The 57,671-nt window shown below is 42.0% G+C and carries 43 protein-coding genes (1 of these 43 running past the window's edge); 28 read left to right on the top strand and 15 right to left on the bottom strand.

From position 1 onward, the window contains the following. The 3 genes from ACKI39_RS06500 to gyrB all read right to left on the bottom strand — a co-directional run. A protein-coding gene (locus tag ACKI39_RS06500) for an EamA family transporter (RefSeq protein ID WP_407398822.1) crosses the window boundary here: on the bottom strand, positions 1-403 show its beginning. It extends 491 nt beyond the left edge of the window; 403 of the gene's 894 nt are visible here — the first part of the coding sequence; it begins with the start codon at positions 401-403; its stop codon lies beyond the left edge, outside the window. Positions 404-478: 75 nt separating this feature from the next. Continuing rightward, positions 479-2,959 (bottom strand): DNA topoisomerase (ATP-hydrolyzing) subunit A, encoded by a 2,481-nt coding sequence (gene gyrA, locus ACKI39_RS06495; RefSeq protein WP_407398820.1) that lies wholly within the window; start codon positions 2,957-2,959, stop codon positions 479-481. Positions 2,960-3,043: 84 nt separating this feature from the next. Next, the gene (gene gyrB / locus ACKI39_RS06490; protein ID WP_407398818.1) at positions 3,044-5,047 is read right to left on the bottom strand and encodes a DNA topoisomerase (ATP-hydrolyzing) subunit B; all 2,004 of its coding nucleotides are present in this window, start codon (positions 5,045-5,047) and stop codon (positions 3,044-3,046) included. A gap of 301 nt (positions 5,048-5,348) precedes the next feature. Here gyrB and dnaA point away from each other — a divergent pair, with 301 nt between their 5' ends. From dnaA to ACKI39_RS06435, 11 genes are all read left to right on the top strand, one after another. Continuing rightward, the gene (gene dnaA, locus ACKI39_RS06485) at positions 5,349-6,827 is read left to right on the top strand and encodes a chromosomal replication initiator protein DnaA (protein ID WP_407398816.1); all 1,479 of its coding nucleotides are present in this window, start codon (positions 5,349-5,351) and stop codon (positions 6,825-6,827) included. A 306-nt stretch (positions 6,828-7,133) separates the two neighbouring features. Further along, the gene (dnaN, locus tag ACKI39_RS06480) at positions 7,134-8,249 is read left to right on the top strand and encodes a DNA polymerase III subunit beta (RefSeq protein ID WP_407398814.1); all 1,116 of its coding nucleotides are present in this window, start codon (positions 7,134-7,136) and stop codon (positions 8,247-8,249) included. A gap of 19 nt (positions 8,250-8,268) precedes the next feature. After that, positions 8,269-9,363 carry a DNA replication/repair protein RecF gene (gene recF, locus ACKI39_RS06475; protein ID WP_407398812.1) on the top strand — a complete coding sequence of 365 codons (1,095 nt, stop codon included), beginning with the start codon at positions 8,269-8,271 and terminating at the stop codon, positions 9,361-9,363. Further along, positions 9,360-9,902: a DciA family protein gene (locus ACKI39_RS06470; RefSeq protein WP_407398810.1), complete on the top strand. Its 543-nt coding sequence runs from the start codon at positions 9,360-9,362 to the stop codon at positions 9,900-9,902. The genes recF and ACKI39_RS06470 overlap by 4 nt, the downstream gene beginning before the upstream one ends. 137 nt (positions 9,903-10,039) lie before the next feature. Continuing rightward, entirely contained in the window at positions 10,040-10,195 is a 156-nt protein-coding gene (rpmH, locus tag ACKI39_RS06465) for a 50S ribosomal protein L34 (protein WP_318689530.1), read from the top strand. Positions 10,196-10,211: 16 nt separating this feature from the next. Then, positions 10,212-10,574 (top strand): ribonuclease P protein component, encoded by a 363-nt coding sequence (gene rnpA / locus ACKI39_RS06460; RefSeq protein WP_407398807.1) that lies wholly within the window; start codon positions 10,212-10,214, stop codon positions 10,572-10,574. Continuing rightward, positions 10,571-10,792, top strand: a complete 222-nt coding sequence (yidD, locus tag ACKI39_RS06455; RefSeq protein ID WP_407398805.1) for a membrane protein insertion efficiency factor YidD — start codon at positions 10,571-10,573, stop codon at positions 10,790-10,792. Before rnpA ends, yidD begins: the two co-directional genes overlap by 4 nt. A gap of 20 nt (positions 10,793-10,812) precedes the next feature. Beyond that, a complete protein-coding gene (gene yidC / locus ACKI39_RS06450) occupies positions 10,813-12,624 on the top strand; it encodes a membrane protein insertase YidC (protein ID WP_407398803.1) in 1,812 nt (603 codons plus the stop codon). Between the two features lie 29 nt (positions 12,625-12,653). Next, positions 12,654-13,358, top strand: a complete 705-nt coding sequence (gene jag, locus ACKI39_RS06445) for an RNA-binding cell elongation regulator Jag/EloR (protein WP_407398801.1) — start codon at positions 12,654-12,656, stop codon at positions 13,356-13,358. Positions 13,359-13,382: 24 nt separating this feature from the next. Next, positions 13,383-14,150 (top strand): DUF6675 family protein, encoded by a 768-nt coding sequence (locus ACKI39_RS06440; protein WP_407398799.1) that lies wholly within the window; start codon positions 13,383-13,385, stop codon positions 14,148-14,150. Beyond that, positions 14,147-15,244, top strand: a complete 1,098-nt coding sequence (locus ACKI39_RS06435; RefSeq protein WP_407398797.1) for a peptidylprolyl isomerase — start codon at positions 14,147-14,149, stop codon at positions 15,242-15,244. The genes ACKI39_RS06440 and ACKI39_RS06435 overlap by 4 nt, the downstream gene beginning before the upstream one ends. A 464-nt stretch (positions 15,245-15,708) precedes the next feature. On the opposite strand, the gene ACKI39_RS06430 is transcribed toward ACKI39_RS06435, so the two are convergent. From ACKI39_RS06430 to ACKI39_RS06415, 4 genes are all read right to left on the bottom strand, one after another. Continuing rightward, positions 15,709-17,112 (bottom strand): GntR family transcriptional regulator, encoded by a 1,404-nt coding sequence (locus ACKI39_RS06430; protein WP_407398795.1) that lies wholly within the window; start codon positions 17,110-17,112, stop codon positions 15,709-15,711. 134 nt (positions 17,113-17,246) lie between these two features. After that, a complete protein-coding gene (locus ACKI39_RS06425) occupies positions 17,247-17,657 on the bottom strand; it encodes a cytidine deaminase (RefSeq protein WP_407398794.1) in 411 nt (136 codons plus the stop codon). Between the two features lie 10 nt (positions 17,658-17,667). After that, positions 17,668-17,967, bottom strand: coding sequence for a ribosome assembly RNA-binding protein YhbY (gene yhbY / locus ACKI39_RS06420; RefSeq protein ID WP_407398792.1), 300 nt, complete (start codon positions 17,965-17,967; stop codon positions 17,668-17,670). Between the two features lie 12 nt (positions 17,968-17,979). Beyond that, positions 17,980-18,756 (bottom strand): TIGR02757 family protein, encoded by a 777-nt coding sequence (locus ACKI39_RS06415; protein ID WP_407398790.1) that lies wholly within the window; start codon positions 18,754-18,756, stop codon positions 17,980-17,982. Between the two features lie 95 nt (positions 18,757-18,851). Here ACKI39_RS06415 and ACKI39_RS06410 point away from each other — a divergent pair, with 95 nt between their 5' ends. Genes ACKI39_RS06410 through ACKI39_RS06395 form a run of 4 tightly spaced genes read left to right on the top strand, consistent with a single transcriptional unit; the run spans position 18,852 to position 24,856 of the window. Then, complete coding sequence (locus ACKI39_RS06410) at positions 18,852-20,321, top strand: monomeric [FeFe] hydrogenase (protein ID WP_407398788.1); 1,470 nt, start codon at positions 18,852-18,854, stop codon at positions 20,319-20,321. Positions 20,322-20,350: 29 nt separating this feature from the next. Further along, positions 20,351-22,105: a response regulator gene (locus ACKI39_RS06405; RefSeq protein WP_407398786.1), complete on the top strand. Its 1,755-nt coding sequence runs from the start codon at positions 20,351-20,353 to the stop codon at positions 22,103-22,105. 13 nt (positions 22,106-22,118) lie between these two features. After that, a complete protein-coding gene (locus tag ACKI39_RS06400) occupies positions 22,119-23,810 on the top strand; it encodes a hypothetical protein (RefSeq protein WP_407398784.1) in 1,692 nt (563 codons plus the stop codon). 20 nt (positions 23,811-23,830) lie between these two features. Then, positions 23,831-24,856, top strand: coding sequence for a glycosyltransferase family 2 protein (locus ACKI39_RS06395; RefSeq protein ID WP_407398782.1), 1,026 nt, complete (start codon positions 23,831-23,833; stop codon positions 24,854-24,856). A 7-nt stretch (positions 24,857-24,863) separates the two neighbouring features. Here ACKI39_RS06395 and ACKI39_RS06390 read toward each other — a convergent pair whose 3' ends face one another. After that, positions 24,864-25,331 (bottom strand): hypothetical protein, encoded by a 468-nt coding sequence (locus ACKI39_RS06390; protein ID WP_407398780.1) that lies wholly within the window; start codon positions 25,329-25,331, stop codon positions 24,864-24,866. Between the two features lie 162 nt (positions 25,332-25,493). Between ACKI39_RS06390 and ACKI39_RS06385 the strand changes: the two genes are divergently transcribed. From ACKI39_RS06385 to ACKI39_RS06375, 3 genes are all read left to right on the top strand, one after another. Further along, positions 25,494-26,333: a sulfide/dihydroorotate dehydrogenase-like FAD/NAD-binding protein gene (locus ACKI39_RS06385; protein WP_407398778.1), complete on the top strand. Its 840-nt coding sequence runs from the start codon at positions 25,494-25,496 to the stop codon at positions 26,331-26,333. 147 nt (positions 26,334-26,480) lie between these two features. Then, positions 26,481-27,986 (top strand): NADPH-dependent glutamate synthase, encoded by a 1,506-nt coding sequence (gene gltA / locus ACKI39_RS06380; protein WP_407398776.1) that lies wholly within the window; start codon positions 26,481-26,483, stop codon positions 27,984-27,986. Positions 27,987-28,154: 168 nt separating this feature from the next. Further along, complete coding sequence (locus ACKI39_RS06375) at positions 28,155-29,366, top strand: SH3 domain-containing protein (RefSeq protein ID WP_407398774.1); 1,212 nt, start codon at positions 28,155-28,157, stop codon at positions 29,364-29,366. A 17-nt stretch (positions 29,367-29,383) separates the two neighbouring features. On the opposite strand, the gene sfsA is transcribed toward ACKI39_RS06375, so the two are convergent. The 3 genes from sfsA to udp are packed head-to-tail and all read right to left on the bottom strand — an operon-like array spanning position 29,384 to position 32,542. After that, positions 29,384-30,073, bottom strand: coding sequence for a DNA/RNA nuclease SfsA (gene sfsA / locus ACKI39_RS06370; RefSeq protein ID WP_407398772.1), 690 nt, complete (start codon positions 30,071-30,073; stop codon positions 29,384-29,386). Positions 30,074-30,076: 3 nt separating this feature from the next. Continuing rightward, a complete protein-coding gene (locus tag ACKI39_RS06365) occupies positions 30,077-31,771 on the bottom strand; it encodes an HD domain-containing phosphohydrolase (protein ID WP_407398770.1) in 1,695 nt (564 codons plus the stop codon). Positions 31,772-31,774: 3 nt separating this feature from the next. After that, on the bottom strand, positions 31,775-32,542 hold the full coding sequence (gene udp, locus ACKI39_RS06360; protein ID WP_407398768.1) for a uridine phosphorylase: 768 nt from the start codon (positions 32,540-32,542) through the stop codon (positions 31,775-31,777). A 129-nt stretch (positions 32,543-32,671) separates the two neighbouring features. On the opposite strand from udp, the gene ACKI39_RS06355 reads away from it, so the two are divergent. Further along, positions 32,672-33,136, top strand: a complete 465-nt coding sequence (locus ACKI39_RS06355; protein ID WP_407398766.1) for a DUF3310 domain-containing protein — start codon at positions 32,672-32,674, stop codon at positions 33,134-33,136. A 154-nt stretch (positions 33,137-33,290) separates the two neighbouring features. Then, positions 33,291-34,019, top strand: coding sequence for an SDR family NAD(P)-dependent oxidoreductase (locus tag ACKI39_RS06350; protein WP_407398764.1), 729 nt, complete (start codon positions 33,291-33,293; stop codon positions 34,017-34,019). 153 nt (positions 34,020-34,172) lie between these two features. Here ACKI39_RS06350 and ACKI39_RS06345 read toward each other — a convergent pair whose 3' ends face one another. Further along, a complete protein-coding gene (locus tag ACKI39_RS06345; RefSeq protein WP_407398762.1) occupies positions 34,173-34,688 on the bottom strand; it encodes a CIA30 family protein in 516 nt (171 codons plus the stop codon). 162 nt (positions 34,689-34,850) lie between these two features. Between ACKI39_RS06345 and ACKI39_RS06340 the strand changes: the two genes are divergently transcribed. The 6 genes from ACKI39_RS06340 to ACKI39_RS06315 all read left to right on the top strand — a co-directional run bounded on the left by ACKI39_RS06340 (position 34,851) and on the right by ACKI39_RS06315 (position 44,622). After that, positions 34,851-35,858, top strand: a complete 1,008-nt coding sequence (locus ACKI39_RS06340) for a pectinesterase family protein (RefSeq protein ID WP_407398760.1) — start codon at positions 34,851-34,853, stop codon at positions 35,856-35,858. Further along, a complete protein-coding gene (locus tag ACKI39_RS06335; RefSeq protein ID WP_407398758.1) occupies positions 35,859-36,878 on the top strand; it encodes a PfkB family carbohydrate kinase in 1,020 nt (339 codons plus the stop codon). Between the two features lie 107 nt (positions 36,879-36,985). After that, the gene (locus ACKI39_RS06330; protein ID WP_407398756.1) at positions 36,986-40,951 is read left to right on the top strand and encodes a phosphoribosylformylglycinamidine synthase; all 3,966 of its coding nucleotides are present in this window, start codon (positions 36,986-36,988) and stop codon (positions 40,949-40,951) included. A gap of 148 nt (positions 40,952-41,099) precedes the next feature. Next, positions 41,100-42,089 carry a thioredoxin family protein gene (locus ACKI39_RS06325; protein WP_407398754.1) on the top strand — a complete coding sequence of 330 codons (990 nt, stop codon included), beginning with the start codon at positions 41,100-41,102 and terminating at the stop codon, positions 42,087-42,089. Then, on the top strand, positions 42,086-43,363 hold the full coding sequence (locus tag ACKI39_RS06320; RefSeq protein WP_407398752.1) for an HlyC/CorC family transporter: 1,278 nt from the start codon (positions 42,086-42,088) through the stop codon (positions 43,361-43,363). The genes ACKI39_RS06325 and ACKI39_RS06320 overlap by 4 nt, the downstream gene beginning before the upstream one ends. Then, a complete protein-coding gene (locus tag ACKI39_RS06315) occupies positions 43,360-44,622 on the top strand; it encodes a hemolysin family protein (protein WP_407398750.1) in 1,263 nt (420 codons plus the stop codon). Before ACKI39_RS06320 ends, ACKI39_RS06315 begins: the two co-directional genes overlap by 4 nt. Before the next feature lie 6 nt (positions 44,623-44,628). Here ACKI39_RS06315 and ACKI39_RS06310 read toward each other — a convergent pair whose 3' ends face one another. Together ACKI39_RS06310 and ACKI39_RS06305 are read right to left on the bottom strand one after the other, a co-directional pair. Further along, positions 44,629-45,279 (bottom strand): cytidylate kinase-like family protein, encoded by a 651-nt coding sequence (locus ACKI39_RS06310; RefSeq protein ID WP_407398748.1) that lies wholly within the window; start codon positions 45,277-45,279, stop codon positions 44,629-44,631. 1 nt (position 45,280) lies between these two features. Further along, complete coding sequence (locus ACKI39_RS06305) at positions 45,281-46,048, bottom strand: RluA family pseudouridine synthase (RefSeq protein WP_407398746.1); 768 nt, start codon at positions 46,046-46,048, stop codon at positions 45,281-45,283. A gap of 283 nt (positions 46,049-46,331) precedes the next feature. Between ACKI39_RS06305 and ACKI39_RS06300 the strand changes: the two genes are divergently transcribed. Continuing rightward, a complete protein-coding gene (locus ACKI39_RS06300) occupies positions 46,332-51,488 on the top strand; it encodes a hypothetical protein (RefSeq protein ID WP_407398744.1) in 5,157 nt (1,718 codons plus the stop codon). 19 nt (positions 51,489-51,507) lie between these two features. Further along, positions 51,508-56,499: a hypothetical protein gene (locus ACKI39_RS06295; protein ID WP_407398742.1), complete on the top strand. Its 4,992-nt coding sequence runs from the start codon at positions 51,508-51,510 to the stop codon at positions 56,497-56,499. 287 nt (positions 56,500-56,786) lie between these two features. On the opposite strand, the gene ACKI39_RS06290 is transcribed toward ACKI39_RS06295, so the two are convergent. After that, positions 56,787-57,671, bottom strand: an 885-nt coding sequence (locus ACKI39_RS06290) for an Rpn family recombination-promoting nuclease/putative transposase (RefSeq protein ID WP_407398740.1), incomplete at its 5' end; no start/stop codon positions are given.

Genomic DNA, 57,671 nt, shown 5'->3' with positions numbered 1-57,671 from the left:
CAAAAGGATTGAACTTTAAAAAAAGAAGGCCACCGCTGACAAACACAAGGCCTATTCCCTTGTATAAAGTAATTTTTTCGCCAAGAACAATTACACCAAGGACCGTGGCAAACAAAACCCTTGAAAGATCAAGGACACCGCAAAGGCTTATCGGAAGTTTTTTTATCGCCTTGAATCCTGCAATCCACGCAACGAAAATTACGAAGGCTTTAAGTGCAACCCAAATATACTGGTTGAAAGAAAGTCCCCTTGCATTTGGAAACTGGGGAGAGCAAATGATCAGGGAAAGAAAAGTATATACAAGAAGAACTTCGATAACGGAATTCTTTTCAAGGGCCTTCTTCTTACATATTTCCCTTAAACCCTTTATGATTCCGTAGACCAAAACTAAAAGCATCCACATGACACTTAGGATATAAAAAAACCGCCTGCATTTCTACAGACGGTTTGAAAATCAATTTAATGTTGATTTAAGTTTTTATTTTTCATCCTCGTTGGTGATGCGGTCAACACCTACAACATAATCAGGATCCGTGATTGTTACAACCTTGATTCCGCTTGCACTTCTTCCCTGAACTGTGATGTCCTTAGCTTCAATGCGGACTGAAGTTCCCTGGCTTGTGATGCACATTACGCTGTCGCTTTCACGAACGCAAAGGGCTCCGATGATCTCACCCTTGTCATCAACATTTCCAAAAATTTTCTGTCCTCCGGTTCCACGACCGTGGGCACTGAATTCAGCAGGATCAACTCGTTTTCCAATTCCTTTTTCAGTGATTACAAGAATGCGGGCATCATCTTCCTTTTCGATTCTGATTGCGGCAGTAAGTTCATCACCACTTGCAAGCTTAAGACCTGCAACACCACGGCTTGTCTTACCCATAGGGCGAACATCATCTTCTTCAATTCTCAATGCCTGACCACGGCGGCTTACAAGCAGAAGTTCATCCTTTCCAGAAGAAAGAATAGAACTTACAAGGGTATCACCTTCATCAAGACGAACGGCTGTTGTTCCGCGTGATTTTGCATTTTTGAATTCACTTGTAGGAGTCTTTTTTACGACACCGTTTGCAGTTGCCATAAAGAGGAATTCATCATCCTTAAAATCCTTGAGGGCAACAGTTGTTGTGATGTCTTCATTTCCAAGAATAAGCAAAGACTTTACATGGCTTCCACGGCTTGTCTTGCTTGCCTCAGGGATTTCGTGAACCTTGACCCAATAAGCTTTTCCCGCAGTTGTAATGAACATAAGGTAGTCGTGTGTCGAAGCTACGAACATCTGGTTGATGTAATCTTCTTCAACAAGCTTAGCGGAAATAACTCCCTTGCCTCCCCTACCCTGACTCTTATACTGTGAAACAGGAACGCGCTTAATATAACCAAGTTTTGAAATGAGAACGCACATGTCCTCTTCCTTGATCATATCCTCAACGTTTATGGATTCAACTTCACCTGCAACAATGTCAGTTTTTCTGTCATCACCGAATTTTTCAACGATGGCAGTTGTCTCTTCCTTGATGAGGTTGAGGATTTTTTCATGGTGGGCAAGAAGATCTTCAAGACGTGCAATTTCTGCCTTGAGCTGTTCCATTTCAATCTTAAGTTCATCGATGCGCAAAGATGTAAGAACACCAAGACGAAGGTCTACGATTGCCTGTGACTGTTCCTCATCAAAACCGAATCTTGCCTCGAGTCTCTTCTTAGCTTCCGGTTCATCCTTGCTGGAACGGATGATCTGTATTACTTCATCAACACAGTCAACTGCAGTAATCTTTGCTTCAAGGATGTGTTCCTTTTTCTTTGCAACTGCAAGCTCAAACTTCGTGCGGCGTGTGATTACTTCATCGCGATGGTCGACAAAATGCTTTATTATCTGCTTGAGGTTTAAAACCTGAGGAGCAAGACCATTTCCAGAAGGAACGAGGGCAAGGTTTATGATTCCGTATGAAGACTGAAGAGGAGTCTTTGCAAAAATCTGATTGATTACAATCTTTGCAATTGCCGTCTTTTTAATATCAACTTCAATGCGTACATCATCACCATGGCTACCGTCATTTACACGGTCAATGCCTTCAATTACTCCATCCTTTGCAAGGTCGGCGATTTTTTTAACCAGGTCATCCGTTCTTGTCTGGTAAGGAATTTCAGTGAATACGATTTTTTCCTTACCCTTTGTATCTACTTCAATGGTAAAACGGGCACGGATTAAAATTTTTCCACGGCCAGTCTTATAGGCATCGGCAATGCCCTTCTTTCCAAAGATGATTCCACCTGTAGGAAAATCAGGACCCTTCATGTGCTGCATCAGGTCTTCAACTTTACATTCAGGATTATCGATGTAAGCACAGATAGCGGCTCCGACTTCCTTGAGATTGTGAGGAGGCATGTTAGTAGCCATACCGACAGCAATACCTGTAGAACCGTTACACAAAAGGAATGGGAATGCTGCAGGAAGAACCTTTGGTTCCTGTCTTGTATCATCAAAGTTTGGAGCAAAGTCAACTGTATCCTTCTTGATGTCCTCTACCATTACTTCGGCAACCTTTGACATCTTTGCCTCAGTGTAACGATAAGCGGCTGCAGGAGATCCGTCTATACCTCCGAAGTTACCCTGCTTTGTAACAGGCATGTACCTTAAAGAGAAAGCCTGACCAAGACGAACCATTGCATCGTAAACGGAAGCATCACCATGTGGATGGTAACGACCGAGTACATCACCGACTACGGTAGCACATTTTTTTGTCTTTCCACCGGAAGTCAAATTCTCTTCTGCCATGGCATAGAGAATACGGCGATGAACTGGTTTTAAACCGTCGCGTACATCAGGCAAAGCACGTTCTACAATTACCGACATGGAATAGTCGATGAAGGAACGCTGCATTTCATGTTCAATCGGTGCAGTTAAAACATATCCACCTTCAGGTGTCTGCTTTTCTTCGTATTTAATCTTCTCAATCATTTAATTATTTCCCGTCATTCTGAACTTGTTTCAGAATCAAATTATTAAAAGAGATCCCGAATCAAGCTCGGGATGACATTATCATTAAACATCCAAAGTTGCGTATTCTGCGTTTTCTTCGATGAACTTGCGGCGAGGATCTACATCATCACCCATGAGGATGGAGAATATCTGATCCGCCGTCTGGGCATCAGTAATCTTTACCTGCTTCATCTTACGGTTTTTTGGATCCATGGTAGTTTCCTTAAGCTCCTGCCATTCCATTTCACCAAGACCTTTGTAACGCTGAACTTCTGCCTTGTCTCGGTTTTCTCCAAGCTCTTCCAAAGCCATATCACGTTCTTCATCGCTGAAAACAAATTTCTTGTATTTCTGCTTTTTGTATTCAACGCGGTAAAGAGGAGGCATGGCAATATACACATATCCATTTTCAATCAGTTGAGGCATAAAGCGGAAGAAGAAGGTCATGAGCAAGGTTGAAATATGAGCACCGTCCACATCGGCATCAGCCATGATGATGATCTTGTGATAGCGAAGTTTTTCAATGTTAAAGTCCTTTCCAATTCCAGTGCCAAGGGAAGCAATTACAGGCCAAAGCTTTTCATTGCCCATAACTTTGGAAGGATCAACTTTTTCTACGTTGAGCATCTTACCCCAGAGCGGAAGAATTGCCTGGGTCTTTGGATTTCTACCCTGCTTTGCTGAACCGCCGGCAGAATCTCCTTCGACGATGTATACTTCACATTCCTCAGGTCTATTAGATGAACAGTCTGCAAGTTTTCCTGGAAGTCCAAAGGAATCCATTCCACTCTTGCGGTTTGTTTCAATCGCCTTACGTGCCTTGATGCGTCCCAAAGCTTCGTTTACTGCCTTTTCAAGAATTGAACTGCAGATCTGCGGATTCTGTTCAAACCACTGGGTAAGTTTTTCTGAAACAAGTGAATATACGATTGAGCGTACTTCTGTATTTCCAAGTTTCTGTTTTGTCTGTCCTTCAAACTGAGGTTCAGGAACCTTTACGGAAATGACTGCGGCAATACCAGTGCGTACATCTTCACCAGTAAGACGCTCCACCTTTACTTCCTTCTTTTTGTCGGCTTCACTAGGTTTCTTGTTTCTATCAACCTTTGGATTGAGTTTCTTGAAAAGCTTTTCATTGCTGTCCAAAGCCTTGTTCATTACAAAGGTAAGGGCGTTCTTGAAACCGTCCAGATGGGTTCCGCCTTCGCGTGTATTGATGTCGTTTACATAGGAATAGATGCTTTCTTCGTAACCATCGTTGTACTGAAGGGAAACTTCAGCAATCACGTCATTCTGTTCTCCAGTGATGTAAACAGGTTCTTCAGGAACAACCTTGTCGGCTTTTTTCTTATTCCTAAGTTCAGCATTAAGGAATTTTGTATATTCGTTTATACCGCCTTCAAATTTCAGGACCATTTCCTTGGCAGTCTCAAGGCGTTCATCACGGAATGTAATCTGTATTCCAGGATTGAGGAATGCAAGTTCACGAAGACGAGCAAGAAGAACATCAAAGTCATACTGGATAGTCTCAGTGAAGATAGTGGCATCACTTTTCCAACGGATGATAGTTCCAGTATGGTCGGTGGTACCTATTTCCTGTACCCCTTCCTTGTTTGGAATTCCTCTCTTGAATTTTTCACAATATACCTTACCGTCACGGTGGACTGTTGCCTCAAGCCAGTCAGAAAGAGCGTTTACACAGGAAACTCCAACACCATGAAGACCGCCAGAAACCTTGTAATTTGATTTATCAAACTTACCTCCAGCATGAAGCTTAGTCAAAACAAGCTCAAGGGCGGATATACCAGTTTTCTTATTTATATCGACAGGTATACCACGACCATCGTCTTCTACGCGGCAAATATCATCCCTTTCAAGGGCAACTATGATGTTATGGCAGAATCCTGCCATCGCTTCGTCTATACAGTTGTCTACGACTTCGTATACAAGATGGTGCAAACCGTTTGGACCAGTAGATCCAATGTACATACCAGGTCTTTTACGAACAGGTTCAAGACCTTCAAGAACCTGTATGTTGTCAGCACCGTATTCTTTGCTATCTGCCATTTATTTTCCTCGTTTTAAACTGAATTTTAAGGTATAAGAGATAAAAATATAACAAAAATCCCTTAAAATTTCAATAAAACAAGATACAAATTATATAGAAAAAAACATTAAAATATTTGATATAAAAACCTGCTTTATAATCGCGGAGTTTTAATGACCATACCTTCTGCTGCAAGTTTGTAGATTAGGTTATAAATACATTCCATGCTCAATTTTATTTTATTCATCTCCAGGTCACATCATGTTCCAAAACGCCAAATCAAATTTGAATTCATAAAAAAATTCAGATATAATCGCCCCTATGAGCAGTCAGAATTTCAAGATTTTCTGGGACGAAGTCCTAAACATGATACAGCAGGAATACATTGCAAACAAAAACTCTATCGAATTTGAAATCTGGTACAGAGGAATAAAGTACATTGAAGATTCAAATTCTGAGCTTACAGTTTCATTTCCTTCAAAATTCATGTTCAACACTTTAACTGACATGGGACACATACAGAACATAAAGAACAAGATAAAGGTTCTCTGCGGAAATGATATAACCATAAAACCTATATATGAGGATGAAAATTCAAAAAAATCTGCACTACTCACAGCAAATTCTGACACCCCATCATCTGTACCCATAAATAAAACAGATACAGATGATGAAATAAAATCAACGGGTACAGATGAAAACAAAAGTGTACCCATAAATTTGAATTATTCCCCTGTAAAAGAAGTAAAAAAGCATCCTCAACTAAGAGAAGACTATACATTTGATCGCTTTGTGGTAGGTGAGAATAATGAATTTGCCTACAGTGCATCTCTTGCTGCGGCAAAGGATCCAGGTAAAAAATTCAATCCTCTCCTTATATATGGAGGAACAGGTCTTGGAAAGACTCACCTGATGCAGTCGGTTGGAAACTACATATACAACAATCCTCCTGAGGGTAAAGAAAACATAAACATCTGCTATATAACCGCAGAAAACTTCACAAATGAATTCACAAAATCCCTGAGGGAAAAAACTACGGAAGCCTTCAAATCAAAATACAGGAAAATAGATGTACTGCTACTCGATGACATCCACTTTTTTGAAAAGAAGGATTCCACCCAGGATGAACTTTTCTATACCTTTGAAGCCCTTTTCCAGAGAAAATCCCAGATGATTTTCACCTGCGACAGCCATCCTTCAAAACTCAATGACATAGATGAAAGACTTAAGTCAAGATTCAACCTTGGAACTCCAATAGATCTTCAGCCTCCAAGCTATGAAATGAGGATTGCCATTCTTCAGAAAAAGCTGGAACTCAAGGGTAAAACTGCACCTGCGGAAGTAATTGAATATGTAGCAAGAAACATTCAGTCCAACGTCCGTGAACTTGAAGGCAACCTAAACAAGCTTATAGGCTATGCAGAACTTATGGAAAAAGAACTTACCATTGAGCTTACAAAAAAGCTTCTAAGCGACAGCATTACAGGCAATACAGACGAATCTGTAACCATCGATACTATACTTAAGGTTGTCTGCAACTATTACAACATAACAATAGCAGACATAAAGGGTACAGCCAGAAATCCTAAATTCGCAATGCCTCGTCACATAGCGGTTTATCTTTCAAGAAAATTGACTGACAGAACCTTCACTGAAATAGCAGGAGAACTTGGTGGAAGAGATCATACCACCATAATGAACAGCAACAAGAAGATAGAAAGCCTTCTAAAGACCGATGAAAGCATGATAGATACCCTTGAGATACTTACAAGGAAGATAAGGGAATATAAGAAGATATAGAATTTAAATGTGGAAAACTATATGTGATTATGATATTATGATGTGGATAACTTGTGTATAAGTTCAACCAATGTGGAAAAGTGTATAAAAAGTGAATTTCCACATCATACTTATTCACAATATAAATCCATATAATATATAGAAATAAGGGACTTCTTAATGAATTCACATCCCCTATTATTACTACTACTAAAATTTATAAATTTATAAATTCTTAGTGCTGTGAATTCAAAAAACTAAAATGTATATTTATGCAAAAATTATGCATACGAAATTCCATATGCTGATTTTAGCAAGGAGATAAAAATGAAATTTACATTTGATAGAGATTCATTGCTTAAGGAAGTTTCTATTGCCCAGGAAATCATTTCTACAAAGAATGCAAGTTCTATTCTTTCTAATATCCTTATCAGCGCACAGGACAATAGGCTTATTCTTAAGGCAACCGACATAAAGATAAATTTTGAAACTCAGATACCCGTTCAGGTAATAGAAGAAGGAACAACCACAGTTTACTGTGACAAATTCCTTGGAATATTGAATGCCTTGCCTTCTGGGGAAATTGAATTCTTACAGGAAGTAAATGAAGAGAATTCTGTTAAGGTTAAAATTTCAACTTTTGATAAAAGAAACAAGTTTGAAATGAGAAGCATGTCGGATGAAAAATTCCCTGATTTCTTCAGTGCTGAAAATGTTCCTTACTTTGAGGTTTCTTCAAAAGAAATAAAGGAGATGATTGCCCAGACTTATTTTGCCGTAAGTGAAGATGAAACCCGCTATTTCATGAACGGTGTATATTTTGAGAAAAAGGATGAAAGCCTTAATCTGGTTGCTACCGACGGAAGAAGATTGAGCTTTGCGTCTAAAAAGCTTGAAGGATTGTTTGATTTCCGTTCTGCCATCGTCCATCCAAAAATTCTTAACATAGTTCTTAAGCATGCTCCTGAAGAAGGAAACATCTTTATTGCAATCGTGGAAAGAATGATTTTCTTTAAGTTTGCAAACCATAAATTCGGAGCAGTCCTTATTGAAGGAAATTTCCCTAACTATAAAGCTGTAATTCCTGAAAATCAGGAACGCTACCTTCTTGTGGAAAAGGCAGATCTTTTAAATGCGTTGAAGAGTGTTTCTCAGATGGTTGATAGAAAAGCTGGAAGAATTTATTTCAACATATCCAACGGTAATCTTAAGGTTTCTTCTGCTCAGGTTGATATTGGTAGTGCTGATGCTGAAATTCCTTGCATGTATGCTGGTGATGAATTTTCAATTGCAATGAACTATGGATATGTTGAGGAACCACTTCGCGGAATTACTACAGATGTGGTAGCTTTTGAATTCACTGAAGAAATGAAGGCATTTACAATGAGGCCTGAACCTGCAGGAGACTATTTCCACATCATCATGCCTATGCAGAAAGAATAGGATTCTCTGGAAATAAAGAGTGCCCTTCATTTCATTGACTCCATATAATTTCAGAAACCTCTCAAACGAGACTATTGATCTGTCTTCCAGGGAGGTTTTTTTCATAGGTGAAAACGGACAGGGGAAGAGCAATTTTCTTGAGTCATTGTATTATTGTGCCTATGGTTCTTCTTTTAGGACACATCAGGAAAATGAGATTATAAAGAACAATGAAAGTGAGATGAGTTTATATTCCATGTTCCGCGAGGAATCAGGATCCACTCACACTACCCTTCTTAAAATCAAAGATAAGAAAAAATCCATCGAAAAAGATGGAAAGAACATACATGACAGAAAAGAACTTGTTAATACTATTCCATGTGTACTTTATAGCCATGATGATCTTGATTTTGCCGTAGGTGCTCCTGAAAGAAGAAGGTTCTTTATTGACCAGTCACTAAGCATGTACGATGTGATGTACATAGACGTGATGAGAAGGTTCAGAAAAATACTTAAGAGCAGAAACCTTTGTCTTGCTGAAAGAAATTTAAGTCTAATTGAATCCTATGACATACAGCTGATACAGAATGGAATTGAAATTCAGAAGAAAAGAAAATCCGCTGTTTTTAAATTCAATCAGATTTTTGACAGAATATATGAAGAATTAACGGGAATCGACGGTGTGCATGTAAGATATTTTCCTTCATGGAAAGAATATGGAGAAGGTCTAGACTGTGACTATATTATGAAGGAATACCTGTTCAAAAACAGGGAAATGGAAATAATGAGGGGAACTACCCTGAGTGGTCCTCACCGTGACAGAATAGTATTTGAAAGGAATGGAAGTGCTTTCATTCCAAAGGCATCCACAGGACAAAGAAGACTTGTTTCCCTTATTCTAAGAACGGCACAGGCGGTTTTCTATAGTCAGATAACGGGAAAGAAGCCTGTTCTTCTTATGGATGATGTTCTTCTTGAACTTGATCCTGAAAAAAGAAAGAAGGTTACTGCTCTGCTTCCTGAATATGATCAGCTTTTCTGTACTTTTCTTCCTGGTGAACCATATGATAGATACAAGAGGGAAAATACTCTTGTATATGAAATCAAAGAAGGAAAATGGAATAGGTCCATATGAATGAAAATGTTATGACTGCGGCCAACTTGATGGAAAATCTTTTTTCCCACATTGCGGTGGAAGATGCAAATAAAGCGGCCAATATATACAGCGAATGGAACAGGATAGTATCAAAGATAAAGTCTTCTCCAGATATTGACGAAAAAAGAAATGACTACCTTGGAAACAACCTATATGACCATTCAAGGATTGTCGATATAAGGAATGGTGTGCTTCTGGTAGAGGCAGATCATCCAGGATATATTTCTCTTCTTCAGTTCTACAAGAATTTCATATTGAAGGGATTCCAGATGAATGGAAACAAATATGGAATAAGGAACATTGCATTCAAGCTTGCTGGGGCAAGAGGATTTGCAGAAGAGACAGTGGAAATGAAAGAAAAAGCAGGAAGGGATATTGCTGAACTGCAGATAAAGGAAGAAGAAAAAGGACCTAAACCTGCGGAATCTGAACTTCTTTCAAAAAGAAAGAACAGGGAGTTGCCTCCTGATCTTAAATCGATATTTGAAGATATTGAAAAAGATTTTGAAAAACGTTGAAAACAAAGGAATTTTAAGGAATTCCTTAAAAAAACTTATCATTTTGTATAGGTTTTATTGTTGACCAAGTCTTTAAAATAATGATAATATCGCTTACTAAAATTGAAATTATTTTAATATAATAGAGGAGTCGTCATATGTTACGTACATACCAGCCAAGTAAAGTTAAGCGCAATAGAAAGTTTGGTTTTCGCGCTAGAATGGCAACAAAAGGTGGAAGAATGGTTCTCGCTAGAAGAAGAGCTAAGGGTCGCCATAAGCTCTCTGTATCAGACGAGAAGAAGCCTTACTGATAATAAGTGAAATAGGATGGATACGGACTTGTTAAAAACAGGTTTTTTTAAGCGTGAAGAACACATAAAAAAACCTGCCGACATCCAGAAACTTTTTAAGACGGGGAAGAAAGTCAGTGTGAAAGGAGCAAAACTCTTTTTCATGCTGAATGATAAGAATATCAACCGCATAGGTTTTCCCCTTCCCCGTGGTTACGGCAACGCTGTAGAAAGAAACAGATCCAAGCGTTACAGCCGTGAAACATATCGTTTTTTTAAAGCACACCTGAACACCGGCTACGATATGCTTTTTTTAGTATATCCCGGAAATGACTCGTTCCTCTCGCGGTGTGAACAATTTAAGACATTATGCATAAAAGCTGGTTTATTGAAGGGTTGAGAAATTTCCTTGTGAAATTCATGTGCCTTTTGATACGGTTTTATCAAGTTTGTATTTCTCCTCTTTTGCCAGACTGCTGTCGTTATACGCCCAGCTGTTCTCAGTATGCCATTGAAGCAATCAGAAAACATGGTCCCTTAAAGGGATTTTATCTTGCCGTCAGAAGAATACTGCGATGCAATCCTTTTCATGAAGGGGGATATGATCCTGTTCCCTGACGGCAGAAAGAGGATTTATCATGGATAAAAACAGTATTATTGCCGTTGTTCTTTCAAGTCTGGTTCTTATAGGATCATTCTTCATTCAGAGCAAGTACATAGCGCCTAAAAAGCAGGCACAGGCAGAAGCCCAGGCTGCAGAAATGCAGGCTCAGAAAGAAATGGAAAAAGAAAAGGCACAGTCAGAAAACGAAATGATTTCTGCTTCTTTTGCCGAAGAAACTTCTTCCACAGACGAAAATGTTTCCGAAAAGGAATATGTAATATCAACAAATAAGGCTAAGGTTGTCTTTACAAACAAGGGTGGAGATGTATTGAGCTACAAACTCCTTGAACACAAGGACAAGGAAACAGGTGACGGTGTTGAAATGGCAATGAACGTTTCAGCATACAACAAGGCCTTTACTACAGCATTCGGCGGTTTTGACGGTGCAGTACTTGATGACATTTTCAATGTTTCAATGAAGGATTCAAAGACAATTCTTTTCTACCGCGATTATGAAATCAAGGATTCAGACGGAAATCCACACAGGTTTACATTCGGAAAGAAATATACTTTTGCCGATGACGACTATGCTTTCAAGCTTGAAATTTCAGTGCTTTCAAAGGAAGAAGGAAATAAGCTTGATTTGAGCGGTTCAGCCTATACAATCAGAACATCACCACAGATTGGACCAAAATATGACAAGAAAAACCGTTACGAAGTAAGACAGTTCCTTGCATTGAATGGTGCAAAGAAAATCAGAAAAAATATTACTGACAGGGTTTATGAAATTGGTGACCTTGAATGGGCGGGTACAGGCGGTAAATACTTTACAATGCTCATTAAGCCTGTTGCACCTCTTACAATGAATTCTTCCGTAAAGGCAATTTCCGACAAGGGAGATACAACTCAGGTAATGCTTTCAAGAAAAGCAATTACTGAAAAAAATGTAAACGATACATACTACATTTATGTTGGACCTCGCCAGGAAGCAGAGCTCATCAAATACAATGACCAGACAAAGAATGCATGGAACCTTACAAACACAAGGCTCAACATGGCATTGCAGTCAAGCGGTCTTTTCTCCCCTATCGAAAGAATCCTCAAGTGGTCTCTTGATAAGATTCATGGACCTGTAGGTAACTGGGGTGTTTCAATCATCATACTTACATTGATTCTCAAGATAATCCTCTTCCCTCTCAACAAGAATCAGGCGGTAGGTTCACTCAAGATGCAGGAACTTCAGCCAAGAATGAAGGAAGTTCAGGAAAAGTATAAGAATGACCAGGCAAAGCTTGGTGCTGAAATGCAGAAGCTTTACAAGGAAGTGGGATACAACCCTATGTCAGGTTGTCTTCCAATGATCGTTCAGATGTTCATCCTCTTTGCAATGTACAACGTATTCAACAACTACTTTGAATTCCGCGGTGCAAGCTTCGTTGCAGGATGGATAGATGACCTTTCTACAGGTGATTCAATCTGGACATGGAACAAGGCAATTCCTTTCATTTCTGGATTCACAATGAACAACTTGAGGCTTCTTCCTTTCATCTACACAATTTCTCAGCTTTTGAACGGAAAGATTACACAGTTCGGTAACCCAGGAGCAGCTTCCAGCCAGAGCCAGATGAAGATGATGACATACGGTATGCCTATCATGTTCTTCTTCCTCTTCTACAATGTTCCAAGTGGACTTCTCCTTTACTGGACAACAAGCAACATCCTTCAGATTGGACAGCAGCTTGTTATCAACAGCGTAATGAAGAAGAAGAGAAAGGAAATGGCTGCAAAGAAGCCTGTAAATGCCAATGAACTCAAGTTCAAGGGCGGAAAGAAAAAAACAAGATAAAGATAATAACTTTTTTAAGGGAGTATTATATGACATACGAATACGAAGGAAAGACAGAAAAGGAAGCCATTGAAAAGGCAGCTTCGGAACTCGGTCTTGAAAAGGATCAGTTTGATGTAGAAATTCTTGAATCACAGAAGAAAAGCCTTTTTAAGAACGGATATGTTAAGATCCGCGTTCACACAGTTGATTCTCAGAATCAGGTTTCATCAGAATTTGACGGAAAGATTTCCGATTCAGTTTCAAGGGCGGTAGTTTCAAATCCAATGCCACAGGATGAATTTGAACAGAAACTCGTAGACTTTACGAAGACTGTCGTAGAAAAAATGGGTTATGAAGTTGCAGTTGAGATCATGTTCCGCGAAGACAGAAAGATTGGTATCAAGCTTACAAGCAGCTCTTCTTCAATCCTCATTGGACGCAAGGGAAAGAATCTTGATGCACTCCAGCTCATCGTAAACATCTATGCAGGTCACCTTGGAAGGGAAGACGTACGCGTTATTCTCGATACAGAAAACTACAGGATCCGCCGCGAAGAATCCCTTGTTCGCCTTGCCTATGTAACAGCAGACAAGGTTCGTCAGAAGAAGACATCAATGCTTCTTGAGCCGATGAATCCTTTTGAACGCCGTCTTATCCATACAACTTTAAATGATATTGCAGATGTTGAAACCAAATCGGAAGGAGATGGTTTATATAAACAGGTACGCGTAATCTATAAGGGAGTACGCTGATAAATCAAAGCCCGAGAGGTGCTTATGAAAAAGCTGTTTATTTTTATGGCCGCCGTTGCCATGGGTATCGGTGGCAGTGCCTTTTCCTATACTGCAAGGGATATTGTAGGTGAGGAAAACTACGATATTCTTAAAAAGGAAGGCAAAATTCAGGTAAACAGGTTCAACGATGAATCAAACACTCTTGAACTTTTACCTGATACTGAAGTTTCTAAAAAGGTTTTTGGAGGATGGAAGGAACTCAACCTTACATCCATGACAGGAGAGAATCTATACCTTCTTCCAAAAAACGGGACTTCCATTGACGATGTTTCCGTAATACTCAGGGCTGTAAGCAGGCTTGAAGGAACGGAATATTATTCAAACAGGAAAAAAAGAACTGAAATTCTGTACAAGAATGCCTATTGCATAAAGGATGCTTCGGACAGGACAAAGGTTCCTGACATGACTGAAGGAAATGCAGACGGCCAGGTTCAATATTGTCTCCTTGATGATCATTCCCTTGGCAAGACAAACTACAGAATTTCTTATACACAGACGGCAGATGAAGTGGCTGCAGAATTTACTAACGTTAGTTCTGTAAGCTATGGACCTGTACGGGCAGTTTCAAACGGCAATCTTGTCATTGGAGCTGTCTTTATTGACTGTGGTGATGAATACCTGGTTTATATGGCCGAGAAAGCAGATTTCTTCAGTCTTGGTTTTCTTGAGGACAAGATAAAGAAATCCTTGCTGTCGAGGCTTGATGCAATCTATGGATGCTTCATGAAACAGGTGGGAGGAAATAAATGAAAAAACTGGTTGCGGCTTTGTGTACAGGACTTGTGTTCCTTTCGTTTGGAGGATGCAAGCCAAAGAAGACAGACAACAAAACAACAACAATAAAGAAGGAGGCTGTGAAAAACATGAGCGGCGAAAAATCAATCGAAGGAAAGGAAGGTCTTTTTGCTGTAATTTCTACAGACAAGGGAGACATTGCAATTGAACTTCTTTACAAGGATACACCAATGACAGTAACAAACTTCGTTGGTCTTGCAGAAGGAACTCTTGATGCAGCAAAGGGAAAGCCATTCTATGATGGCCTCAAATTCCACCGCGTAATTGCAGATTTCATGATTCAGGGCGGTGACCCACAGGGAACAGGTGCAGGTGGCCCAGGATATAAATTCGGCGACGAATGGTGCGACAAGTATCAGTTTGACAAGCCGGGTTACCTTGCAATGGCAAATGCAGGTCCAAACACAAACGGATCTCAGTTCTTCATTACACATGTCCCTACTCCATGGCTCAACGGAAAGCACACAATTTTTGGTATCGTAGTAGACGAAGAAAGCCAGGCAGTTGTAAACGCAGTTGCACAGGGCGATAAGATGAATTCCATCAAGATATACCGCAAGGGTGCAGATGCTGAAAAGTTCAATGCAACACAGTCAGATTTTGACAAGATGGTAGAAGTTGCAAAGAAAGCTGCTGCTGAAGCAAAGAAGAAGGCAAATGCTGCAAAGATTGCCGCTGTTGAAAAGGCTTTCCCAGGTTTTGCAACAGATGAAAATGGAATCTATTGGAAGACTAAAAAGGAAGGCAAGGGAGATAAGTGTGGTGCCAGAAAGATGGTTACAACTGAATACAAGGGATACCTTGTTGATGGTACTGTTTTCGATGGTTCTGCAAAACTTCTTAAGGGTGGACATGAACCTCTGGACTTTATGACAGCTGGCGGACAGATGATTCCTGGCTTTGACATCATGGTTCAGGACATGAAGGTTGGAGAATTAAGGACAATTGTTGTGCCAAGTGACCTTGCCTACGGTGACCAGGGTTATCCTGGAGTAATTCCTGGCGGCGCATACATTGCATTCGATATCGAGCTTGTAAAGATCAAATAAATTCAGCTTAAGGCTAAAAATACAGAAGGCTGCGGAAATAATTCTGCAGCCTTTTTTGTTTGGCTATGTCCGGAAATTGTATCATTGTCGGACTGGATCCTACAATCTTGAATATTAAAAGACCTCCGGGTTAAGCCCGAAGGTGACATTTGTTGCAAAAAACAACACTTTTTACGTACATAGCCTTTTGTAATAAATGTATAGGTAAATCCACTGAAATTTGGATAGAATTTCATAAAAAAGAGTAAATTCACAAGGAATTCACTGATTTATCCACATTGTTAACATGGTTTTCCACAAAATTCTGTGGAAAATTCACTTTAAATTTTACTTTTTCCACAAGTTATCCACAAATTGTGGAAAATTCAGTAAATTCTTGTATGGTAGAATTTGAAATAAGGGGTCTGTCCCCTTTGTTTAATCCATCTATGAAATAAGGGGTCTGTCCCCTTTGTTTAATCCATCTACAGCTGCTCAAGATTTGTAAGGTAATTGAACAGCTTTCCTTTCATCAGGAAGTCTATGAGGCCGCACTGGTCGATCATTGAAAGTGGGCTTCCAAAATCCTTGAATTTATCCTTGTATTTTTCTACGACCTTTTTTGGAAGGAACATAAAAGAAGTGCTTATGGACTTTGATATAAGGTTTGAAAAGCTGTTGATGTAGATCCATTTTTCCCTTGCGGTATAGTTTTCCGTTGTTTCATAATCGTGAGGTTCTGCTATGTTGTCGTATTCAAAAAGGTATCTGTATTCCTTTGCCTTGAGCCAGTTGAACATAAGCTGCTGGTCCTTTTTTGAAACCTTCTTTGACTCTATGGTTCTTGTCGTAGAAAGGAAAATCGTTACCTTCAGTTTTTCCATCATCGCAATCTGTTCTTCCGTGGTGTCCATATCGACGATGACCGTCTTTATTCCAGCCGCGTTGAAGGCACCTATGATGCTCTGGTCTATGTCGCTGGTAATTGCAGCCACAGGTTCTATTGAATCTGGCGATATTGAATTTTCTGCAAGCTGTAGAAGACCATGGATTGCCTTTGATGGATTGTAGAATTCCTCCAACTGAAGGAGATGGTAGATTGAATATGAAAGATTTGATCCAAGAACGATCTGCGCTGGATTGATGTCGATTTTATGGAACTTATAGATGAAAGCGGCAATGGCGATCCTTAAAGGTGCCTCTCCCTGTATGTCAGCTTTTTTGTCTCCCTCCAGGCGGTTATGGTGTTCCGCAAGGGCTGTAATGCAGCTGTCTATGAAGGCAGAATTTGGAGAAAGTATCTTTTCATCGCTGTTTCTTGAAGTAACGATGTCTCCAGAATTCATCAGGAATGAAACTTCTTTCTTTGCGCTTGTATTCGTTTCAATACCTTTTCTTTCTTCAGGAGAAGAAATTTCATCTGCAGAAAGAGTATCCCTAAGGATCATGGTCTCGTTCTTTATGAAGGAATCCGAGGAAGCATCCATGTTTGTAAGAACAAGGTCTGAATTGTCTACTGTTTCGGAAAGCGCAGCTGCGGTGCTGTTTCTGAGAAGGGAATCGACTGTAGGGATTTCGTTGTCTTCCTGGATGTCTCTTTCCGTGTTTACTGCAATCTTTGAATCGCTTGGAGCGGCGTCCTGGGGGTTCTTTACGAAAAATCCACTCTTTACGAGGGAATATATATATCCGTCCTTTTCAAGCTCACTGTAGGCCTTTGTGACGGTGTTGCGGCTTATTCCATAGTCTTCAGAAAGATTTCTAATTGACGGTAGCTTTGATCCTACAGAAAGTTCACCGACGTCGATCAGATCAACAAAAATCTGATACAACTGGTGGTATAGTTTTACTTTGCTTGATTTGTCCAGTTCAATTTTGATTTCTTTCACGGTAGGCTCCCAAATTTAAATCTGTCCCCATAAAACGGGTCTTTATATTATAAATTGGGAATAGCGAAAAAGCAAATGTTTTTAATGTTCTATGGGTACAAAAAAGTACCCCAGAACCTATGGTGGATACAGTATTAGAGTGAAAAGCTTTCAGGAAGAAGCTGTTCAAGGGTGAATATCCTGTATTCCTCCAGTGATTTTGCAAGGATGACCTTGAAATCCCTAGTGCAGAATTCAGCAAGAACCTGACGGCATACTCCGCAAGGGGGACAGAAGTCCTTTATCTGCCCTTCTGGACCTCCTACAACGGCGATGGCATCGAATTCCTTGACACCTTCGCTTACAGCCTTGAATACAGCGGTGCGTTCTGCGCAGTTGCTTGGTCCATAGGCTGCGTTTTCAATGTTGCATCCTGTGTAGACTGTCCCGTTTTTTGCAAGGAGAGCTGCTCCTACATGAAAGTGGGAGTATGGAACATAGGAATAATCCAGCATTTTGATTGCCTTTGCAATAAGTTCCTTGATGGCTGTCGATTCAAGCTCCATTCTGTCCTCCTTAGTCTAAAGTGACGCGTCTCTTTTTTGGATCTTCGTTTTCTTTGTAGAAAATCGCAACATTTCCGATGACCCTTACCAATGTTGATTCGGTGCGGCTGGCAATGTCCTCTGAATATTCCCTTTTGTCGTCCTTGTATTCATTGAACTTGACCTTGATGAGCTCATGGGATTTGAGTGTATCTGATACCATCTTAACAAGGTTTTCTGTAATTCCCTGCTGTCCGATGATTACTACAGGATTAAGGTCGTGTGCCTGTCTTTCAAGGGCTTTTCTCTGTTTGCTTGTCAATTCAATCATGGCTATAGGTTATCATGAATCGGCATCTTTATCCACACCAAAACCAAAAAGAGCATAATCCGCGCGACAAGGATCTCCTGGGAAAACAGTGTCCATAAGGGCCGTCAGCTGAAGGTCGATCCTGAAGGATGCTGCTGGAGCATTGCCCTTTGGAGACAGCGGAAGCAGGTTCAGAGCTGCGGCTTCCTGCATTACATGGGTATCCAATGGTAACAGAAGGTTCTGTTTGCTATACCAGTCCTTCCAAAGTCCAAGGTCAACTGGCGAACCGTCCCTAACCATCCAACGTAGAAACATGTTCATTCTTTTTGCGGCTGTACCCCTTGAATGTGGTATAAGGTGACAGTTTTGTGGAAAAAGGTTGCAGATCAATGGTGCCAGATATGCATTTGGGTCGGCTTGTCTTGTGTAGATGGATTTAAAATGGTTTCCGATGGAGCCAGATTCTTTAATGAAAGTGGCTGTGGTGTCAAAAAAAACAAGGAAATCATTGTGGGTGTACATCCTGTAGTAGGATCTGTTCCCTTCTGTAAAGAATTTTCTGTACCCTTTATTCTGTATCCATTTCATAAGGTCGGTTCCAGCTGCCTTTAGAACCTCTTCCGTGTGGGAAAGAATCTGGTCCCGTCTGCCAAATGCCATGTTGGCTGCGAGAAAGGCGGCTATTTCCTGTTCCTTGGGATCGGAATACTGGTGCATGAATTTCGAAGGATCCTTTGGGAGAAAGTCTTTGTTCTCGTATTTATCTGCAAGAGCTGTCAGTCTTTTGGCGGTTTCTTCTGTAAGCATGGTTGGATTATATACTTAAAGAAGAATGGCGGACAAGTTTATGACGACAGAAGTGATAATGACAAATGATGTATACAACGCTATAATATGGAAATATGTTGAACATCAATAACAATACTGCAAACGTAAAAAAAGAGATCCTTGTCCGCATAGCAAAGCTTCAGCTTGAAGGAAAGCTTGAGGAAGGAGTGCATTTCATTCCACGCGAAATGGTTCCCCGTGACAAGCCTCCCCTACGCTGCTGTATTTTCCACGATAGAGAAATAATCCGTATGCGTACCATTGCCCGTATGGGAATTTCTGTCGAGAACATTGATGAAGAAAGAACCCTTGGCTCTTTTGCGAAGGAAGCCCTTTCGCGAGAAAAGCCTACATGGCCAATGCTCACTGTTCTTCATGAAGCATGCAATGCCTGTGTCAAGGCACACTATATGGTCACCAATGCCTGCCAGGGATGCGATGCACGTCCTTGCAAGATGAACTGTCCTAAGCAGGCCATCACCGTTGACCGCCATGCCCATATCAACGAGGACCTTTGCATCAACTGCGGAAAATGTCTCGACAACTGTCCGTACCACGCAATCATAAAAATTCCAGTTCCTTGTGAAGAAGCCTGTCCTGTAGGAGCCATCAGCAAGGACGAAAGCGGACACGAAAGGATCGACTACCATAAGTGCATTTTCTGCGGAAACTGCATGAGGGAATGTCCTTTCGGCGCCATGATGAGCAAGAGCCAGCTGGTTGATGTAATCAAGCACATCATGGACGGCGGAAAAAAAGTTGTGGCACTTTATGCACCTGCCATAGCGTCTCAGTTTGATGCGGTTCCAGGTCAGCTTGAAAGCGCGTTCCTTAAGGCTGGTTTTGACCGCACCTGGGAAGTCGCCATAGGAGCCGACATCTGTGCGGATAATGAAGCTCGGGAATTTGAAGAGCGCATGGCACGTGGAGACAAGATGATGACAACCTCCTGCTGTCCTGCCTATGTTCGCGCAGTTAAAAAGCATGTTCCAGCACTTGCGGAATGTATATCTGAGACAAGGAGTCCAATGCACTATACGGCGGAAATTGCAAAAAAGGCAGACCCTGGATGTATCACCGTATTTATCGGACCTTGTCTTGCAAAGAGGCGCGAAGGCTTTGACGACGACATGGTTGATTATGTTTTAAGTACTGCGGACATAGAGGCACTTTTCATTGCAAAGGAAATCGATGTTTCAAAAATGGAATCTGCTCCAGGAACGATCATTCCTACTGCAAGCGGAAGGAATTTCGCAAAGTCTGGCGGAGTTCTTGATGCGGTAGCACTCAGGCTTACGGACAAGACCATTCTTCGTCCTGCAAAAATCAACGGACTTACAAAAAGCGGTATGAAGATGTTGAATGCTTACGGTCTCATAAACAGCGGTAAGATTCCGTTGAAACCTGATACGCCAAATCTCATTGAGGTCATGGCATGTGAAGGTGGATGCATCGGTGGACCTAGCATACGAAAGAATGTAAAGCAGGCTGAAACTCAGCTTGACAAGTATGTAGAGGCTGGGGCTCAGGATAAAAGCAAGTGATAGACAACGGGAAAGAGAGTTGATAAAAAATGGATAGGGAAAGCTACAAAAGAGCAAGTCGTTCACTTATTTTTACAGCATATACTCTGGCAATCGTATGTCTGATTCTTGAGGTGGTGATTTCAATTTTTGAATTCTCCGAATCTGGTGAAATCAGGGATGCAAAATGGGTTTTCCGCTGGATTGTCCTTTCAAATATTCTGAATGGAATGGTTCTTGCGGTGGAACATGTGCTCATGAAAATATTTGAAGGCAATAAGACGAAACAGTCCTATGTAATGAGCTTTTCTCTTGTTTCCATCTGTACCGTAATTGCATGTCAGCATTATTACTTTACGCTTACACAGATAATCTTTGTTATTCCTATTCTTCTTTCCGTGCCGATCATGATAAAGAAACTGAATGTACTTGTTTCCCTGTTCAGTCTCATAGGTGTGATACTTTCTTTCGTGTTCAGATACCATGATCTCAATTCACATAACAACTATTGGTCGGATCTGATCATCGGTATCGTCTATATTCTTTTTCTGGCGGAAATATCCTACCAGCTTGTATGCTATCTGCTTTCACAGAATAAAATCCTTCAGTCTTCAAAGGATGAGGCGGAAAAAGCAAACAATGCAAAGAGCGACTTTCTTTCAAATATGAGCCATGAAATCCGTACCCCGATAAATTCAATTCTTGGAATGAATGAAATGATTCTTAGGGAAAGCAAGGATGATGCGATATGCGGATATGCGGAAAACATAAACAGCAGCGGACAGGCACTTCTTTCCATAATCAACGACATCCTTGACCTTTCAAAGATCGAGTCGGGAAAGATAGAAATCGTTTCAAGTGAATACGACCTTAGGACCTTGATCCGCGAGACTGTCGTAATGGTAAGCGAAAGGATTGAAAAGAAGAACTTGAAATTTGAAATCAATCTTGATGAAAATCTTCCATCCGTGCTTTTGGGAGACGGTTCAAGGATACGCGAGATTCTTCTTAACTTTTTGACCAATGCGGCAAAGTACACGAGGGAAGGAAGCGTTACCTACTCCATCACGGGAGAGCGGAAGGTTGACAGCATTGAAATGCTTTTTTCGGTAAAGGATACGGGAAGCGGAATCCGTGAAGAAGACCTGAGGAAAATGTACGGCCGCTTTGAACGATTTGACATCGAACAGAACAGGAACATTGAGGGAACAGGTCTTGGACTGCGCATTTCTAAGCAGCTGGCAAAGCTTATGGGTGGAGACATTGAGGTGCAGAGTACCTATGGTGAAGGCTCTGAATTTGCACTAAGGATAATGCAGAAGATAATCAACTTTGATCCCGTAGGAAAGGTTGATTTCAAAAAATCTGCAGCGGGTCCTGCAAAGAAATATACGGTTCTGTTTACGGCGCCAACTGCAAAGGTTCTTGTAGTTGATGATATCGACCTGAACCTTTATGTAATTGAAAATCTACTTAAGCAGACTGCCATGAAGGTGGATCTTGCCCAGAGCGGCGATGAATGCCTAAAGATGTGCGAGAAGGAAAAATATGACCTGATCCTCATCGACCATATGATGCCTGGCATGAATGGAATAGAGACCTTTGGAGAGCTTAAGAAAAATGAAAACGGATTGAATAAAGACACTCCTTGTGTGATGCTGACGGCAAACGCCTTCAACGGAGCAAGGGAGACTTATGAAAAGGCAGGCTTTGTCGACTACATAACCAAGCCTATTGAATGTGATAAACTTGAACGAACCGTAAGCAGGCTGTTGCCTGAGGACAAGGTTTCCTACAACCAGTAGACAGGAGGAGTCTATGAAAAAATTTATGATGGCACTTGTTGCCTCCGTGTTTTTCCTTTGCAGCTGTTCAATGCTGAACAAGGAACCTGAAAAGAATGGAACAATCTCCATTGATTTTGGTGGCGGTACAAGATCCGTACTGAGCATGAATCCCCACAACATCACAAATCTTGTTGTTTCAATCGATGGACCTGTAGAAGATTCTAAGGAAGGCAAATGGGGAAGCCATATTGAATTTGAAAACGTGCCTGTGGGTGAGTATACGGTTTCCGTTGTTCCATACATTGGTGATGTTGCAGGAAAAAAGGTGTCGGTGACCGTTGAGGTATCGGCAAATGAAACTGCCGTTGCGGACCTTACTCTTGCCATAGAAAAAATACTGAAGACAAAATTTGTGATGTTTAATGCAGGCGCTAACAATTCTTATAAAGTTTACGACAGCGTAAGTAAAATACCTTCTGATTTTAAAATAAATGAAGGGGAAGTAGATTTTAAAAGCACATCATATGCCGAAGACAAGAATGGTGATATTTATTATCTGGACGCTGGTAATGTTAAGTGTAAAGGTAATGGTGATTTTAGTATTCACAACGAAAGTATTGGTGAAGACCATAATGTAAAACTATATTATGATGCCGTAAGTGAAGTTCTTTATCTTTTCAATAATTTCAATAGTGCCGGACAACTGTTTAAGGTTAATCTTGTAGAAAGAGAGATTGAAAATATAGGAAGTATTGAAGCAGGACAAATTGATAATAACTTGCTTAGCGGTTATAAAGGCTTCTGTGTGGAAGGAAATAAGTTTTTCCTGTATGGAGAAGAAGTAGAATACCCAGAGGGTGAACAAATGAAGTTTTGTGCAATTTATTATGGAACGATAGATGTAGAACAAAAATCCATTACTCAAGTTTCAAAAATGAAAGTAAATGACATTTTTGGTGATCAATATAAAAATGCACAGATTACGGATATGGTCATAATTGAAAAAGGCAAAATCCTGATGCTTCTGTCTCAAAATTTGCCGAGTTTCATGTCTAATCAAATTACTATAGATAATTATACAGGAAATGGCACAATATACAGCCGTGGTGCCATTGCTGAATTGTCTTATGATAATAATGGATTTATAAAAAACAAAATTGGCGGCTGGTTTGATGATTCAAAGAAAAGAACTTTAACTCAGAATGGAGAAAAACCTATGGCTTATAGTAATAGGGAAACTCTTCGAAATGTTGACCTTTATGGGCCGTCAAAAGCTGAAAGAAAAAATTATTTTTGCGGTCCAAAGCGCATTGTCTGCGTAAGGCCAAAGGAAGTTTACATTGTAGATGAAGGTGTAAATGTTCGTCTTGCTGACTGGACAAGACGCCATGATGGCTGCCAGGATATTATATACCCGGGTGTTCCAAATGGAATTTATCAGCCTGACTCTGTTGGCCGGTCGGGAAATATATTCAGGGTTTCCCGCATTGTAAAGGTAAATCTTGACAACTTTGCGATGAATGTAGAAAAGGAAGCTGTTGTGCCTCTTTTCAAAATTAGTGCTACTGAAACTGGTGGTCAGGCTAGCTATTCATCTAGCTTTAATAGTAACGACTTTATTTTTTCTAGCATTTCTGTATCTGGCTCATCAAATAATCTAGGCTATGTTGAATGTCCTACGACAGGTTACCTTGGCGTTCATCCATTCATGGAAGAAGAATAATCCATGGCAAGGGGGTAAAGATGTTGTTTTGTAAAAATAAATCTGTACCCCCTGACGTTTCTGTCTGTATCCCAGTATTCAATTCCGAAAAATATCTTGGACGCTGCCTTGAATCCGTCAAAAATCAGGATTTTAAGAATCTAGAAATAATCATAGTAAATGACGCTTCTGTGGGTACAGATGAAAGTAGGTGCAGTTGTAAAAAAATAGTAAAAAAAGTCCTTGGAAAGGCAAAAATTCCTTATTCTTACATAAGTCACAATGTAAACCTGGGCATAATGGAAACAAGACGGGATTGTGTGACCTATTCTTCTGGAAAATACATATTCTGCATTGACAGCGATGACTTTCTTGAAAATTCCCGTTATCTATCTTTGCTTTATGAAACCGCCGAAAGGGAGGGTGCAGATATTGTCAATTCCCGCGCCCTTTGTTATAGCGATGATCCTAAAAGAATGGAGCCAGTTTTAAAGGTTCAGCAGAAAAAGATGGATCAAACAGTAACTGGCCCCATTGAAGGTGACAGAGCAATCTTTGACAGTTTCCTTATCAAAAAGGAGCATCTTGGTTATCTATGGGCAAAGCTCATACGACGGGAGCTCTTTGAAAAAGCATTGGAATGCATTCCCTGCACCTTCTGTACCATGGGAGAGGATTTGCTCCTATATTCATTCCTGTCCCTTTTTGCAAAAAAATATTACGGCATAGCGGAAATGTGCTACAGGTACAGTGTGGATGGCGGTATTTCCAGCGAGCAGATGGTGACAGATATGGATAGGTGGTACAAGGTCTGTTCTGCCAGTTCTGTTTTTACGGTTCTCTTTACCTATATTCAGGAACATTATGAGGAATTCACGGTGGCAGAAAGAAATGAAATCAGGCGTATTGCAAATGGATTTCTTTTGAACAACCTTAAGCAGCTGGAAATGCGTGTGGTTCCAGAATTGAAAGAGGAAGCATATGGCCTCCTGTGCGACATGTGGGGTGCAGATTATGTAAAGCTTATTGAAAAATCGACAATTCTGGGTACAGATTTCAGCTGCTGATGTAAAACTACTTTCGCTTTATTGTAAGTTTAAGGTCGTCCTTTACCTTCCCTTCATCAATGATTTCAAAGTCTTCTTCTGAAAGTATCTTGATGTACACAAAATCCATGTCGTCTATGTCGTCGCTGCATGGGTTGTCAGCCCAGGTCTTTCCTGGTTTTATCTTTATTGTCTTGCAATGCTTAGGTTCTTCTTCGTAATGTTTTCCGATTGCACCTTCTGCGATTTTTCCAAGCATTCCCTTTGATTCTTGTTCAAAGATGTCGATCTGAAGAAGAAGATTGGTGGTGTTTTCTATGACAAGCTCGTCATCCACATCTTCTGGAATCGCGAATTTCTGATAGCCTCTGTCAAGAAGATCCTGTCCTATTTCGATGTCCTTGTTTTTTGCTTTTTCAGTTTTGCTGAAGTTCTGTGAAAAAGATAATGAGGCTAATGCTGTCAAGATTGCTGTGATGGTAATAAGTTTTTTCATTGTTTATTCTCCTTAATGGATAGTATAGAATTATTTTCTAAAAAAACAAGAAATAAAAATGACATAAGTCAAATAAATGTCATAGAAATTCATTGAAAATTATTATTTACTATAGTAAAATACAACACTAAAACACACTTAATTGGATTTGTAAGGGGTTATATGAACAAGATTATCGAAATGAAACACCTTTCAGAGGCTGTTTACTACATGAAATTTGAAGCTCCAGATATTGCAAAGAACCGCAAGGCTGGACAGTTTTTGATTGTAATGGTTGATCAGGATTTGAATGAACGCATTCCTCTTACAATCGCTGATGCAAATGCAGAAGAAGGTTGGGTTGCAATCGCTTTCCAGCCAATCGGGGCATCTACAATGAAGCTTGCACAGCTCAAGGCAGGCGATTACCTTGGTGGTGTGCTCGGACCTCTTGGAACTCCTTCCGTAATTGAAAAATATGACCGCCCTGTAGTTTGTGTCGGTGGTGGATTCGGTACAGCTCCACTCTACCCTATCGTTCAGGCACTCAAGGCTGCAGGCAACAAGGTTATCCTTATTGAAGGTGCACGCAACAAGGACCTTCTTATTTTCGTTGATGAAATGAAGGCTGTCTGTGACGAAGTTATCATCTGTACAGATGATGGTTCTGAAGGACGCAAGTGCCTCGTTACAGAAGTTCTCGATGAACTTTGCCAGAGCCAGGTTCCTCCTGCAGAAGTTATCGCAATCGGACCTCCAATCATGATGAAGTTCTGTGCAGCAACAACAAAGAAGTACAACATCAAGACAACAGTTTCTTTGAACACAATCATGATCGACGGAACAGGTATGTGCGGTGGTTGCCGTGTAAGCGTTGGCGGAAAGACAAAGTTCGTTTGTGTTGACGGTCCTGACTTTGACGCTCATGAAGTTGACTGGGACAACATGATGATGCGCATGAAGAGCTTTGCAAAGGAAGAACAGGAAGCAAAGCATAAGTGCAATATTGGACTTAATCATTAAAAAAAAGAATGAACAGCTCCCGTCGGGAACCATCCCTCGAAAAAGGCTTCGGTCCTTTGGCCCTGCAGAATTTTTTCGAATGATGAACCCCGACTCCGCAGTTCATTCATTGCCGTTCATTAAGTCCAATCTTAGGAGATACGAAATATGAGTCATAAGACAGTTGAAGAATTAAAGAATATAGCAATTGAGGAACAGAAAAAGATCGAAGGAAAGGAACTTAAGAATCCTGACCGCATGAAGATTCCTCAGATGGAAATGCCTTCTGGAGAACCTCTTGTTCGTGCTCGCCAGATGACAGAAGTTGCACTGGGATACACAGCAGAACAGGCAGTTGTTGAAGCACAGAGATGTCTTCAGTGCAAGAACGCTCCTTGTGTTTCTGGATGTCCTGTAAACGTTCAGATTCCTTCATTCATCGAGCAGGTAGCAAAGGGTGAATTCAAGAAGGCTGTTGACATCATCAAGGGAACAAACCTTCTTCCTGCAATCTGTGGTCGCGTATGTCCACAGGAAAAGCAGTGCCAGGGTCAGTGTACTGTAGGTAAAGTTTACAAGAACGCAGAAAAGTCAGTTTCAATCGGTCGTCTCGAACGCTTTGTTGCAGACTACGAAAGGAACAACAACCTTACAACAGCTCCAGCAGTTGCAGCACCAACAGGAAAGAAGGTTGCAATCGTTGGTTCTGGTCCTGCAGGTTTGACTGTAGCAGCAGACTGCCGCCGTGCAGGTCACGATGTTACAGTATTTGAAGCTTTCCACAAGGCTGGTGGTGTTATGGTTTACGGTATTCCTGAATTCCGTCTTCCAAAGGCTATCGTTCAGAAGGAAGTTGAAAACCTTGAGAAGATGGGAGTCAAGTTTGAATACAATACTCTCGTTGGACGCACAACTTCAGTTCAGCAGATTTTGACAGACAAGGGATTTGACGCAGCATTCGTTGGAACAGGTGCAGGTCTTCCAAAGTTCTTTGGTATTCCTGGTGAAAATTACATCGGTGTTTTCTCTGCAAACGAATACCTTACACGCGCAAACCTTATGAAGGCTTACGATACAGAACATGCCGACACACCTTACTTCCACGCAAAGACAGTTGTTGTCTGTGGTGGTGGTAACGTTGCAATGGACGGTGCCCGTATGGCACTCCGTCTTGGTGCAGAAAAGGTTTACGTTGTATATCGCCGTTCAAGAAACGAAATGCCTGCCCGCCGCGAAGAAGTTGCACACGCAGAGGAAGAAGGAGTAATCTTCAACTTCCTTGAAAACCCTGTTGAGATCCTCGGCTACGATGATCCTGCCGACAAGGAAAACTTTGGAAAGGTTCGCGCAGTAAAATGCCTCAGCTATGAGCTTGGTGAACCAGATGAAAAGGGTCGCCGCCGTCCAGTTGAAATCAAGGGCTCTGAACACGAGATTGCTTGTGATGCTGTAATCGTTGCACTCGGTAACAACTCTAACCCATTGATTCCTGCTACAACTCCAGAAATCAAGGTTGACGACCACGGTCACATCACAGTTGATGAAAAGCAGGCAACAAGCATGACAAAGGTTTGGGCTGGTGGAGACATCGTTCTAGGGGCTGCAACAGTTATCCTTGCCATGGGTGAAGGACGCAAAGCAGCTGCTTCTATCAACGAGTACCTTGCAAAATAATTTATCTTGATTCGCTAGTTTTGCGATAGAATCCGTCCTGTTAACTCAGGGCGGATTTTTTTTCGTGTGGAGGATTATTGCTGACATTCTGATGTCTGGTTGCTCATTGGGTTCATTTTTTTTATGTGATATAATCACTGCAATAAATAAAAGTCGAAAGGAAGAAACATGAAGAAAATTTTCAGCTTTATAATTTTTGGAATATTGTGTTGTTCTGCATGGAGCCAGACCCTCGAACAGAGAATCAGGAAGGTTCTTCTAGAAAACCGTTTCACTTCATCCGGCATATATGATTATGATTCATACTCATTCAGCGAAGAGAATGGAAATCTCCTCTGGAAAAAGGAAAGCAACAATGAGTACGGATCCTACACTCTTGGAGGAGAGGCTGAAATAAAGGGAAAGAAAGTTCTTGTTTATTACAAATGGTGCTCTGAGGGTGCTGAATGGCATTTTGGCGGCGATGTGAATGATGTGGGCTGGAAGGGGGCCCGGGAATTGCAATTCGAAGGGCTTGATCCTGATATCGGTTTTGAAGATTGCCGGTACAAACTTGGCTACTACAGAGGCGGAAAAGTGAATGTGGGAGACAGAATTCTCGTGCAAGGAGCTGAAGCTGTAAAGGCAGATGAAATTCTTGCAGTGAACGCAACCTGCACCACATACTGCACTCCCGATGAAAACGGACCGTTGTCGCCAAGAAGCATCATCTACAACAGGTTGGAAGGTGAAAGCTACATAGACATCAACTGTGCAAGAATTCTTCCGGGTGCAATGATTCCTGTCCGCGCAAAAATTCCCGGAGCAAAAAATCTGAAGGGAGAAAAGGGGACCTGGTATTACGGTGCTGTTTTCGCTGAATCCTCATTCTGGGAGGATAATACCTGGTTCTTTGTTCCCGACAGCGCGGAAAGAAAAGTCAGGAAAGATTTTGGAAAATTTGAAGCATACGAAGGCCCCTACCATATTCTGGATTTTGAAGCTTCCTATTTGGCCGAAGCAAGGAGACTTGGACTTTCCCACACCACCCATGAACAGAAAGACTCCTTGTATACCGGCAGTCCCATGAGAGACCCCTACGACGAATTCACAAGAGTGTTGCCTGAGCTCATCACGAAAACAAAACTTGAAGAAGGAAAATTCTATGTCCTTGAGGACAACCTTAAGATGCGCTCTGGACCAAATCTTTCGGATGAAAAAATGACAACGGCTTTGAAAGGAACCAAGGCAAAAATCCTTAAGTGCGGCCGCTACGAAATCATCGACAGCATCCACAGCAGATGGGTTCAGGTTGAATTTGAATCCGGTGCAAAGGACAAAGACGGAAAAAGTTTTGACGCAAAGAAATCATACTGGTGTTTCGGCGGATATCTCAAATAATGAGATTGGATTTCCTGTTAAAGAATCACAGGAATTTCAGAACCGATTGAAAGGCTGTCCGGCGTGACCTTGCAGTTGTAGCAGAGGACTTCCACTCCTTTGCTTGCTGCAAGACGCAGTGCATCGCCAAAGGCCTTGTGTGTTTCATCGTTGGGTGAAAAGTCTTTTGCCTTTTCCATCTGAATTAATATGAAGATAGCAGTTCTGTATCCCGCTTCCTTTGCTTCAATAAGTTCTGTTAGATGCTTCACTCCCCTTTCTGTAGGTGCATCAGGAAATTTGCAGTGGCCGTCAAATTCCAAAGTACAGCCTTTTACTTCAAGTAGAAATTTTTCCTTTCTCCGTTCCATGTAAAAATCAACGCGGCTCTTGCCGTAAGTGTATTCGGGTTTTATAAAATCATAGTCTTGCTTTGAAAGCCATTCCCCAACGACCTTGTTTGGCGCCTGGCTGTCCATATTGATGAGGATTGTTTTGTTGTTTTTACAACATTTTTCTACTGCGACCAAAGAGTATCGAAGTTTGCGTGTACCCATGCGGCCTTCAAAATCCTCAAGATAGACTTTGGTTCCAGGAACAAGAAGTTCCCTGCAGCGGCCCGTGTTTTTTACATGTACGGTTTCTTCCTTTCCATCAATTTCAACATGGGCGATGAAACGATTTGGTCGGGAAATGAAAATGCCTTCTACGATTTTCTGATACTTCATGGATCAGTTGGAATTGTATGATGAATACAGGTTTTCAAGAATGGTTCTGCATTCAAGAAAGTCGGAGCAAAGTTCTGGATCAAAATGAGATCCAGAAGATTCTTCAACGATTTTAAATGCCTTGTCGTAGTCAAAGCTGTCCTTGTAGACCCTTCTGCTTACAAGAGCATCAAAGACATCAGCAAGGGCCATGATGCGGGCTTCAAAAGGAATTTCATTTTCCTTAAGTCCTTCAGGATATCCTTGGCCGTTCCATTTTTCATGATGGTAGTGGGCAACGTTTACGGCAATGTTTTTAAATGCAGGATCGTCCGCATTGTTGAGGATCTTGTTTACAATGACCGCTCCCTTTGCGGAATGAAGCTTCATTATTTCATATTCTTCAGGTTCAAATTTTCCTGGCTTGTTGAGGATGAGGTCTGGAATTGCGATTTTGCCGAAATCGTGGAGAGGTGCCGCCTTGATAATGCGTTCTGAAAATTCTTCCGTAAGTTCTGGGTATTTTTCCTTTTCAATGAGATGCTGGACAAAAATTTTAACGACATCACTTGTACGCGCGATGTGGCCGCCCGTGTTGTTGTCCCTGTTTTCAACGATGTTTGCCATGCTGATGAGGATGTCGTTTTGGATCTTGAAAAGCTTTTCGGTCTTCTTTTCTACATCTTCTTCAAGCTTGTTCTTGTAGTTTTCGATGAGCTTTGTATATCTTTGAATCTGTGTATCGTCGGATAGAAATATGACATGGACTTTTGATCCGAATTCAACAAGGTCATAGATTCTTGCGCCGATGATTTTTTCTCCGCATTCAAAATAGGAAATGCGTGTGGAGAATTCTTCTAGCCAAAGTGAAATGGTCTTTAGGAATTCCGTTGAAGGGTTGTCGATGCTGCAGTCAAGCTTAAGGTTCAGGATTTCTGGAAACCATAGCTTTGCAGTTGTGTCAGAGCCAAGGTATTTTCCTTTTTTGTTGAATATCATGAAGCCCGTTGATTTTGTCTCGTCAAAGTATCTGGTGGAAATTTTTTTGATGTCGTAAAGACGGATTCTTGCGAGCAAAAGAAAAATCATTGTTTCTGAGATGACGTAGGATACGGGAACCATGGAAATCTTCCATCCAAAAACTTGCTGAAGACCATAGCAAAGGGCACTTAAGATCATCGAGACGATAAGCAGTCCGCTTGTAATGAAAGATACTTCATGCTTTTTTGAGAAAGATCTGATGGCGATGAAAAAGCCTATGATGTTTGTTCCTGCGATGTAGATGTAGTAAAGGTTGTGCAGTATTCCGTATTTTTTCTTGAGGAATGTTATGCCGTTGTCCTTTATGATGTAAAGGCTCTTGTAGTAGAGGGATGTGTACTTAATGGTGCAGGTACAGATGAATATGACCACCGCAATGCTCAAGGCTGAAACAAGAAGAATTTTTTTCAGGTTGAACCTACATAGGTCCGTGTAGCACATGACCATGAGGATTGGGGCAAAGCTTGCACCTAGGTAAAGGATCTGGTTTGCAAAGACCGCAGTCTGCATTTCTTCGGCACAGGCTGTCTGAAGGAATCCAAGGCAAGCCAGTGTGATGGAAATGAAAAGCATGTGGTAAAAAATGGAAATCTTGTTGTGAAATACAACGGCCGCAAGGATGATCAGAAAAAGAGAATAGAAGAATGCAAAATTGTAGATGTGGATGATAGGATTCATAGCCTATAGAAGTTTGTCCTGTCGTATTACAAGTCTTAGGGCTTCTACACCAACCTGAACTGCAGATGATGTGTCTTCGCTCATTTCCTGGTCAAGACCGAGTTTTTCCCTTTCCTGGTTCCAGATTACATGGAAACAGCTTCCGCAACGGCAGCCAAGGGCAGCGGCAACTACAAAGAGTGCTGCGCTTTCCATTTCGCTTGCCTTGACCCCAAGCTTTTTCCAGGTGTCCCATTTCTGAAGAAGTTCATAGTAAACGGGAGATTTTTCAGGACTGTGCTGTCCATAGAAGGAATCTTTGTTCTGAACGACTCCAGTACACCAGCGTTTTTCAAGATTCTTGCAGGCCTGTACGAGAGCTGTTGTGATTCCAAAGTCAGGAACCGCTGGATATTCAATTGGGGCATATTCGCAGCTTGTGTGTTCGTAGCGGATGGCACCTGTTGCAACGACAACATCACCGCTTTTTACGTCAATGTCGATTCCGCCGCAGGTACCGACACGGATGAAGGTATCGGCACCGATGTTGTGGAGCTCTTCCATGGCAATTGATGCAGAAGGACCGCCGATTCCTGTAGAACAGACTGAAACCTTTTCGCCTTCCAGGGTTCCTGTCCAGATTGTAAATTCTCGGTTTGAGGCAACAAAGTGTGCGTCGTCAAAAAGTCTTGCGATGGATTCAACGCGTCCTGGATCTCCAGGGAGAATTACATATCGACCGACGTCTCCTGGTACACAATGGATATGGAATTGTTTTTCTAGCTGCTGCATGGGTTGCCTCCAATAGTATGATATACTTCCATTATAACATGGAATTTTAATACAATGGAGAAGAAAAATTATTGTTAGATTATCGATTCTTCATTATATTGTATTCGTAATAAAATGAAGGGGATTAAAATGAGCAAAAAAATGACGGCGACGGATGCGGTTGAACTCGTAAAGAAATACAGTGAGGAAATGCCTTCGAAAGCAGCGGCAAAGGTCCTCAACGACATGGCGCAGGTAATCTTTGTAAAGAAGGAATACGATGCTTTTTCAAGCAGAAGGGAAGGAAACGACATATATGCCTTGATTGCGTCAGAGGCAGAAAATCCTACGGAAAAGTTTGAGAGTGAAGACGAGGCCGATAAAGCCGTGACAAATCATCCTAAGCGCTACCTTAACAAGAGCGGAATCGAAGCCATAGACATCATAGAGCTGTTTACAAGCGGAATTACTGGTGGGGCGGCCTTTAACCTTGGAACCGCAGTAAAATATCTTGCCCGCCTTGGAAAAAAGACAAAGAACGTGCAGGAAGAATGGAAAAAGGTTAAGTGGTACATGGATCGCCTTATAGATGCAGAAAATGTTGAAATTCAATAGGTGACATCAAAAAAGAACTATCGTATGGTTGTATAACTAACGGTAGTTCTTTTAATTTTAAAGCAGGTGTCGGGATGTTGCTCCTGGTAAGGAAATTTCCTTCATAGAACAAAAATTTTTTGACAAACAATCTAATCACGATATCATTGAATCCATGACGAATCTTAAGGGAAAATGGGCTCTTATCACAGGAGCAAGCAGAGGCTTGGGAAAGCTTTCTGCACAGTTTATGGCTGCTAAGGGATGCAATCTTATCCTTCATTCAAGGAATAAAAGCCATTGTGAATCTCTTGCAAAGGAATTGGAGGCAACAGGCATCAAGGTTCACTGCGTGCAGGCTGAACTGAACAATCTGGATGAAGTAAAAAAGATGCTTGCTGATATCGATGCGCTAGGAGTCAATGTGGAAGTTGTGCTAAACAATGCAGGACTTCAGATTGCCTATCGAACGGAATACCTTACGACACCAGCGGAAGACTATGAAGTCAGCTTCAATGTGAACACAATCGCTCCAATGATGATCTGCTATCACTTTCTGCCAAAAATGATAAAGAATGGTTTTGGAAGAATCGTGAACACGACAAGTGGAATCGACAGGGAACCACAGCAGGCAGGATATTCTGCAAGCAAGGCAGCCCTGGATAAAGTTACGAGGGATCTTGGAACTACGGTCGAAGGAACAGATGTTATGATCAATCTTGCGGATCCAGGATGGTGCCGTACCGACCTGGGAGGAAGCAGTGCACCAAATGCACCAGAGAGTGCAATTCCTGGTGTCATCCTCGGGGCTTTTGCGGACGACAAGAAGTCTGGAAGAATTTTCCATGCACAGGATTATGCAGGAATGACTTTGGAAGATGCCCTTAAAAAGGCAGGCTGCTAAAATAAAAAAGGGGCTGTCCCAAAAGTATGTTTTGTGGTGGTTGAGCTTGTCGAAACCACCATAGCTGGTATCTTGGTCATTTCGACAGGCTCAATGACCGCTAGCATAAATACTTATTAGACAGCCCCTTTCGTTTTCAGCTGAGGTTTAGAATTACTTCAGGATTTCAAGCTTAACGATGTCAAGGTTGTACAGTTCGATAGGCTGTCCAACTGTATGGATGGAAACTGTCTTGATGTTTCTTGGGTTGAATGGAACCTTCTTTCCCCATGGCTCCTGTGTAAGCTTGTTGAAAGGAATTATAAGTGTATTTTCCTTTGCTGTTGTTGGGAATGTAAACTGATGGAAGCAGTAGTCTGGTCTGTCGTTTGTCTCGACGCGAACGCTGTATTTCTTTCCGTCACCTTTGACTGTGAGTTTGATGCCTTTTGCTGTTTTGAGAGCTTCAAGGAATTCAGCATCATCTGTGCGGATGCCTGCATATCCATACTGATACTGTGTAGTAACTGTTCCAGTAAAGTTTACGACTCCATTGTTCTCGGTGGCAGTTGCTGTGCTTGATCCACCGTTTCCTTCTGCGTCATCATAGGCAACCCAATTTCCTGCAACCTGTGCAAAAAGTCCTGAGCACATAAGTGCTGCTGCGAAAACCAATAAAAGTTTTTTCATTTATAATTTCCTCCATAAATAAGAATACAATACTTTGAAGATCACGCAATAAAAAAAAACGCATTTCAAAATTATATGACACACAAAGGAAAATTGTGTTATGAATTCACCCTAAATCTACATGGGTTTGCTATTTATCAATTTGCATACTATAATTTGAGCATGCTTGAAATTAATGTAAGTTCAAAATCACCTGCTGCGTTGACAGCGGCCCTCAAGAAGATTAAGGAAATGTCTTCATCAGGCAGCGTTTCTAAGGAATCTGCGGTCCATATCATTCTTGAGCCTGGAATATACAGGGAATCTGTGCGCTATAATCTTCCAAATCCTATTGTCATTGAAAGCCTGCCTGGCACAAAGGCAGATGACTGTGTCCTAAAGGCAGATAACTGTGAATCATACAACAAGGGGATCAACAACAGAGGTGTATTCGTATTTGGACCTAACGTAACAAAAGTAACACTCAGGAATTTCACCATAGAAAACACACATGTAAAGACCGTTGAAGAAGGCAGCACTTTGGCTGATTGTGCAGAGGCCTTGGTCTGGGGCAACACATCAGGCTCCCTTTCCTGCAACGGAATGAAAATCATCGGAAGGCAGAATACTCTTTATGTAAAGGGAAACAGCTGCTTTACGGAATGTACAATCTCTGGAGACAAGGATTTTATCTACGGAGAGGCGGAGCTTTCATACTTTGAGGACTGCGATATCAAGGTTCGTGAGGATAACCTTGGTGAAAGGGATGCATATATCGTCAACAGCCAGTCTCTTGCAGAAAAGCCAGGTTTTGTATTTAAGAACTGCCGTTTTACAGGTGACAGAAAGACAAAGACTACAGCCTATGTGATCCGTACTGACGGAAAAGGCAGTGCCACAAGCCAGAAGAACTGGGACAATGTTGCTCTCATCGATTGTGTAATAGATGACTGGTATTCACCTGAAATCGTATGGGACGATGACATGAACCTTACCATCTTCCCTCGCGGAAATGCAAAGAACGGAATCCGTGAATACGGTACAAGAACAGCAGATAAAAACGGAAAGATCGAGGCTGCAGATACAGCCCGCAGAAGCATCATGTCATACACTTTGACAGAAGAAGATTATTTCAAAGGATATGCAAGCCGCTTCCTTATTCTTCAAGATACACCGCTGGCAGGAAACTAGATGAAAGTCGTTACATTCGGCGAAGTGATGCTACGCATTGAACCAGAAGGATACTATCGCTTTGTTCAGTCAGATAAAATGACAACAACCTTTGGAGGGGCTGAGGCAAATGTTGCCGTTTCCCTTGCCAATTTTGGTGCTGATTCGGTCTATGTAACAAAACTTCCAGTCCATGAAATCGGTCAGTGCGCGGTAAACGCATTGCGCCGTTTTGGAGTAAACACTTCCTTTATCACCCGCGGCGGAAACCGTGTGGGAATATACTTCAATGAACGCGGTGCAAGCCAGAGACCTTCAAAGTGCATCTACGACAGGGCTGGTTCTGCCATTGCGGAAAGTACGTCTTCTGATTTTGACTGGGACAGGATTTTTGAGGGTGCCGACTGGTTCCATCTGACAGGGATAACACCTGCCCTTGGAGGCAACCTTCCTTCAATCTGCATCGAGGCATGCAAAAAGGCAAAGGAAAAAAACATACCCGTAAGCGTAGACCTCAACTATCGCAGCAAGCTTTGGACAAAGGCAGAGGCAAAGGAGACAATGGAAAAGATTGCGCCTTATGCCGATGTGTGCATTGCCAATGAGGAAGATGCAAAGGATGTCTTTGGAATTGAAGCTGACGACACGGACATTGAAAACGGAAAACTCAACAAGAACGGCTATAAGACTGTAGCAAAAAAACTTGCAGACAAATACGGATTCAAGAAAGTTGCAATTACACTTCGCACATCAATAAACGCAAACATAAACCGCTGGACTGCCCTCTACTACGACGGAACGGACTATTATTTTAGCCGCGAACATGAAATGATGATCGTTGACCGTCTTGGCGGCGGAGACAGTTTCTGCGCGGGACTCATCTATTCAATCCTCAGCGGAAAATCTTCCTTTGACGCTGTGGAATTTGCAAGCGCCGCTTCGTGTCTCAAGCATTCCGTTGAAGGTGACTTCAACATGGTAAGTGCAGAAGAAGTTGAACGCCTTGCGGCAGGCAATGCCAGCGGAAGAATTCAACGCTAGACGACGAAAGTTAATGAAAGCATCGGCCTCTAGAGAACAAATGCTTTCGTCCTTTCGCTCTTCGCCCTTCAATTTACAATAAACCCCATTTCTTCTATAATAGGCGAATGTTTCGTATCTATGTAGAAAGAAAGGCTGGCTTTGAAAATGAAGCAGCCCGCATCAAGTCCGAAATCAACGGATTTTTGGGAATTAGTGGTGTTAACGGTGTTCGCTATTTCAACCGTTACGATGTAGAAAATGTTGCAGACGCTGTAGCAAAAGTAGCAGCCACACGCATTTTCTCAGAACCTCAGAGTGACTTCGTTACATTTGAAGAACTTGAAGTTCCTGCTGGCAATCAGGTAATCGTCTGGGAATTCCTTCCAGGACAGTATGACCAGAGAGCCGACAGTGCTGAACAGTGTCTTTCACTCCTTCGCGAAGGCATGAAATCAGAGACTACAGTCGGAACAGAACCTCCACGCGTAAGGTGTGCAAAGGTTGTTCTTCTTGAAGGAAACATTTCAAAGGATGAACTCCTCAAGATTCAGGGCTACCTTATCAACCCTGTAGACAGCCGCCTTACAGATTCAACAAAGCCTGCGACACTCAAGATGGATGCAATGAATCCTGCCGACATTCCGACAGTTGACGGATTCAATGCAATGGACGAAGCAAAACTTGATTCATATCGCAAGGAACTTGGTCTTGCCATGGATCTTCTCGACATCAAATTCCTTCAGGACTATTTCAAGAGCATCAACCGTGATCCGACAATCACAGAAATCCGTGTTCTTGATACATACTGGTCTGACCACTGCCGCCACACAACATTCCTTACAAACCTTGACGAAGTAAAGATTGCTGACGGTCCTTATGCAAGCCTCTTTAAGAAGTCTTACGAAAACTACACTGCAATGCGCACCGACCTTTACGTTGGACGCAAGGACAAGCCTGTTACTCTCATGGACATGGCATGCATCGCAGCAAAGTACCTCCGCAAGAACAACAAGCTTGATGACATCGAAGTAAGCGCAGAAATCAACGCATGTTCAGTTTTCGTTGACCTCCACTACACTACTGATGCAAACGGAAACCCAATCGACGAAAATTCACCGGAAGCTACAGAACGCTGGCTTCTTCAGTTCAAGAACGAAACACACAATCACCCTACAGAAATCGAACCATTTGGTGGAGCTGCAACCTGTCTTGGTGGTGCAATCCGCGATCCACTTTCGGGACGCTCATGGGTTTACCAGTCAATGCGCATTACAGGGGCTGCAGATCCAACAGTATCACTTGCAGAAACTCTCAAGGGAAAGCTGCCACAGGTAAAGATCTGTCGTGAAGCAGCCCAGGGATTCTCTTCATACGGAAACCAGATCGGTCTTACAACAGGTCAGGTTCAGGAAATCTACCACCCAGGCTATGTTGCAAAGCGCATGGAACTCGGTGCAGTTATTTCCGCATCTCCTGCTGACCAGGTACTCCGCGAAGAACCTGATGCAGGCGATGTAGTAATCCTCCTTGGTGGTGGAACTGGCCGCGACGGTATCGGTGGTGCTACAGGATCATCAAAAGTACACACAACAAAATCAGTTACAACTGCTGCCGCTGAAGTTCAGAAAGGTAACGCAGTAGAAGAAAGAAAGATTCAGAAGCTCTTCCGCAACAAGGAAGTCTGCAAGATGATCCGCCGCTGCAACGACTTTGGTGCAGGTGGTGTTTCGGTTGCCATCGGTGAATTGGCACCAGGTCTTGAAATCAACCTTGATATGGTTCCAAAGAAGTACGACGGACTCGACGGAACAGAACTTGCAATTTCAGAAAGCCAGGAAAGAATGGCTTGTGTTGTTCGCAAGGGCGATGTAGAAAAATTCATCAAGGCAACAAACGACGAAAACCTCAACGCAGTTGTAGTTGCAGAAGTTACAAATACAGACAAGCTTGTGATGAAGTGGCGCGGAAAGACAATCGTAGAACTTGACCGCTCATTCCTGGACGCAGCAGGTGCAGAACACCACGCAGTTGCAGAAATCGAAAGCCCAGCCCCACAGGCTGAATCACCACTTGTTAAGCCACTTGATGCAGTTGCAGAAGTCCTCAAGGAATACGATGCAGCAGCAGAATCAATCGACAGCGACAAGCTTGAAGAAGCATGGCTTGCAAACATGAATGACCTTGCATGCTGTTCACAGCGCGGACTTGGAGAACGCTTTGACGGTTCCATCGGTTCAGGTTCCGTACTCTTCCCTTACGGCGGAAAGTACCAGGGCACACCGGAAGCTGGTATGGCTGCAAAGTTCCCGGTTCTTTCACCAAGAGAAACTTCAACAGTAAGCCTTATGTCATACGGATTCGATCCTCGCGTTTCAAACTGGTCTCCATGGCACGGTGCACAGACAGCAGTTCTTTCATCACTTGCAAAGATTGCATGTATGGGTGGAAAGCCTGAAGCATGTCGCCTTACATTCCAGGAATTCTTTGGTCGTGCAGTAAGCGAAAAGACTTGGGGATATCCTGCAGCCGCATTGCTCGGTTCAATCGATGCACAGAAGGCAATGGGAACTCCATCAATCGGCGGTAAGGACTCAATGTCCGGAACTTTCGAAGACATCAATGTTCCACACACATTGGTTTCTTTCGCAGTAGATACAGAAAACGTAAAGAACGTTACATCAGGTTCATTCAAGAAGGCAGGCAACGGCGTTTACATCGTTACTGTTCCTTATGACGGACAGATGGCACCTGACTTTGAAACATTCAAGAAGAATGCAAAGGCCCTCTACAAGCTCAACGCAGCAGGCAAGATCGAAGCAATGTATCCTGTGGCTGCCGGCGGTATTGCAGAAGCAGTAAGCAAGATGGCCCTTGGTAACAGAGTTGGTTGTGCCCTTGAAACAATTCCTGCATCTGCAACAGGTGTTGGAATTGAAAAGGCCGCTTCAATCGAAGACCTCTTTACTCCACAGTACGGTTCAATCATCGTAGAAACTGCAGAAGACCTTGAAGCAAATGCAGAATTTGCTGCAGGCACAGTATGCAGGATCGGTTCGACAACTGCAGAAGAAACAATCACATTCGACGATGCAGTTATCGAACTTTCAGAAATCGAAAGCGCATGGGAAGCAAAGCTTGCTAAGGTTTACCCACCAGTATCAGACAAGGCTGAACAGCCTGCCCTTCCTGAATGGGCACTCAAGGAACACGATTCCCTTGCCAACGCTCGCAAGACATTCAACATCGTTGAACCTGGAAAGGCAAAGCCTCTCGTAGTTCTCCCTGTATTCCCTGGAACAAACTGTGAACTGGACATGCAGCGTGCATTCAATCTTGCAGGAGCAGCAACAAGACTTGTTCCAATCAGAAACAAGCTCCCGGGCCAGCTTGAAGAAACTCTCGGCAATCTTGAAGCAGAACTCAAGAACGCACAGATTCTCGCACTTTCCGGAGGATTTTCTGCCGGTGACGAACCTGATGGATCTGCAAAGTTCATCGTAAATGTTCTCCGCAACAAGAAGATTGAAGACCAGGTAATGGACCTTCTTAAGAACCGCGATGGTCTTGTACTCGGTATCTGTAACGGATTCCAAGCACTGGTTAAGACAGGTCTTGCAATGTACGGTGAATTCCGCGACATGACAGGTGAAATGCCAACACTTACATACAACACAATCGGCCGTCATATCAGCCGCATCGTTCGTACAAGAATGGTATCTGCAATGAGCCCTTGGGCACTGGACAAGTCTGTCCTTGACCCTAAGACCCACATGACTGCAATCAGCCACGGTGAAGGCCGCTTTGTTGTTGATGCAGCTACTGCAGAAAACCTTTTCAAGAACGGACAGGTATTTACACAGTACGTTGATGAAAATGGTGTTCCTTCAATCGTAGAACCACACAATCCTAATGGTAGTTTGTTTGCCATCGAAGGTATTACTTCTCCTGACGGACGTGTACTCGGTAAGATGGGACATAACGAACGTTCGGTTGGAATTAATGCAGACGGTTCAAGTAACGACCTCTTCATGAATGTGGGTGGCGACAAGAACCAGAACGTATTCCGCGCCGGTGTAAGGTACTTCAAATAAAAACAGAGGAATGCCAAAGAATGGCTGAACAGTTGTATCACGGTGGCTGAGTTTATCGAAACTACCGTGAGAATACTTTTAGTCATTTCGACAGGCACAATGACCGGAATCTTAGAAAAAAGGTTTCGGTCTTTTTAAGACAATAATTATGAAACTTTCAAAACTTTTTATAACAGCAATTATTTCAGCACTTTTCGTTTCCTGCGGTACAAAATGGAACACGGATTATGATGATGCCCTCAAATCTGCCCAGAAAAAGAATAAGGATGTTTTCCTTGTTTTCACTGGCGATGACTGGACTGACAACAGCGTTCCATTCAAGGAGAACATACTTAACAAAAAGGAATTCCTTTCCAGATACTCAAAGGACTATGTGTTCCTCAACATCGATTTTTCACAGGGTGAATTTGCAAAGACAAAGGTTGCAGAAGATGCATCCGATGCAGACAAAAAGCTTGCAGAAAAAATCGCTGCGGAATATAAAAGGAAGGAAGTTCTTGGACGCAACTACAGCGTAAAGGTTTGGCCTGCAGTTTACCTTTGTTCGGCAGAAGGTTATGTTCTTGAACAAGTGCTTTTTGATGCAGACAAGGATACGACTTGTACTGTTGAAGAATATTCTGAAAAGGTAGAAGTACAGAGAAAAAAAGCAGCAGAGATCAAGGTTCTTGTTGAAGCTGTTAGTTCAGCAAAAGGCGTGGAAAAAGCAAAGGCAATTGATGAACTCGTAAAAGGATCTAACCCAAGGTTCAGCGATCTTTATAAAGATTTGATTTATGAATTCCCGGCCCTTGATACGGAAAATGAAACTGGCCGCTTAGGTTTCTATGAACTTGCCGCTGCCTATTACGTTTCCTATGAAGCAACTACAAAAAACGAAGATCCTGCAAAACCTTTTCTTGATGTAATTGAAAAGGGACATCTCGCTCTGGATCAGGTGCAGGAAGCCTACTACATGGCAGCCTACTCCCTCATCAACGGGGAAAAATTTGATTCAGCTCTTGTGACCGAATATCTTGAAAAGGCATATACAGTAAATCCCGCAGGACCAAATGCCATGAAGATTCTCCAGAACCTTCAGCAGATGAAAAGATTTTCTGAGCTTGAAAAAGTTCAGGCAGAATCAGACGGAGAATGATGGACGCGACAGATTCCTTTCCGTTGTGGATTTTAATTTCAATCTCATGTGTTCTTGTTCTGCTGTCCATGATTTTTTCGGCATCAGAAAGTGCTTTCCTTTCAGTGAACAAACTGAGGGTGCGCTTTTTGAGGAACCAGAAAAACAAAAGGGCTGTCAGGGTCTGGCGGCTTCTTCAGGACAAGAATAAACTCATCAACACACTTCTTGTTGCAAACAACATCGTCAACATTGCCCTATCTGCAATCTTTTCTTTTGTCGCAATTAAAATCTGGGGAAGCAAGGGTGTTGGATTTGCAACATTTGTCGTAACGATCATCCTTCTCATCTTTGGTGAAATTTCTCCAAAGACAATTGCAACCCATCATCCGGAAAACATCGCATTCTTTTTCAGCGGGTTTGTAAGTTTCCTTGAAGTTCTTCTTGCTCCCCTGGTTTTTGTTTTTACAGGAATTTCTAAACTGATTTTAAAATCCTTCAAGGCAAACATTCAGGGGAGCCAGGTAACTTTTACGGAAGAAGAAATAAGGACTTTCATCGATGTAGGCCACGAGCAGGGTGTCCTTGAAAAAAATGAAAAGAACATGATGTCAAAGGTTTTCAAATTCACTGACCTTGAAGCAAAGGACATCATGATTCCGCGAATGAAAATCAAGGCCGTTTCAGTAAACGATTCCTACAGAAAAATAATTGAGCTTTCAGAAAGATTAAGGCTTTCAAAATTCCCCGTATATAAAAAAGACATAGATGACATCGTGGGAATCATCTACATAAAGGACATGCTGGTATATAAAACCCATCCGGATCTTTTTACCGTAAGCCGGGTAATGCGTCCTCCCCTTTTCATTCTTGGAACAAAAAAAATGTCGGGCATTCAGCAGATGCTCAGCGAAAACCATCAGAGTCTTGCCGTTGTTATCGACGAATATTCAGGCACGGATGGAATACTTACGGTTGAAGATATTGTACGCGAAATCTTTGGACCAATGTCTGACGAATACAAGAACTATGCCCACAACAAGGTTCAGGTAAAAATCCGCAATACCCGCAACGATGATCTTGACGGATTGAGCCGCCTTATGGATATAAATGAGCAGCTTGGAATAAACATGCAGTCTGAAAATTGTGAAACCATCGGAGGCTTCATTTCTGAAAAACTTGAATGCATTCCTCGTGTTGGACAGAGCATTACTTTTGGAGATTTCAAATTCATCGTAACTGAAATGGACAAGAACCGGGTTTCAAAAGTTAAGATGATTGGAGGTGCTCAATGACAGCCTACATAATCAGCATCTCTATTTTCATGCTTCTTCTTCTTGCTGCTGGCGCATTTTTTTCCATGACGGAAACAGCCTTTACAAGCCTGAACAGAATTAAGGTTCGGCAGTTACAAAAAGAAAAGGCAAAGCACGCTGACCTCATTGCAAGGCTTAGGTCAAACCTTGATGAACTTATCGCAACGGTATTGATCGGAACAAATTTCGTGAACACATTGAACAGTGCCGTTGCAACAGCATTTGCAGTTAAGGTGTTCCGAGAAGAATATGTAAGTGCGGCTACAGCTGTAATCCTTTTCCTTGTAATCATCTTTGTAGAAATCGTTCCGAAAACTTTTGCGGCAATCAACACGGAAACTGCAGTAAAAAATACGGCGGTAGCGGTTTATATAATCAAGGCAATTCTTTATCCGGTTGTAAAAATTTTCTGCCTCTTTACCCGCTTCATTGATTTTGCAGAAAAAAAGATTTTCAAAACAAAGAGAGTTCTTGTTACGGAAGACGAACTGAAAACCCTCATTGAAGTCGGAGAAAAAGAAGGAACCCTGGAACAGAGCGAAAGAAAAATGCTTGAGCGCCTTTTTGAATTCTCCGACCTTAATGTTCATTCAATTATGCGTCATCGTTCCCTTGTAAAATACCTGAGCACGGAAAGTTCACTTGATGAAGTCATCGCTCTTTTTCAGACAAGCGGATATTCAAGAATTCCCGTATATGAAAACGATGTTGAGAACATCGTCGGTGTCCTTCACTTTAAGTCTGTTCTTTTTGCAGACAGTCTTATTACCGAAAGCAAGGATTTTGTAAAGATCTGCATGTCCGAAGTTGCCTTTGTTCCAGAGACCATGAGCGCCATCGACCTGCTTAAGAAATTCAAGAAAGAAAGGATCAATTTTGCCGTTGCTGTAAATGAATACGGCGGAATGGCTGGCATCGTAACCCTAGATGATATCCTGAGCGAAGTATTCGGACGAATTACCGACGAGCACGGAACTGTTGAAGTAAGTCCAGAAGATAAGATAACGGTTGTTGGTACAAATGAATTCATTGTGCCCGGCGACATGAAGCTTGACGATTTGAACGATGTTCTTGACATAAACATCTCTAGCGAAAACTTTGATACTTTGGGCGGATGGCTTTTGGAACAGTTTGATGAATTGCCACCTGTTGGAAAAACCCATAAAAAAAGCGGCGTGCTCTACATCGTTGAAGATCAGAGTCAGCGCCGCATTCAGACTGTAAGAATCAAGCTTTAGGGGGATTTAAGATTCCCTTGCTATCTGAGCAATCATCTGTGCTGTCTTTTCAATTCCAAGAAGTGAACTGTTTACGAGAAGATCGTAATGGTTCTTGTTTCCCCATGTGCGTTCCGTAAAAGTGTTGTAGTGGTTTGCACGGCGTTTGTCGATTAATTTTACATCGCGTTCCGCAGTTGCAGGATCAAGTCCGAATTCTTCTATGGCGTACTTTACCTTGTCTGCCAAAGGAGCGTATATAAAAACATTCAATACTTCTGCCCTTGGGACTTCCTCGCAGTGTCGGAGGATATAGTCGGAACAGCGGCCAACAAGAACGCAAGGTCCCTTTTTTGCAAGATCGATGATCGTATTTCTCTGAGCGTTGAATACCTGGTCTGCAAGAGGAACGTTGATGGACTGAGGTCCAAAGCCAAGGCGGCTGGCGCCAGTTCCTGGTGTGCTGTATCCAGAACCTAAAAGCAATGTATAAAGCCATCCGCTTGAAAGGCTCTGCTCTGTGTTCTTTATGAAATCTGGGGAAAGGCCAGATTCCTTTGCCGAAAGGTCGATGATTTCGCTGTCGTAGACAGGAATGCAAAGTTCCTTTGCGACAAGCTCCGCGATTTTGTTTCCGCCGGAACCGTATTCACGGCCGATAGTGATGAATTTCTTCATTTCAGTCCTCCTTAGTTTCAGGCTTTGCAAGGGGATCAACCTTAAAAAGCTTTGCCAGTTGTTTTCTTACTGCCTCCATGTCACGAGGATATGGAGCTTCAAAAGACATACGTTCGTTAGTCTTAGGGTGATTTATGCTTATTGAATAGGCATGGAGAGCAAGTCTGTTCAATAACGGTCGTTCGTTAAGCGGATCTCCGTTGTATTTACGCTTAAAATCGCTCAACAGAACAGGATGCTGGTTGCCGCTGTACAATGGGTCGCATACGATAGGAAAGCCTGTAGTCTGCAGATGTGCCCTGATCTGATGGGTACGTCCTGTATGGGGGTGTGCAATGATCCATGAGAATGGTCCGCAGTTTCCGATGTTTTCAAAATCTGTCTTGGAAGGCTTTCCAAACCTCTTGTTTACGACTGTTCTGTGGCGGTCGTCTCCATCTGGCTGCAATGGCAAGGAAACTGTAAGGGTGTCCCAGGTTGGGTGGCCGTTAACAAGGCAGTGGTAGGTTTTTTCCACGCTCCTCTCTTCAAACTGCTTTGAAAGGGCCTTGTGGGCTTCTGCATTCTTTGCGTAGATTACAAGTCCGCTTGTATCCTTGTCTATGCGGTGTACTGCAAAAAGACGTCCGAATTCCTTTTCCGCAACCACATCAAGGCGGGGTGCATCAGGATCATACCTGTCGGCTGCAATCAAAAGCCCGCTTCTTTTATTGAACACGACAATGTCGTCGTCGCTGTAGATTACGCTGTAGTCACTGTTTTGCTTCATAGGGATATTTTAATGGGAATTGCAGATTATGTCATTAAAAAATAGGGATATGGCAAATTTGGCCGGTTTTAACCAACAGACTTGCCTCAAAGCGTATGGGTATTAAATCTTCCGGGGGGATAAATGTTGCAAATTTAGTTGTAAATTTAATAAAAAAATTTTGCAGTATTAATCTTTCCATAGTAAAATGAAAGTAGAAAAGTATCTCTAAAAACTCTAGCAATATTTTCCGATAACCAAAGAGAGATAGTGCATATTTTTTTATTTATAAAAGGTGGTGTCTATGAAAAAGTATCTGGGGCTTGCCCTTTCTGTAATCTCATCATTATTTTTATTTTCATGCGATATTGGACTTGGAGAGGTTGTCGACATCGATGCACCTGAGCTTACGCTTAGGAGTATGACTGCTGGTGGAGAGACAAAAACCAATTTTGGAACCACCATCTATACAAAGCGTAATGTTGTCTTTAAGGGATCTGCCTGGGACAACACCGGAGTTGAAAATGTTCATGCCGAAGTAAAATGGCTTGGGGATGAAGACTATAAATTTCTTAAAAATGCATCTGTCTCTGGTGGAGAATGGACCCTTGACATTGACTTTGGCGGAAGGGAAGGAGCCTGCTGGCTTAAAATCGTTTCAGAGGACAAGAAGAAGAACTACGGTTCAAAGTCTGCAAAAGTCATAAGCCTTTTTGTTGATGAAAAAGCGCCTGTTGGAGATGCATGGTACATTGACCGTCTTGTAAGCGGCATTCAGTACAGCCTCCAGACAAAGGAAGCTTTGGAAGAAATCATTTCAAAGGATAAATTTCTAAATCAGCCATCCAACATTGATGTCGCTCAGAATGGTGAATTTAAAATCTGTTCAAGCTTCAACGATGCATCTGGAATCAATGCCGTTTCAATAAGCATTTTTGATAAAGATAATAACAGACTTGGAACAGTAACTAATACTGGGTCAAGTAATTATGCTCCACAGTTTCTCATCAATACCACGACAGTGCCAGGTCTTCCAGATACTGGAATGCATTATCTTAAGGTCAGGTATACTGCAGAAGATATAGTTAGCGATCCTTCTGCCAATAAAGTCGAAGAAGCTGATCTTGATATGGGCTATTTCATCTGGTGGCCCGAAAGTGACAATCCTAGATGCTTTATTTCTCAGGAAGACAGCAGCAGTCATAACATTGATTTGCACATAAACGATTCCTTGAATGTTACTGTATTTGACGATGACGGATTTAAAACCGGCAATCCAGTTGAATGTAAGTTGTATGATGCAGGCAATAATGTTGTGGATTCTAAAAGTGTTGTTCCAATTGAAGGACAGCGCGAGTGTACCCTTATCATAACGGCACCTGCCGATGCTCAGACAATGAGCCTTAAAACAACAGCAATAGACAAGTATAATAAAACTCTCACTAAAGAGAATACGGTTCGTGTAACTGACGAGAATCACCCGACAATAATCATAACTGCTCCAGAAAACAACCAGATACCAAATGTTAGCGGAAGCGATTCTCTTATTACTTTCAAGGGTATTACCTTAGATTCTTCTGGATGTACAAATCTTAAATTCATCTGGGTTTCAGATTCAATAAGCAATAAAAAGGAAAGGGCACTGGCCTGGCTTAATGCTGATTCATCGGCAGCGCCTTCTGATGATGAACCGGTTGTTGTTACGTCTGGAACAGGGGAAAATAAAGGTCTTAAACTATACAATGTAAAGCTTGGAGAAGCCACATACGAAGGTGGATTAAAGAAACAGGAATTTGAATTTACCCAGTCTCTTACAGGTGACTTTGGTAGCGATACAAACAAAGACAAGTATTTTTATATAAGGCTTATCCGTAAGGACGGTAACTATACTGATACGGAGCTTAAGCTTGCAGCCGACACCATTAAGCCTGAACTTGAGCTTATAAGTCCTGCAGGAAACATGGCAATCATTGATAAGGATGATGTAAATGGTCTTGTAATCAGTTTCTCTGCGAAAAAGAAAACAGGTGTTGCAATTGAGCCTTCAAAATACAAGATTGAATATATTCCGCCGACAGGAGACCCTGAAGAGGTAACGGGATCCATGGACGGTACCGCATATAAGTCGACACCAATAAAAAATGAAAAATTGACCGAATACTATAATAGCGGAAAGAATCCTAAATACAAACTTTATGCAGAGGATATTCTTGGAAACAAAATAGATGGAACTTATGAATTTATCATCAGCTCATTGCCTCAAATAAATTCCATAAGTTCTTCCGCACCACCGCTTTGCAAGGCAGGCGACAGCATTCTTATCAACGTATCCTTTACAAAGCCTGTGTCCTTGAACAATACATCTGCTGTAAAACTAAAACTTGCCAATATTAAGAACGGTGGAAGTGCTGTAGTAAGACAGGGTGACTACGATAGTGGATCAGGTTCCACTACCCTTGTATTTAAATATGTAGTACAGCCAGGAGATGTTTCCACTAAACTTGAAGTAAACAATGAAAGCGGAAGCGGACCAGTTGAAGGAATTTTAGAGACTACGGCACACATGACGGTTCTCCCAAATGGAGCCAACCTTCAGGATAAAAAAACCATAGCCATTGATGGCGTTGCTCCAAAAGTTACAAATACAGTTGTAAAAACAGATGCTCCTCTAGAAAATATAAACGCAGATAAGGAATATCTAAAGGAAGGCCGTACTGTTACGGCACAGGTAACTGTTGGAAAAAAGGTAACGGTTCAGGGTGCACCAGCATTCAAGCTTGGAAACTTAACCCTTAACTGGCAGTCTATTAACTATCCAGATCCAAATATAAGTGTTCTTACCTTCAGCAAGAAAATCGTTGCTTCTGATGTAAATGGAACATATACCCATAACAGGGCAAACTGCATTACAGGTCTTGAATACATAAAGGATGATGCTGGAAATCCATTGTCAAATCCGCTTACAGGAAATGGTACTGAAATCATCGTAGTAGATACTAAAGCTCCTGCAAAACCAGTAGTAAACAATGATGCAACAAATTCATTGCTTACCTCTGGAAGATACATGTCAAATGTATGTTTTAAGATTACGAATGTTGTACAGCCTGCAGATCCAGAGATCAAGGCAGAGTATTCTGTTGATGGCGGTACAAACTGGACAACCTATTCTGGTTTTGGAACTACAGCTTCGACAGCGCCGACTTATAAGGAAATTAAAGCAACATCTTCTGTTGTAAATGCAAATCTTGTAACAAGAATTACTGACCGTGCAGGAAATGTCTCTGAATATTCAAGTCCTGTGTCGCTTGAAATAAACAATGCATTCCCATCTTACACAGTTGAATGTACGAATGCGGATAAAAACTATAAAGAAGGAAAACTGACCTTTAAGGTTTATTTTGCTTCCCCTGTAAATATTGCATCAACCTCATCATATATTGAACTTACAGGAAATGGAGATGCAGATGTGTTTGGCAATACAACTCACCGCGCTACAATCACTGAAGGATCAAGGCGCAATAATGTTTCTGAAGCTACCTTTGAATACACAATCCAGAGAGGAGATTCATTTACATTAAAGGTTGCAAAGGGGGCAGTTAAACTTTTGGGAGTAACTGATCTTTATGGCTTTACACAGAATGGACTTGAACTTGATGCAGATTATTCAAGACCAAACCTTAGATGTGACAATATTCCTCCAAAAGTGTTGACCATGACTCCAGGGGAAACAAAAACTCCTTATACCGGAAAGAATATTTACGCAAATGGAAAGATTATTGACCTTGAGTTTAGTGAGCCTGTAAAGGTCAACAAGGGAAAAATCTACCTTCGCCAGACTGCTGGATGGGCTATTCCGCCGATGTTTGAAGTTTCTGAATTCAATAGGGTTTTAAGTGCAGTCAGGGCTGCTGGAAATACAGGAAATGGAACTCTTACAGGGACCAGGATTCTCTATATGGATGGACAAGAAGATAAGGAAGGCCCTCTCTTTAGTGAAGTTGGTCCTGCCAACTACACATATCATGGAACAGGACAGTTTGTAGGTCCTTACAAGAAGACTTCCCAAGGCCTTAATGCAGACGGAAAGACTCCAAACTATACGGGTACAAAATATGTCCTTGACTATGACATGGACATCTGGGGAAATGCAGGCAAGAAATTTGGAACGACATTTAACACTGAAAATGCCTCACGAAATAATAGGGAATACCAGGCTGGGCAGGTAGTTGTACTTGAAGGAGCAACAACGATTACAACTGCCGATATCCGCCAGGTACTTGAAAGCATCCACTTCCATGAGCGCTCTGTAAGCGTAAATTCTGCCGCGGTTGTCGTTGACAGTCTTGATAAGAAGAAAGTAACCATAACCTTGCCAAACAGTTTCCTTGGAGAATCTGCACTGCAGCCAGGTCTTGAATGGGAACTTGTAATTGAAAAGGGTGCCTTCATGGATGAGACGGGAAACTTTTTTGGCTATGAAGCCGATGGAACAAAATCAATGACTGACTCAAGGCAATCGACAAATGGTTCAAATGATGTTTCTAATACATGGAGCAGAGGACGTACGGGTACAGTGACGGATCCTCTTGTCCTCATTCAGGATGGCGCAAATGTAAGTTTCCTTTCAAGCGGTGTCGCAAAGCCTGTGATCCGTGTTGACCGTTACAGCTACGGTCTTGGAATCTACCAGCCAAAGATGGAAAACAATTCTATAACCAGAAGTTTTGTTCAGACGGAAAAAAAAGATATTAATAATAATAACAAAAATAAGATTATACCTTCAAAGCCAACGGCAAAGGTTCGTGTAAGGATTGACTGTCAGACAGCCGGTGCTGCAATCAGACATACGAAAACTTTTGCTTCAAAAGGTACTGATGATGCAACTGTAAATAACGGTGGAAAAGAAGGTGTTACATCATATGCAAGCGACTCCTTTACCGGTTTAACAATTCCAACTGCTCCAGCCAATGCTGCAGCCGGCAGTGGGGACATACAGTTCCTTAGTGGCAGCGGTGACCATAAGAATTCTTATGTAGAACTTATCTATTCAAAGGCATTCTTTAACGGACAGTCTTCTGGTGTGGAAAAGGAAGGTGTGTTCCAATCTGTGCTGTGCATGGTAGATCCTGTGTCGAGTGATTATACTTCATGTTTTGGTATGGAAACAAATAATACTGTTTCTGTTCGTGGTACTACAGGCTGGGCTGGAGAGCCTTCCATTTCTCCTTTCCCTTTAAGGGACTCTGCCGTAGGTTCCGCATATCTAAGAGTTGCATATCCTGATTATTACGATGGGGAAAATAAAAACTACTATTGGATAAGCTATGAGATTCTGATTGATTCTTCCATATCTATTTATTCATGGGGAAAAAGTGTTAATTATTATGATTGGGGACAAAACTGGGGGCTTATGAAGCCTGGTGAATTCAGTAAAATAACTGGTCTTAGAAACTGGAAGTAGTTGGAGCAGGAGGTAAAAAATGAAAAATTCAAGAATAAGAAATTATATATCAAGATCTTTTGCATGCCTCTTTTACATGGCTGCGTCCATTGTGCTTGGTTCCTGCGACATTGGTCTTGGACCTGCAGTCGACCTGGCTGCTCCTGAAATTGAAGTTACTTCCCATAAGGACAATGATGCGGTAGGCTCCGTTTTTGCCATTAGAGGAACAGCGACGGATAACGAAAAGGTAACAAAAATCACCATAGATTTCACCGATGCGGACATCCATTATCAGATAGTTCCTGGCAGCGGTCCCTGGCAGAAAAAGACAGAAGGAAACCCTGTCTGGACTACAATCAATAACGATCCAAACTACTACTGCAATGTAAATGGAAACAACATCGAATGGTCCATTGGAGTTGACAGCGATGATAAGGCATCATCAAAAACAGATAATTCCTATACTCTCGAAGCAAGTGCCTTCGACAATGCCGGCAACAGTGGAAGAAAATCAAAGGCAGTCATAACAATTACAATTGACGAAAACAATCCAGTTGTAAGTGTATATAAGCCTGAATTAACAACTGGAAAGTATACGGATCTGGAGACAGCAAGTGCAGGCTATAAATTGAAGGACGGAAATGTAATTTCACGCCTTATGAATGGAAACATTGTTCTTCAGGGACGTCAGAGCAAAGCTCTTGCCTTCAAGGCACTCCGCATAGAATTCGATGACGGAAAGCAGGAGTCTGGTATTGCAAGAAATCCTCAAACGACTGCCGTAGAAACAATGGAACAGCTCCTTGAACTTTCGGATGCAGATCTTGGAGATGATCCTAAACCAAAAATTTACTATGCAAAGGATATGACAGGCCTTGATCTTAGGGAATGGTCTCTTACGGTAAGACCTGAAGACTGGGTGACAGAAGAGAACGGACTAAAGACAGGAAAACACATCATACGTGTAGTTTCAACAAGCCTGACTGCCTCAAATGCATGGGAAAGAAAAATTCTTGGGTATTTCGTATGGTGGCCGGAAGCAGACAAACCATGGATTACGGCACCTATTGGAGATACTGAGGAAAAAGACGAAAATTTGCAGGCTGACTGTTATCCAGGTTCTTCAATTTCTGGAAGTGCCCAGGACGATGATGGAATCAAGAGCATTGTTTCTACGGTGTACAAAAAGGATGCTGATGGAAATTTTAAAAAATATGAGGCAAGTGGATATACAAATCCAGTAAGCCATAGCCTTCCACAGCAGAATGCAAAATATTCGGCATGGTCGATAGAAGTTCCTTCATTAAATGGTGCTTATAGATACGACATAAAGGTAACGGATATTCATGGAAACTATGTAGAAGAACAAAGATTCTTTAAGACATCTGATGTCAGCGCTCCAAAAATTGAATTGACAGCACCTCTTGATAATAGTTCTGCAATCCTTAATGCAGAAGGAAATCTTAGTTTCAATGTAACTGCAACAGATGACGGTAAGATAGAACTGTTTGCCCTTTGCTGGCTTAATCCTGCTTTAAGGTCAACTTCTGCAAACAAGATTAAATATCTTACGGGAAGCGATTCAAACTGGAATAATGCGACAGCAGAAGGCTTTGTTGATGATGCAGGAAATATCATCTACAGGCTTGATGATGGAGAAAAGAAAAACAGATATGAGCTTAAAAACAGAAGCTTCAACCTTTATAATCCTGATAAGAAATTGGGATTTAACATTGGCGGAACAGATAGAAACGGAAAGAAAATTCCTCTAAGTGCCCAGGACTTTATTTTCCTTGCAAGTGACGGTTCAAAGAATACGGTAAAGGCAATAACCCTTTCTGGTGACAATATTACACCTGAGAAATTTACAATCAAGGATATTACCATTGGCGATGTAAAGAAAGAATTTACAGGTGATGTTCCTGTATTTGCTTCAAGTGCCTACGGACAGACGGCAACCATCACGGGAGAATGGAAGGACTATCTTACTTCTGAAACCGAAAATAAAACAAGGATATATGTTCCTGAAGTAACATGGGGAAAAGCAACTGCATCTGCAAGTATTAGCAGCGATGGCACCTGGTCAGCAACAGTGGTTGCTCCTGCAGGTGGTGGAACCATTACCGCTACATTAACTGATTTTGGCGGTAATAAAAAAGTTGTTCAGGAGGCGGCAAGCATTGAGTCTACAGAAAGTGGTCTTTCAAGAATTGACTGCCGTACAGATGACGGTTCCTATAGTACAGGCAAAGATATTTTAATTACTCTTGAATTCACAAAGAATGTTGATGTAGACACTACTGGCGGAACTCCAACACTTACACTTGATAACGGTGGTACTGCTACATATGTTTCAGGGTCTGGTGAAACTTCCCACGTATTCAAATACACGATCGGAACCAAAACTACTGAAGAGAATCTTGATACACCTAACCTTTATGTTACGGCAATAAACCAAAACAATGCCAAATGGAAAGAAACAGGTTCGGGAGAAGACATTACAACTAAAGTAAAAATCCCTGAAAACAATACAGCGCTCAAGGACAACATAAAGACAACCCGCAAAATAAAAATAGACAATACAAAGCCAAAGGTTAAGACGATTAGTACCTTGTCTTCTCCAGGCTATTATAGCATAGGATCTTCTTTGCTTTTCCTCCTTGAATTCGATGAAGATGTTACCGTTACTGGAGCTTCTGGATTAAACATGCAGTTTACTCATAAGAACAACAGTGTGGATGTAAAGACCCAAAGTTCAGTTGCAACAGGTTCAAAGTATGTTCTTATGACATATACGGTTGCCGCTGGTGACAATGCAAATCCTATTGCCTTCAAGCAGCTTAATGCATCAGGTGTAACTGTAACTGATGATGCAGGAAATGTTCTTTCGGAATGGGGAGGCTTTACAGCACCTTCATTTGCAGGTTTTGTAGTTGATACTCAAAAACCGGCAACTCCATCATTTGGATCTTGGGATCCTGGTGATCTGATAATTGATGATGCAGGAACAAGTTTTACCCTTTCTGGAACAGAACCAGGTGCTTCGGTTGAATATTCTCTTGATGGTGGAAACAGCTGGCTTCCATATGCTGGCAGGGTTTCAATTACAAACAACGGTTCCTACGATGTAACTGCAAGGCAGACCGACATGGCAGGCAATGAATCTGTAAAGGCAGCAGTTAAGTCTTTTGTAATAAACAAAGGTGTTCTGTTTAAGAAAATAACTGCAGATTCAAGAAGTGGAACCTATACAGACAGTAAAACTGCAACTCCGACAGTCATTACTGGAAAGCTTGAATTCAGAACGGCAGTAAAGATAGCTAGTGGCGCAACTGTTACATTGAATGTTAAGAATGGCGCAAACGCAAGCAAAACTGTTCCTATAAAAGAGTGCAGGACAACTGCTGCAGAGAAGGATATATTCACTTTCGAGTATACTGTTGTGGAAGGGGATTCCATAGAAGCAAATGGCAAACTTGATGTAATTGGCTGGAGTTTTAATTCTGTCACTTTAGGTGGAAAGAATGTAAGCATTGCTTTACCTGCAAGCGGAAACGCACAGCGCCTGAACGAAAACCGTGACATCAAGATTTTGACTGGCCGACCGACTAAGAGTGAAACTCCAGAATTTGTCGGCGAAGGTGAAGATGGCGTACTTAAAATCAAGTTTGACCGTGATATTGAAAAGGGAATTGGAGATATTGAATTTGAATATGATGAAACAATTTCTGGGAATGTCTTCCATGTTCCAACAGTTTTAACGGCAGAAGAATATGGTGAACTTTCTGGAAGTGACGTTATTTCTGGTGCATATATAATCGGGATGAATGGAGCCACTGCAAGTGGAACTACACTTACAAATGACACGTCAACAAAGTACATTCTTGATTATGCCAAGACCGATATTGATTCAGCTGTTGTTGGTGCATTCAAGGCCGCAAATAAACATAAGGTTGTTGTTCCAATTATTTCGGATGCTGTTCAGGTTATTGACGGTGATACACTTAGAGTATCGCTTGGAGAAACCTATAAACTCCCTGTTAAGGGTGCAAAGTATAAGGTGATGATTCCTGCCAGTGCAGTATATGATGAAGTTCAGAACGGAAATGCTCTGTTTGACTATACATTCACTGCTCCTGGTGTAGAAGCTCCGCAGATTCGTCTAAAAAAGACAGCCTATACTATTACTGGAACTCCAGGTACTACAACATCAACAAATGCAAAGATGGAGGATGCACAGAAAGCCTACATGAAGATTGACTGCCGTACTCCAGGTGCAACGCTTAAATATGATGCACATACAGTACCAACTACAGCTGTAAGAGTTAATAAGAAGCCTTATACCCAGAATACAAAAACAGCTTCAGCCACCGTAAATGACCCTGATACTAACTATAGCGGCCAAGTTACTCTTGGTGATGATAAAGTTGTAAATTCATTTGATGCGGCACAGGGTCTTAAGATTGCAATTTCTGCATCTGCTGCTGCAAATGGAGCCACCGCATATGCCTATGAATATGCCAACAGAACAGTATTGAAGTTTGTAATAAGCGGAAAATATTCTGTTCAGGGAGGTATCAGTAACCAGCAGCTTGAGACAAATATTGAGGAAAATGGAAGTAAATTAAAGATCAAGGATCTTAAGGTGTGGGTTATTGGAGGCGATGCTGCAAGTGGCTTAAATTCCCTTGATCCGTTCCCGTTGAGCTGGGGGGATAGTTCCAACTTTAAGCTTATGCAGGAGTCTGGTAGAAATAATAATGATAGTGATGGGGACTATAAAGGAAACTGGTGGTGGGTCACATGGGATCTTTCCGCTCCTGCCTGCCACGGTTTTGTAATCGGAGATGTCCCTACTGACGCTGCCAAAAATGGTCCTACAATGTGGTATGCAGGCGAATGTGCATGGACACCATTTAAGGAAAATTACTGGCTGCATCCAGGTGAAACACTCATAATGGCAATTGAAGATGCAGGAGATTATAAAGACAGCTATCTTTTCCGTCTTAAGAACGAAGGCCATAGATAGCATCAAAATCCTGTAAAATTTAACCCTCTTCGTTTTTTCCGAAGAGGGTTTTTTGTGCCTTAAATCATATGTTGCATCCCACACCAGTTGCAAACAAAAACTCAGCCAAAAAGTTTTGTTTCTGGGCAATCAAGAATTGTGTAACAATCCTAGTGACGAAAGTTGCAGAAGCTCCTTGCTCCCAAAGTGCCACCAGCCCCCCCCAAGATTTTCCGTAGGAAAATCCAATCCGCGTGACACCCCGTGAGCGCCGTAGGCGCGAACAGATCCGCTGGCAGGCAGGCTCTCTACTGCTTAGTAATGTCCTTAAGCTTCTCGATCTCCTCTTCGGAAAGCCCAGTAAGCTTCAATATCTGCTCTGCGCTGAGTCCCATCGCAATGGCGCTCTTTGCCGTCTCCACAGCCTTGTCATGGGCACCTTGCGAGATACCCTGAGAAATGCCCTGTGAAAACCCTTGAGAAATACCCTGGGTAATTCCTTGTTCGATACCCTGCTTAAGTCCCTGTTCAAGTCCATTGGACATTCCTTCGGAATATCCTTCCTGCATTATTTCGTCCCACAGTTCCTGTGCAGTGCTGCTCATAAGTTTTACTCCTTCTTTCTCTTCCTTGAAATATCTTGCCCTCTGCGCAAGAAGCTCCAGCTTCATCTCCGCAGGATCCGAGCAGTTGAAGTCGTGCATCAGCTTTCCGAGCGGAGTGTCGTCCCTGTGCTTTCCGTTCACATAGATTATGTGGGAGTCGTCGCCGAACCTTTTGCCGGTTTCCTCCACGATTCTGTTGATGTGGTAGATCGGCTTCGACCCCTTGAGCACGTCGTTTTCCGTGATCATTATAACATAAGTCGAAGGAAGTTTCTCCGTTTCCTCCTGCAGTACCTTGAAATTCGCATCCATGAGTGCACTGTTGTAACGCGCCCTTTTGGGCTCTGCTCCCCTGCTTGCCCTCTGGATTTCGATGTCATAGATCGTCCCGATTGCATCCGTAGCCTTAACGTCAAGTATGGCTGAATGCCCCTGCAGGTTCTTGATGTAGAACTGGCTCTTTGCCTCAAGGACCTTGAGGTCGCTCTTTCCGATGATGATCTGCAGGACGAGGGAAGTGCACTCAAGATTCCCGTCGAAGAACCTCGTCATGAAGGCATCGTCCATCAGCCTCAGGTTCCTGATTAT

Origin of the sequence: Treponema sp. (assembly GCF_045641405.1) — a bacterium.
In the GTDB taxonomy this organism is placed as follows: Bacteria; Spirochaetota; Spirochaetia; order Treponematales; family Treponemataceae; genus Treponema_D.
Note: the sequence above shows the minus strand (reverse complement) of the source record. Positions and strands in the feature narration are given on the sequence as shown.

What these genes read in the sequence shown, in the direction of transcription:
- gyrA (WP_407398820.1), bottom strand. Translation starts at nt 2,959, where the DNA reads ATGATTGAGAAGATTAAATACGAAGAAAAGCAGACACCTGAAGGTGGA.
- gyrB (WP_407398818.1), bottom strand. Translation starts at nt 5,047, where the DNA reads ATGGCAGATAGCAAAGAATACGGTGCTGACAACATACAGGTTCTTGAA.
- dnaA (WP_407398816.1), top strand. Translation starts at nt 5,349, where the DNA reads ATGAGCAGTCAGAATTTCAAGATTTTCTGGGACGAAGTCCTAAACATG.
- dnaN (WP_407398814.1), top strand. Translation starts at nt 7,134, where the DNA reads ATGAAATTTACATTTGATAGAGATTCATTGCTTAAGGAAGTTTCTATT.
- ACKI39_RS06470 (WP_407398810.1), top strand. Translation starts at nt 9,360, where the DNA reads ATGAATGAAAATGTTATGACTGCGGCCAACTTGATGGAAAATCTTTTT.
- rpmH (WP_318689530.1), top strand. Translation starts at nt 10,040, where the DNA reads ATGTTACGTACATACCAGCCAAGTAAAGTTAAGCGCAATAGAAAGTTT.
- rnpA (WP_407398807.1), top strand. Translation starts at nt 10,212, where the DNA reads ATGGATACGGACTTGTTAAAAACAGGTTTTTTTAAGCGTGAAGAACAC.
- yidC (WP_407398803.1), top strand. Translation starts at nt 10,813, where the DNA reads ATGGATAAAAACAGTATTATTGCCGTTGTTCTTTCAAGTCTGGTTCTT.
- jag (WP_407398801.1), top strand. Translation starts at nt 12,654, where the DNA reads ATGACATACGAATACGAAGGAAAGACAGAAAAGGAAGCCATTGAAAAG.
- ACKI39_RS06440 (WP_407398799.1), top strand. Translation starts at nt 13,383, where the DNA reads ATGAAAAAGCTGTTTATTTTTATGGCCGCCGTTGCCATGGGTATCGGT.
- ACKI39_RS06435 (WP_407398797.1), top strand. Translation starts at nt 14,147, where the DNA reads ATGAAAAAACTGGTTGCGGCTTTGTGTACAGGACTTGTGTTCCTTTCG.
- ACKI39_RS06425 (WP_407398794.1), bottom strand. Translation starts at nt 17,657, where the DNA reads ATGGAGCTTGAATCGACAGCCATCAAGGAACTTATTGCAAAGGCAATC.
- yhbY (WP_407398792.1), bottom strand. Translation starts at nt 17,967, where the DNA reads ATGATTGAATTGACAAGCAAACAGAGAAAAGCCCTTGAAAGACAGGCA.
- ACKI39_RS06415 (WP_407398790.1), bottom strand. Translation starts at nt 18,756, where the DNA reads ATGCTTACAGAAGAAACCGCCAAAAGACTGACAGCTCTTGCAGATAAA.
- ACKI39_RS06410 (WP_407398788.1), top strand. Translation starts at nt 18,852, where the DNA reads ATGTTGAACATCAATAACAATACTGCAAACGTAAAAAAAGAGATCCTT.
- ACKI39_RS06405 (WP_407398786.1), top strand. Translation starts at nt 20,351, where the DNA reads ATGGATAGGGAAAGCTACAAAAGAGCAAGTCGTTCACTTATTTTTACA.
- ACKI39_RS06400 (WP_407398784.1), top strand. Translation starts at nt 22,119, where the DNA reads ATGAAAAAATTTATGATGGCACTTGTTGCCTCCGTGTTTTTCCTTTGC.
- ACKI39_RS06395 (WP_407398782.1), top strand. Translation starts at nt 23,831, where the DNA reads ATGTTGTTTTGTAAAAATAAATCTGTACCCCCTGACGTTTCTGTCTGT.
- ACKI39_RS06390 (WP_407398780.1), bottom strand. Translation starts at nt 25,331, where the DNA reads ATGAAAAAACTTATTACCATCACAGCAATCTTGACAGCATTAGCCTCA.
- ACKI39_RS06385 (WP_407398778.1), top strand. Translation starts at nt 25,494, where the DNA reads ATGAACAAGATTATCGAAATGAAACACCTTTCAGAGGCTGTTTACTAC.
- gltA (WP_407398776.1), top strand. Translation starts at nt 26,481, where the DNA reads ATGAGTCATAAGACAGTTGAAGAATTAAAGAATATAGCAATTGAGGAA.
- ACKI39_RS06375 (WP_407398774.1), top strand. Translation starts at nt 28,155, where the DNA reads ATGAAGAAAATTTTCAGCTTTATAATTTTTGGAATATTGTGTTGTTCT.
- sfsA (WP_407398772.1), bottom strand. Translation starts at nt 30,073, where the DNA reads ATGAAGTATCAGAAAATCGTAGAAGGCATTTTCATTTCCCGACCAAAT.
- ACKI39_RS06365 (WP_407398770.1), bottom strand. Translation starts at nt 31,771, where the DNA reads ATGAATCCTATCATCCACATCTACAATTTTGCATTCTTCTATTCTCTT.
- udp (WP_407398768.1), bottom strand. Translation starts at nt 32,542, where the DNA reads ATGCAGCAGCTAGAAAAACAATTCCATATCCATTGTGTACCAGGAGAC.
- ACKI39_RS06355 (WP_407398766.1), top strand. Translation starts at nt 32,672, where the DNA reads ATGAGCAAAAAAATGACGGCGACGGATGCGGTTGAACTCGTAAAGAAA.
- ACKI39_RS06350 (WP_407398764.1), top strand. Translation starts at nt 33,291, where the DNA reads ATGACGAATCTTAAGGGAAAATGGGCTCTTATCACAGGAGCAAGCAGA.
- ACKI39_RS06345 (WP_407398762.1), bottom strand. Translation starts at nt 34,688, where the DNA reads ATGAAAAAACTTTTATTGGTTTTCGCAGCAGCACTTATGTGCTCAGGA.
- ACKI39_RS06340 (WP_407398760.1), top strand. Translation starts at nt 34,851, where the DNA reads ATGCTTGAAATTAATGTAAGTTCAAAATCACCTGCTGCGTTGACAGCG.
- ACKI39_RS06335 (WP_407398758.1), top strand. Translation starts at nt 35,859, where the DNA reads ATGAAAGTCGTTACATTCGGCGAAGTGATGCTACGCATTGAACCAGAA.
- ACKI39_RS06330 (WP_407398756.1), top strand. Translation starts at nt 36,986, where the DNA reads ATGTTTCGTATCTATGTAGAAAGAAAGGCTGGCTTTGAAAATGAAGCA.
- ACKI39_RS06325 (WP_407398754.1), top strand. Translation starts at nt 41,100, where the DNA reads ATGAAACTTTCAAAACTTTTTATAACAGCAATTATTTCAGCACTTTTC.
- ACKI39_RS06320 (WP_407398752.1), top strand. Translation starts at nt 42,086, where the DNA reads ATGATGGACGCGACAGATTCCTTTCCGTTGTGGATTTTAATTTCAATC.
- ACKI39_RS06315 (WP_407398750.1), top strand. Translation starts at nt 43,360, where the DNA reads ATGACAGCCTACATAATCAGCATCTCTATTTTCATGCTTCTTCTTCTT.
- ACKI39_RS06310 (WP_407398748.1), bottom strand. Translation starts at nt 45,279, where the DNA reads ATGAAGAAATTCATCACTATCGGCCGTGAATACGGTTCCGGCGGAAAC.
- ACKI39_RS06305 (WP_407398746.1), bottom strand. Translation starts at nt 46,048, where the DNA reads ATGAAGCAAAACAGTGACTACAGCGTAATCTACAGCGACGACGACATT.
- ACKI39_RS06300 (WP_407398744.1), top strand. Translation starts at nt 46,332, where the DNA reads ATGAAAAAGTATCTGGGGCTTGCCCTTTCTGTAATCTCATCATTATTT.
- ACKI39_RS06295 (WP_407398742.1), top strand. Translation starts at nt 51,508, where the DNA reads ATGAAAAATTCAAGAATAAGAAATTATATATCAAGATCTTTTGCATGC.